This window comes from Prevotellamassilia timonensis, assembly GCF_900106785.1.
GTDB classification, from domain to species: domain Bacteria; phylum Bacteroidota; class Bacteroidia; order Bacteroidales; family Bacteroidaceae; genus Alloprevotella; species Alloprevotella timonensis.
This window is the reverse complement of record NZ_LT629845.1, coordinates 1,190,799-1,231,770: the sequence shown is the minus strand read 5'-3', so window position 1 is coordinate 1,231,770 and position 40,972 is coordinate 1,190,799. Positions and strand designations below refer to the sequence as shown.

33 protein-coding genes and 1 rRNA gene are annotated in these 40,972 nt (G+C 47.6%); 10 read left to right on the top strand and 24 right to left on the bottom strand.

Annotated features, from left to right (window positions below):
* The 6 genes from rrf to BQ5453_RS13620 form a co-directional block, all read left to right on the top strand.
* Positions 1-87, top strand: a 5S ribosomal RNA gene (gene rrf, locus BQ5453_RS13645); the annotation flags it as partial.
* Positions 88-861: 774 nt separating this feature from the next.
* Positions 862-2,352, top strand: coding sequence for a sensor histidine kinase (locus BQ5453_RS13640; RefSeq protein WP_022103017.1), 1,491 nt, complete (start codon positions 862-864; stop codon positions 2,350-2,352).
* 37 nt (positions 2,353-2,389) lie between these two features.
* The gene (gene rprY / locus BQ5453_RS13635) at positions 2,390-3,100 is read left to right on the top strand and encodes a response regulator transcription factor RprY (protein ID WP_022103018.1); all 711 of its coding nucleotides are present in this window, start codon (positions 2,390-2,392) and stop codon (positions 3,098-3,100) included.
* A gap of 271 nt (positions 3,101-3,371) precedes the next feature.
* Positions 3,372-4,049 carry a BamK family beta-barrel-assembly machinery protein gene (locus tag BQ5453_RS13630; protein WP_071123596.1) on the top strand — a complete coding sequence of 226 codons (678 nt, stop codon included), beginning with the start codon at positions 3,372-3,374 and terminating at the stop codon, positions 4,047-4,049.
* Between the two features lie 111 nt (positions 4,050-4,160).
* Positions 4,161-6,236, top strand: coding sequence for a ComEA family DNA-binding protein (locus tag BQ5453_RS13625; RefSeq protein ID WP_083361249.1), 2,076 nt, complete (start codon positions 4,161-4,163; stop codon positions 6,234-6,236).
* A gap of 179 nt (positions 6,237-6,415) precedes the next feature.
* On the top strand, positions 6,416-7,951 hold the full coding sequence (locus BQ5453_RS13620) for a hypothetical protein (RefSeq protein WP_143033423.1): 1,536 nt from the start codon (positions 6,416-6,418) through the stop codon (positions 7,949-7,951).
* A gap of 25 nt (positions 7,952-7,976) precedes the next feature.
* Here BQ5453_RS13620 and BQ5453_RS13615 read toward each other — a convergent pair whose 3' ends face one another.
* The 17 genes from BQ5453_RS13615 to BQ5453_RS13540 all read right to left on the bottom strand — a co-directional run bounded on the left by BQ5453_RS13615 (position 7,977) and on the right by BQ5453_RS13540 (position 28,056).
* Positions 7,977-8,720 (bottom strand): ComF family protein, encoded by a 744-nt coding sequence (locus BQ5453_RS13615; RefSeq protein WP_071123593.1) that lies wholly within the window; start codon positions 8,718-8,720, stop codon positions 7,977-7,979.
* Between the two features lie 52 nt (positions 8,721-8,772).
* Complete coding sequence (locus BQ5453_RS13610) at positions 8,773-9,186, bottom strand: hypothetical protein (RefSeq protein ID WP_235860103.1); 414 nt, start codon at positions 9,184-9,186, stop codon at positions 8,773-8,775.
* Between the two features lie 26 nt (positions 9,187-9,212).
* A complete protein-coding gene (locus tag BQ5453_RS13605; protein ID WP_071123592.1) occupies positions 9,213-9,737 on the bottom strand; it encodes an FHA domain-containing protein in 525 nt (174 codons plus the stop codon).
* Between the two features lie 117 nt (positions 9,738-9,854).
* Positions 9,855-10,964 carry an HU domain-containing protein gene (locus BQ5453_RS13600; protein WP_071123591.1) on the bottom strand — a complete coding sequence of 370 codons (1,110 nt, stop codon included), beginning with the start codon at positions 10,962-10,964 and terminating at the stop codon, positions 9,855-9,857.
* A gap of 193 nt (positions 10,965-11,157) precedes the next feature.
* Positions 11,158-12,516, bottom strand: coding sequence for an HU family DNA-binding protein (locus BQ5453_RS13595; RefSeq protein WP_071123590.1), 1,359 nt, complete (start codon positions 12,514-12,516; stop codon positions 11,158-11,160).
* A gap of 14 nt (positions 12,517-12,530) precedes the next feature.
* A complete protein-coding gene (locus tag BQ5453_RS13590; RefSeq protein WP_022103027.1) occupies positions 12,531-12,803 on the bottom strand; it encodes an HU family DNA-binding protein in 273 nt (90 codons plus the stop codon).
* A 441-nt stretch (positions 12,804-13,244) separates the two neighbouring features.
* Complete coding sequence (rimO, locus tag BQ5453_RS13585; protein ID WP_071123589.1) at positions 13,245-14,585, bottom strand: 30S ribosomal protein S12 methylthiotransferase RimO; 1,341 nt, start codon at positions 14,583-14,585, stop codon at positions 13,245-13,247.
* A 238-nt stretch (positions 14,586-14,823) separates the two neighbouring features.
* The gene (ftsY, locus tag BQ5453_RS13580) at positions 14,824-15,792 is read right to left on the bottom strand and encodes a signal recognition particle-docking protein FtsY (protein ID WP_071123588.1); all 969 of its coding nucleotides are present in this window, start codon (positions 15,790-15,792) and stop codon (positions 14,824-14,826) included.
* Between the two features lie 313 nt (positions 15,793-16,105).
* The gene (locus BQ5453_RS14230; RefSeq protein ID WP_143033422.1) at positions 16,106-16,360 is read right to left on the bottom strand and encodes a hypothetical protein; all 255 of its coding nucleotides are present in this window, start codon (positions 16,358-16,360) and stop codon (positions 16,106-16,108) included.
* 371 nt (positions 16,361-16,731) lie between these two features.
* Positions 16,732-17,904 (bottom strand): RtcB family protein, encoded by a 1,173-nt coding sequence (locus tag BQ5453_RS13575; RefSeq protein WP_071123587.1) that lies wholly within the window; start codon positions 17,902-17,904, stop codon positions 16,732-16,734.
* Positions 17,905-18,464: 560 nt separating this feature from the next.
* Entirely contained in the window at positions 18,465-20,150 is a 1,686-nt protein-coding gene (locus BQ5453_RS13570) for a fimbrillin family protein (RefSeq protein ID WP_071123586.1), read from the bottom strand.
* Positions 20,151-20,213: 63 nt separating this feature from the next.
* Complete coding sequence (locus BQ5453_RS13565; RefSeq protein ID WP_071123585.1) at positions 20,214-22,007, bottom strand: fimbrillin family protein; 1,794 nt, start codon at positions 22,005-22,007, stop codon at positions 20,214-20,216.
* A gap of 34 nt (positions 22,008-22,041) precedes the next feature.
* Positions 22,042-22,929, bottom strand: a complete 888-nt coding sequence (locus BQ5453_RS13560; RefSeq protein WP_071123584.1) for a fimbrillin family protein — start codon at positions 22,927-22,929, stop codon at positions 22,042-22,044.
* Positions 22,930-22,989: 60 nt separating this feature from the next.
* The gene (locus tag BQ5453_RS13555; protein ID WP_071123583.1) at positions 22,990-23,877 is read right to left on the bottom strand and encodes a hypothetical protein; all 888 of its coding nucleotides are present in this window, start codon (positions 23,875-23,877) and stop codon (positions 22,990-22,992) included.
* Positions 23,878-23,893: 16 nt separating this feature from the next.
* Complete coding sequence (locus tag BQ5453_RS13550; RefSeq protein ID WP_071123686.1) at positions 23,894-24,979, bottom strand: DUF3575 domain-containing protein; 1,086 nt, start codon at positions 24,977-24,979, stop codon at positions 23,894-23,896.
* 224 nt (positions 24,980-25,203) lie between these two features.
* Complete coding sequence (locus BQ5453_RS13545) at positions 25,204-26,286, bottom strand: helix-turn-helix domain-containing protein (protein WP_071123582.1); 1,083 nt, start codon at positions 26,284-26,286, stop codon at positions 25,204-25,206.
* 315 nt (positions 26,287-26,601) lie between these two features.
* Positions 26,602-28,056 carry a Na+/H+ antiporter NhaC family protein gene (locus BQ5453_RS13540; RefSeq protein ID WP_071123685.1) on the bottom strand — a complete coding sequence of 485 codons (1,455 nt, stop codon included), beginning with the start codon at positions 28,054-28,056 and terminating at the stop codon, positions 26,602-26,604.
* A 366-nt stretch (positions 28,057-28,422) separates the two neighbouring features.
* On the opposite strand from BQ5453_RS13540, the gene BQ5453_RS14225 reads away from it, so the two are divergent.
* From BQ5453_RS14225 to BQ5453_RS13525, 3 genes are all read left to right on the top strand, one after another.
* Positions 28,423-28,605: a hypothetical protein gene (locus BQ5453_RS14225; RefSeq protein ID WP_235860102.1), complete on the top strand. Its 183-nt coding sequence runs from the start codon at positions 28,423-28,425 to the stop codon at positions 28,603-28,605.
* A gap of 66 nt (positions 28,606-28,671) precedes the next feature.
* Positions 28,672-29,019 carry a type II toxin-antitoxin system RelE/ParE family toxin gene (locus BQ5453_RS13530; RefSeq protein WP_071123580.1) on the top strand — a complete coding sequence of 116 codons (348 nt, stop codon included), beginning with the start codon at positions 28,672-28,674 and terminating at the stop codon, positions 29,017-29,019.
* 1 nt (position 29,020) lies between these two features.
* A complete protein-coding gene (locus BQ5453_RS13525; RefSeq protein WP_071123579.1) occupies positions 29,021-29,353 on the top strand; it encodes a helix-turn-helix domain-containing protein in 333 nt (110 codons plus the stop codon).
* A gap of 524 nt (positions 29,354-29,877) precedes the next feature.
* Here BQ5453_RS13525 and BQ5453_RS13520 read toward each other — a convergent pair.
* The 5 genes from BQ5453_RS13520 to BQ5453_RS13500 all read right to left on the bottom strand — a co-directional run bounded on the left by BQ5453_RS13520 (position 29,878) and on the right by BQ5453_RS13500 (position 37,543).
* A complete protein-coding gene (locus tag BQ5453_RS13520; RefSeq protein ID WP_083361248.1) occupies positions 29,878-32,802 on the bottom strand; it encodes an outer membrane beta-barrel protein in 2,925 nt (974 codons plus the stop codon).
* Positions 32,803-32,910: 108 nt separating this feature from the next.
* Positions 32,911-33,855: a hypothetical protein gene (locus BQ5453_RS13515; RefSeq protein ID WP_071123577.1), complete on the bottom strand. Its 945-nt coding sequence runs from the start codon at positions 33,853-33,855 to the stop codon at positions 32,911-32,913.
* Complete coding sequence (locus BQ5453_RS14220) at positions 33,852-34,415, bottom strand: hypothetical protein (protein ID WP_143033420.1); 564 nt, start codon at positions 34,413-34,415, stop codon at positions 33,852-33,854. The genes BQ5453_RS13515 and BQ5453_RS14220 overlap by 4 nt, the downstream gene beginning before the upstream one ends.
* Positions 34,405-34,899 (bottom strand): RNA polymerase sigma factor, encoded by a 495-nt coding sequence (locus BQ5453_RS13505; protein ID WP_074027672.1) that lies wholly within the window; start codon positions 34,897-34,899, stop codon positions 34,405-34,407. Before BQ5453_RS13505 ends, BQ5453_RS14220 begins: the two co-directional genes overlap by 11 nt.
* A 376-nt stretch (positions 34,900-35,275) precedes the next feature.
* On the bottom strand, positions 35,276-37,543 hold the full coding sequence (locus BQ5453_RS13500; protein ID WP_071123574.1) for a TerD family protein: 2,268 nt from the start codon (positions 37,541-37,543) through the stop codon (positions 35,276-35,278).
* Between the two features lie 917 nt (positions 37,544-38,460).
* Between BQ5453_RS13500 and BQ5453_RS13495 the strand changes: the two genes are divergently transcribed.
* Positions 38,461-39,381 carry a helix-turn-helix transcriptional regulator gene (locus BQ5453_RS13495; RefSeq protein WP_074027671.1) on the top strand — a complete coding sequence of 307 codons (921 nt, stop codon included), beginning with the start codon at positions 38,461-38,463 and terminating at the stop codon, positions 39,379-39,381.
* Positions 39,382-39,393: 12 nt separating this feature from the next.
* Here BQ5453_RS13495 and BQ5453_RS13490 read toward each other — a convergent pair whose 3' ends face one another.
* Together BQ5453_RS13490 and BQ5453_RS13485 are read right to left on the bottom strand one after the other, a co-directional pair.
* Entirely contained in the window at positions 39,394-40,437 is a 1,044-nt protein-coding gene (locus BQ5453_RS13490) for a transposase (RefSeq protein WP_074027632.1), read from the bottom strand.
* 34 nt (positions 40,438-40,471) lie between these two features.
* Positions 40,472-40,849 (bottom strand): ISAon1 family transposase N-terminal region protein, encoded by a 378-nt coding sequence (locus BQ5453_RS13485; protein ID WP_143033257.1) that lies wholly within the window; start codon positions 40,847-40,849, stop codon positions 40,472-40,474.
* Positions 40,850-40,972: the final 123 nt, after the last annotated feature.

The window sequence follows — 40,972 nt, the reverse complement described above, 5'->3', positions numbered from 1 at the left end:
TCACCTCTTCCCATTCCGAACAGAGAAGTTAAGCCCAACCGCGCCGATGGTACTGCACACCCGCGGGAGAGTAGGTCGCCGCCAACTTTATTTTCACAGCCTCTTTCAGTGTCACAACTGAGAGAGGTTTTTTTGTGTCTGCGCACATCTGAGCGTTTGCGAATCTGCCGAGGTCAGTAGTTGTCAGAAATGCGCTGCACGAAACGCTGCCTCTAATAAAACGCTAGCTCTAAACGCTAGCTCTAATGGGGGCGACGCGTCCCGCGTCGGGATAGAGAAAGTAGGGTAAAACGAACCCTGCTAAATAATAGCTGCATCTTTTCCCGACGCGAGACGCGTCGCCCCCATTAGAGCTAGCGTTGGGAGTTGCCTAATTATGCCATTCTGTGATAAACTCAAGCACCCAACGCTAGCTCTAATGGGGGCGACGCGTCCCGCGTCGGGATAGAGGAAGGAGGGTAAAACGAACCCTACCAAATAATAGCTGCATCTTTTTCCGACGCGAGACGCGTCGCCCCCATTAGTGCTTGCGTTTTGTGCTAGCGTTTAGAGGTAGCGTTTAGAACTAGCGTTTAGAGGTAGCGTATAGAGCTAACGTTTAGAGGTAGTGTTTGGCGATAGCGTTTAGATATAGCGTTTGGTGATAGCGTTTAGTGCTTGCGCTTTCATTCAGATTGACAGGTTGAAAAGCGAATTTAAGAAGCAAACACAGCATATCAGTATTTCCGTGAGCATAACGAGCGTTGTTATACTTGATGTTTTGTTAACCAAAAAAGTCTTATCTTGTTAATAATAGGTTGATATTAGATAATTGTTTATGTTTCCTTGGCGTTGATTTAACAATAGCTATATCTTTGCATTATGAAGAAATCGACGATATGGGTCATCGCGGGAGTGATGGGTTTCCTGTTCCTCGCGTTGATCTTTTTACAAGCAAAATACTTTGAAGAGGTAATCAATATGCGCAAGGAGCAGTTTGATGAATCTGTTACACGCAGTTTATATCAGGCAGCTCGCAATTTGGAACTCAACGAGACTAAACGTGGGTTGGAGCGTCGTTTTGGAAAACCAAATGCTTCGCAATCTAATGACTCGTTACAGACTGCAAACAATGGAGAAACTCCTTTTGAAGCAAGGATGCGGTCGACTATTCCGGCCAATGTGCCAAAGGGATTGTTTCTCGACAACTTGAATTCCAATTCTGTTGATGAATCTATACGCGACTCTGTTCGACAGCGCTACATTTATCAAAAAGCTTTGTTGAATGAGGTTGTATACTCTGTGATGTATACGCCGAGCGATTTGCCTTTGTCTGAGCGCGTGGACTTTCGGGCTTTGGATAGCGATTTAAGAGCAGAGCTAAGGAGCAACGGCATAAATATACCTTACCATTTTTACGTAACCACGTCAGATGGCAGGTTGGTTTATCGCTGTTCTGATTATACAAAAGAGGGCGACAGATACATTTACCGCCAGGTGTTGTATCCCAATGACCCCTCAGCTCAAAAGGGATTGCTTTACATTCATTTTCCTGACATGAAGAGCTTCTTATTCTCAAGTGTCAAGTTTATGATCCCGGCTATAATCTTCACCTTGTTGTTGCTGATAGTCTTTATCTTTACAATTTGGACAATCTTCCGCCAGAAGCGCTTGTCGGAGATAAAGAATGACTTCATAAACAACATGACGCATGAGTTTAAGACGCCTATATCTACCATTTCATTGGCAGCCCAAATGCTGCGCGACCCTTCAGTGGCGAAGAGCGAGACAATGTTCAAGCATATTTCGGGTGTTATTGTCGATGAAACCAAGCGCTTGCGTTTCCAGGTGGAAAAGGTATTGCAGATGTCGATGTTCGACCGCAAGGCTACCACATTCAAGAGTAAAGAAGTCGATGCAAACGCGCTTGTGCATGACACGGTAAATACTTTTCGGTTGAAGGTGGAGGCTGCTGGTGGCAAGATTGATGCCCATATTGATGCTGAAGATGCAATAGTGTTTGTTGATGAGATGCACTTTACGAACGTAATATTCAACTTGATGGATAATGCGGTTAAGTATAAGGCTGAGAACAGGGACTTGCATCTTGTGGTGACAACTCGTAATGAATCGGATAGCAAACTTGTCATTTCGATAGCAGACAATGGTATCGGAATCAAGCGAGAGGACTTGAAAAAGATTTTTGAGAAATTCTATCGTGTCCACACAGGCAACCGTCACGATGTAAAGGGTTTCGGACTGGGCCTTGCCTATGTACATAACGTAATTAAAGCATTGGGCGGTTCGATACATGCCGAAAGTGAATATGGCAAGGGAACGACGTTTGTAATAACGCTTCCTTTGATGGAGTAAAATAACTGAAATAAACAATATAAAATAGAATACGATTATGAATACCCCCGAAGAAAAAATGAGCGTTCTGCTTTGCGAGGACGATGAGAACCTTGGTATGTTGCTTCGCGAATATCTCCAGGCAAAGGGCTATGACACGGAACTCTGTCCTGATGGCGAGGCTGGTTATAGAGCTTTTACACAAAACAAATATGACCTTTGTGTGCTGGACGTGATGATGCCTAAAAAGGACGGCTTCAGCTTGGCACGCGACATTCGTCAGATTAACGAGGAGATACCTATCATATTCCTTACGGCAAAGACGCTGAAGGAGGATATTTTAGAGGGCTTCCGCATTGGTGCTGACGATTATTTGACCAAGCCTTTCTCTATGGAGGAATTGACGTTCCGTATTGAGGCCATTTTGCGTCGTGTGCGTGGTAAGAAGAGCCGTAACCGCACGCATTACAATATTGGTTCGTTCTCGTTTGATACGCAGAAGCAAATCCTCTCGCGTGGTGACGAGCAGACAAAGTTGACAACTAAAGAGAGTGAACTCTTGAGTTTGCTGTGTGCTCATGCCAATGAGATTTTGCAGCGTGACTTTGCGTTGAAGACCATTTGGATAGATGACAACTACTTTAATGCACGTTCAATGGACGTTTACATTACAAAGTTGCGTAAGCATCTTAAAGCTGATGAGAATGTCGAGATTATCAACATTCATGGCAAGGGGTACAAATTGATTACTCCCGAGCCAGAGGTTTGATGCTAAGGTACACAAATTAAATGAGTAAAGAGGTGTGTGGTTTTGTGCTGCACACCTCTTTCATTTTGTGATAATGAGTGCATTGAATGCTAAAAGGTCTTTCTTTTGTTGTTTTGGCATATCTTTTACAAAGTCAAGTTGTTGCGCACTTCGAGTTTTTCAGTAACTTTGCACAGGATAGACTGTGCCACGGTAAAGATTACAAATGAACTTGTATCTCTGCTCTCGGTTCGCACAATCTTTGCACAAAACATTACTCCCTAAATAAAGTATGAAACATAAATTGAATATCGCCTTGTTGCTGATGTTTGCTTTGGCATCAGTGTTTCAATCATGTAATGATGACGAAACCTATGCTGATAAGCGTAAACGCGAAAACAAACAGATAGCAGGCTTTATACAAACTGGAGCGCAAGTTAAAAGTGCTGATGATGAAGATGAATATTTGCTGAATATCCCAGGCAATATCAAGGTGATATCGGAGTCTGATTTTTACAAAAATGATAGCACGACCGATGTATCGAAGAATGAATATGTGTACTTTAACCGCACGGGTGTATACATGCAGATAGTGTCGAAGGGTGATGGTGAAAAGATTGCTGACGACAGTGAACCCAAACGTGTGCTTGTGCGTTACACCGAGTTCAACATTGCCGGCGACAGCATTCAGACATCAAATGGTCTGCAAAATGATCCGGACATAGTCAGTGTAACAAATACTTCGGGCACGTTTGCGGGTACATTTTTGAGTGGTGTGATGTATGATTCTTACAAATCTTCAGCAGCACCTCCAGCATGGCTCGTGCCTTTCACTTATGTCAAACTGACGCGTGACACGCGCAACTTGGCGCATGTGCGCTTGATTGTACCAGGTTCTTATGGTCAGGCAAATGCTTCGGCTAATGTCTATCCTTGTTTTTATGACATAACTTATCAGATGGGACGATAAAACGTCTTTTTGTGTTGAGACTAAAGGCTTATGATAAAGAATGGTCATGGCCTTTAGTCTCAATTTGTTGTTTTGTAACCTTATTCATAGCCTTAATAAAACCATGCCATTATGATAAAACAACTATGCTTGTTGCTCGTTTTGTTGTTGTCCCCGTCTTGCATGATGGCACAGATTGAGGACAAACCGTATATGACGTGGGACGAGTTTGTGCAGACTTATTATGAGGGAGAAAATGGTGAAGAAGACGAGTCCTTGCTTGAAGAACAAAGAGAAAGGTTGCAAGTGCTGATGCAGCACCCCATGCAAATTAACCGGTTGAGCAGGAGTGATTTATTGCAATTACCCTTTATTGATGAAACACAAGCAGATTCAATTTTGAGCTATCGAGAAAAACGTCATGGTTTCTTATCGTTGGGCGAGCTGATGCTGGTGAATGGTATGGATTATTTTACGCGCAGTTATTTGTCTTTGTTCGTGCGTTGTGATTCTGCCATGTTACAGTCGGAAGCGTATGTACAGCGCATGAGGGAACAGGACCGACTCATTGCCAAACTTGTACGTGGTACCCATGAGGTTGAAACACGTTTGAATATACCTTTGTATAGTTGTGCCGGGTATAAAGATGTTGATAATCCGACTGCTACAAACTATTATACGGGTAATGCCCTGCATCATGTTGTAAGGTATCGTTATCATTACAAACGTGAGGTGCTTTACGGATTGACCTTTGAGAAAGATGCGGGTGAGCCTGTTGCGGTGAGAGGTTTTTACCCTTATGATTATATTTCGGGGTACGTGCTGCTAAGGCCACGCGGCAAGAAATGGCGTGTTGTAATGGGAGACTATGATTTGCTGGGCGGATATGGTTTGTTGTATGGACGTCAGGTATATGGTAATAAGGCGCAGGCTTTGAGCAAGGTGAGCGGTAATGTAACAACCTTTCGCGCTCACACATCGACACAGGAGAGTGACTTCTTTCGCGGACTGGCAGCCAGTTATTGTAGCAAAGGGTGGCAGATGATGGCTTTTGTGTCATATCGAAAACTTGACGGAAGAACGCAGACTAGCACAGACACTGTACGTACTATTTTGACAACAGGATTGCATCGCACATTGTCTGAGATAAATTCACGTCGCACTTTGGGCTGTTTGACAAGTGGTGTACAGATAGTGTACAGCAAAAAGCAGTGGGGAATAGGTTTGGACGGCTATGTGGCACATTTCAATAGTGTGGTGTGGCCCAAGGTGCAAATTTATAACAGGCATTATTTTCGTGGACGTACTGCCGGCAATGTAGCTGCAAATTATTATGTAAGCCAGCGGCGTTGGAATTGCCAAGGCGATATAGCCTTTGATGCCAACGGGCACATTGCCACACAACATAGTTTGTCATGGAACGTTGGCACCAAACTGAATATAGGTGCACAATATCGGCAGTTCTCACCACGCTTTGTAAGTTTGTATGGCAAGGCTATACAACAAAACACGCGTGTGGCAAACGAACAAGGCTTGCTTGCCACCGTACGTTATTTGCCGCAAAAGAAGTTAGAACTAAGTGGTTATCTGGACGTGTTCCGCTTTCCGTATCCTACATTCAATTCGCGTTTCGACAATGCCAAAGGTGTTGAAGGCATGTTGCAGTCACTTGCGCAAATTGGTGCAGGCTGGCAGTTAATGGCTCGTTATCAGATCAGGTCGAAACAGCAAACTTACAATTACAAAAGCCAGGTGTTGAAGGAGTATGTGATGCGCCATAAAATACGTTTAAGTTCATTGTTCAAGGCCACTCGCGGTGATGTTGCTGTTCAGTTAGATGCAGCCTATACAGCCAAGCAGCGTGGTACATCGAGCAAAGGCATCATGGCTTCGTGCCGTGGCAGTTACAAGGCCAGCAAGCGGGTTACGGCCAAAGCGTTTATGGGCATATTCTTTACGGACGATACTGATTCACAGCTTTATGTGTACGAGCCTCAGTTGTTGTACACCAGTAGCTTTAATGGCTATGCTTATCATGGTATGCGGGGCGTGTTGTTGTGCAGTTGGCAAGTGCTAAAGTCTGTTGCGTTGTCAGTCCGCGCATCATCGCTTCATTATTTCAACAAAAGTAGCATCTCATCGCGTTTGGACTTGATATCATCATCATGGAAGAACGACCTCGCACTGCAGTTGCGTTGGATACTGTAACACTATAATTTGAAATGAAAAAAGTCTTTATGTTTTTGTTGGTTGTGACCATATTGTTTGCAGCCCGTGCTCAATCATCAATTAGTTTTCCTATCACGTTGCAGCATGTTGCGCCTTCAGTGATAGGGCCTGGCATTTATGCAATAAGTTCGTTAAATGCAGAGGGCACCGAATACTTTATGACCAGTAGCCTTTATCCTAATTCAAAGAAGGGAACGAAGTTGAAAGGTGAACGTTGCGTAGTAGATGCTGATGAGCGCGTAACATTAGGTGATGGCAACGCCCTTTGGCAAGTGGAGACGCTTGGCCAGGACAAGGTTGCGTTATACTCATACGCAGAACAAAAATATTTAGCGCGCAAGGCCGATGGCAAATTAGGTTTGACTTTTGCGCAATCCTTGTCAGACCGAGTTATGTGGACTTGTACCGTATTGCTCAACGGTAATGTGTTATTGTCCGATGGCGGGCGAACTTTGGCACTTGATGAAAATGATAGCCACGTGAATTTGTTCGACAACTATTCGAATGAGTATCTGCCCCATATGAAAAACGGCTTGAAACTTTACAAATTGGGGGCAGCAGTGTCGCAGGGAAATATGAAAATGCCAAAGAATGGCCATCGTTATTGTATCGCTTCAAACTATACGCTTTGCTTGAAAAATGGCAAAGAGCATAGTAACACAGATGCATTACTGTGCGATGGCAGTATAGCGCCATTTGAACAGTTAGCCGTGTGGACAGCCCATTTGCAGGGCGACAGCACCTTTGTGCTGAAAAATGACGAGGGCTATTTAGATTATAATTTGAATACCAATACCACCCAGTTCGTTTGGCGTTTGCGTAACGGCTATTGGCAGACAAACGAGGCAGAACCGCGTTATGTGAGTTATGCCGATGGCGCATGGGGCGTGTCAACATGGGCTGAAATGCAGCAGCCTGCATTACTGTCAGAAGTAGCCGAAGAGCCGGGTAGGAGTGTAACAGCGGCAGGCACATGCTTGTTGACGGGAGGCTGGACAACTTCAGGCTTGAAAAATCTGGACTTTGATGGTATAAAGTGCTTAGATGTTACAAAGGCCATATTGCCTAAAGATGTCAAAGCCTTTACACAACAACAATATAATTGCCCTGTGTTTGTAGGTGAAGCGCAAGCCGCAGCGGTGCAAAATGTATGGCATTTTGTGGTGCTGTGCAGGGGTACTGATTGTGAACTGCTCGATCAAAAATTAGTGATAACAGACAAGCAGCCACTTAATACAGACCGGGAAATAAGGATAGCTGAAGGCCAGGTAAGTTACAGACGAACAGCCGAAAACTCCAAGGCTTGGCAAACATTGAGTCTGCCGTATGATGCCGAGGTTATAACGGGGACAGTCTATGCTTGCACGGGAATGTCAGGTGATAGTTTGAGCTTTGAACAAGTCAAAGCATTGTCGGCACATACGGGCTACATTATAAAGCCTTCAAAAGATGGCGTGATAGAAGTATTGTCGGTAAAAGGACATATAGGCTTGACCAGTGCAGGCACGCAACAAAACTTGTTGAAAGCTAACGAATATGATTGGTTGGTAATAGCAGATGGTCAAGCTACTTGCTATATGCTGCACCCCACTTTGCAGAATTTTGTACCAGCACCATCTAATAGTCGTTTAGCTCCATTCAGAGCTTACATGCGCATGGTCAAAAGCAAAGCTCTACACATAAAAGTACGTTGAACCATTTCAGCTTGTGGTGCAAAGGTTAAGGCCTTATCCAGAAGGGTTTAGGCTTTTCTTTGTTGAATCGTGAAGTGCCAAGGCTTATGATACTGATTTTTGTGCCCTCGGCCTTTAACACCGCACGTGCACAGGCTCTTGTAGTACTGCCGGTTGTAATGACATCGTCCACAATCAGTACATGCTTGTTTTGCAGTGCCTCTGCATCGGCCAATTCGAATATGCCTTGCACATTCCTTCGGCGTTCGCTAATAGACATGTGTGTTTGCGTAGGATTGTCAACATTGCGTATGACAGACGTTGTGTCAATAGGAATGCCCGTAATAAGGCTAATGCCGTATGCAAGTCGTTCGCTTTGATTATAGCCGCGTTGCTTCATTCTTTGCGGTGACAATGGCACCGGCACCATACAATCAATGCCCTCAAAAAAATCAGTCCCTTGAAGTTCCTGTGCCATCATTCTGCCAAAATTCACTGCTATTTCAGGGTGGTTATGATACTTGAACATGAAGTAGATGCGGCAGTAATTTGATTTCGAACGATAGTAGAGCATGCTGTTGGCATGTTGTGTATAAACGGCATCGTCCCAAAGAATGCGCTCAAAAGTGCTGCCCTTTTTACCATGCAAATTAGTCATGGGCAACTCAAACAAACAGTTGAGGCACAAATCCTGTTCGCTTTCGAGCAGCCGTCGCCCGCACACGCAGCAGTAGCGTGGAAAAAGCGTGTTAAGAATGCTTTGACCTATATGCCGAAGGTGTATGTTCATGGTAAATATCGAAAAGTGTATTTGCTCCCTAAGTCTTTAACTTAGCGGTAGTTCACTTTATGCGTACAAACGTCATGTCGCCAGACACTTTCACGAGTTTGCGCCCCACAGCTTTTCGCACGGCATTTCCGCCTATGGCGTGGTAGGCATAGGTGTTGTCGTCTTTAATTTTCAGTTCAACATCTTGCGTGTCAGAGCCAATGTCATTGCTAAAGCGAATGTGGGCACAACTACCATCAATATGGCATTTTGTAATCATCCATGTGCCATAAATGCCATCCTTCATATAGCCGTGCATCTTGCCAAGAAAAGAAAATCCTGGAGCGGTAAGCGTTTCCTCGTAGAGGTTGATGTACAGATTAACGCCGAGCTCCTTGCAAAAGAAGTGCCCCTCAAACGGTCGTTGCGCCATGGCGCACATGCAGCTTGTCAGAGCCAAGAACAGCGTAAGAAGTGCTTTTTTCATTGTTTGCTAAAGTGTTTGAAGGGTTATCAATCCTCGTCATCATTGGTGCGCAAAATCATTGTTGTGGCCCCGATGGTAATGATATCGCCATCATTGATAATGACACGGTCGCGGTCGCCCAAAATTTCGTTTTGCAGGAAAGTGCCGGTGTTTGATGGCGCATCACGCAGTGTGAAGCGTGGAGTGCCGTTGGGCAGCAACTTGGCAGTAATGATGCAGTGCGTCGTATCCATGCTTGGGTCAACCGTCTTGATGGCGGCATTGGCATTAGAGCCTTTAACAAGTCGCCCAACAACGTTTTCGCCAGGGTACAGGGGAATTTCCTGCTTAAAGTGAAAGGCATTCTCCAACACTACCAATTTGCCAAGGACCGGAGTTTGTTCCGTGTCGTCCTCATCTTCTGTGGTCGCGGCAGGCTTGGGTTGAGGTATGCGTATTTTGAATTGTTTGTGGCACTCGGGGCATTCGAATACTAATACACGTCCTGGCTCATATTGAGTTTCGTCAAAAAGAATGGATTCGTCACATTTAGGGCAGCGTATACGTTTCATAGTGTTCTGTCATATTAGTTCAGCCATCTTCGTCAGCTTGTGCGAAGTATGTCTGTATAGTGTTAATAAAAAAAGGAATTAGGAACTTAATGTGTATTGTCTGTTGTCCTAATTCCTCTATTTAATTTCCATCACCCAAGCATCAGTAAAGGCTTCATGCCTTCGCAGCGTGTTGAGTGCTTTTTGTGCCTCATTTTCGTTGGCATAGTGTCCGTACACCACTCGCACCATTCTGCCGCGTTTATAGGCTGAGGCATCTTTCATGCCTTCTTGTTTCAACTTTTGTGCAAAATGCTGTGCATTGCTTTCGCTTATGGCACTTGCCAAAACCAGGGTGTAACGGCCAGCTTGCGTCGGCATTGTTTTAGCTGTCGGCGTTGTGTTGTTGGCGGTAGCAGCGCTTTCGGCTTGCGGCTGAACTGCTGGCTGAACGCTTTTGGCCTCCTGAGCCACATTGGTTGATATACTATTGTCTGAGTATGTATTGCTCAACAAAGCGTTAGTACTATCAGCATTTGTGGCAGCGTCTTGCATGACGGCAGGTCCAACCTCCTTAGGTTGAACAACCTTTTGTGTGGCGTTGTCAAATAACTGCTCATAAATGGCAGATGCTGCCTGCTTGTCATTCTGTGGCGAATTGCTGACAGGTGTTGCCCACAAGAAGTAGAAGAAAATGGTTACCACGGCAGCTGCCACGTAGTTAACCAATTCGCGGTTAATGCTGATGGTATAATTTTTCTCAGTGCGTTTGATGTGCACTTTCTTCTTGTCATGTGCAGCTGTGGCAGGCTTTTGCTTTTCGGCTTGTGCCACATTAGGTATGCTAACGGTGTCAAGGCCGTAAAGTTCGGGAGACAACACACCAGCCTCACATGGTGTGAAATTATATTTTCCGCCGATGCCAAGCGTCAAACGTCCAATACCCGAAAGCTCGTACTCGCCATTTTCTTGCAGTTCTTGTTTGAGCTGTTTAACTGCATCGTTGATGAGTTTGATCGTTTCGGGATAATTTGTGTCGTAAGCTTGCATGTATGACTGAACTAGCAACCCATCATTAAGTGTGAGTTGCTGATTAAAGCCCACAGTGCGGCATGGTGGCAAAAATAGTTGCTCACCTTCAACACGGCGTGCTGGCACATATTGTGTGATAAAACCACCCAATCCGGGCACAATTACACAATCATGCTTTAGCATAAGGCTTTCAATATGTCTGGAGAGTTCAATCATACTGCAAATTTACGCCTTTTATTTCGATTTATGCAAAGGTGCAAAGAGGTTTTTTTGTACTTTTTGTGCCGTATAAAAATGACAAACATGTTAAGTTGCTGATAAACAACAACTTAACATGTTTGCGTATGAAATGGGCCAATCTTCCGTATTGCGGAGTAGCTCTTGTAAAGGTTAATTATTAGAGCCACCCTTAAGGCAGTTTCAAGTCCATGCCAACGGTGATGTTGTTGGCGTCCTTGAGATGGTTTGCCTTGATAATCTTCTCAGCATACTCGTCCGAACCATAATATTTTCGTGCAATGCGGTAGACGTTGTCGCCAACTTTAACCTTGTGCGTGGTGGGCCTGGCTGTAGCCTCCTTTGCATGGGCTGCCTTTGCGGTTTTGGTGGCTTCTGTGTCTTCAGTCTTTGGCGCAGCAACTTCTGCCTGTGTGGTGGCTGGTTGTGTGGCGGTCTTTACAACCGTATCGGTGGGGCTGGTGCTCTTGGTTGTGTCAACAGGTTGCGGTTGCGCTTGGGGTGGCACAGACAGAGTGTTTGTAGCGTTGCTGTCGGCAGCAATGGGTTCGTCTATATTGTCGTTACAGTTAGGGCAGAGCATACGGTAGTAGCCGGCAAAGTAGCTTGCTGCCATCAATATTAAAATGCCCAGTATGGCGGTTGTCACCTTCCACCAGTTTCGTTTGTGCGGACCGGGCACTTCGCTATAAGTGTATCCAACTGAGGCATTCGTATTCTGATTGTCAGTGCCAGCACTGCTTGCCGTTTGATTGTTGATGGGGGCGGGCGTAGTTACCACGATGTCCTTTTCTTCCTCATCGTGTGCTTGCTCTGCAGTGTCGGTTTGTGCGGCGGGTTGCAGCTCTTGTCCTTCGCGGTGTTTGTCATCGCCCTTGCAGTTGTCCGGTTCCGCAGGCGCTTCGTCTTCTGCATCTACTACTTCTTTATCGGCCTCCGGTCCATTGTCGTTATCAATTATATCAGGTTGTTCTGGCTCATTTTTAGCATTGCCAGCGGTGGTGACTGGAGTCGTTGCCGTCACAGCCGGTTCCTGTTCCTCATTCGTGTTCGGTGTTTCGGCTGTGTCGGTTGTGTCTTGGTCCTGGTCGTCGCTATTGTCAGCACTGTCGTCGGTGGCAGTAGTGTCAATGTCGGCACTGTCGCCCTCGTCAAGCTCTTCTTCCTCCATTTCCTCATCAATCACTTCAAACTCCTTCGTGTCCGTATCGTCGTTCAAGTCAACAGCCTCGAAATGGGCAAATGGGCGATTGACAAGCTCTTTCATCGTGCTGTCTGGCGTGAACGAAACTTTGGTGTGGCCGCTTATCTGAAAGCGTTCTCCCGTGTTGATGTTAACACTCTCCCGTTCGCTTACGGCCACTAATTTGAAGGTGCCAAATCCCTTGATTTTAACAAACTTATCGTCGATAAGACCCTCTTCAATAATGTCAAAGAAAGCACGCACAAAGGCCTCGGCTGTTGTTTTGTCAACACCCTCGCTTTGTGCAATGTAGTCTGCGAAATCTTGTAACGTCAGTTTCTTCTTCATATTGTTGGCCACTTTTATTTCATCTTTTCCTTAAGCACGGCACTTGGTTTGAAGGCCAGCACCAGTTTGGGCGGAATGAGTTTGCGTTGTTTGTTGGCGGGGTTAACCACGACGCGTTCCATCTTCTTTTTTACTTCAAAAGTGCCAAAGCCTTGAACGGCAAGTTGTGTGTCATCGTCAAGTTTCTCGGCAATGCTGCCAACAAAAGCTGAGGCCATTTTTTGTGTGGCCTTTGCTGTCATGCCTGTACGTGCGGCAATAGCACTGATAAAATCTTTGTTATTCACAGAACTGCGGTTTTTGTAGTGTTATGTAACTCAAGTTTCGGATTTAGCAAGGGCGGGCTGAAAGCCCAATGTAGCACATAGCCCAGGGCAAGCGAAGCGGCACCCTGGGTATCGCGTGTTGGAGCAGTCGCGCCCTGTAAGGGCAAAAGTTTTAAGACATTGCGCAGGTATTGAACAAAATATACATACGATGTTCCTCTTTAAGATCGCTAAATCAGCTATCAAGCAAGGATAACAACATAAAGGGTTAAAGCTTTTGCCCTTACAGGGCGCGGAGACTTTACTATGCGGGAACCCCAGGGTGTCGCTTCGCTTGCCCTGGGCTATGTGTTCCATTGGGCTTTCAGCCCGCCCTTGCTAAATCCGAAACTTGAATTATGTAATGGTTCGCGTCTTTTTAATAAAGCAGATGCCCTGCATGGAGCATAGGTGTGTGCGAAATCAGTCAACAACTTCGCCATAAAGGTCAAACTCCTCGCTACCGGTGATTTTGACATTGTAGAAGTTTCCAATTACGAGCGGCTCATCTTCATTGCGTGCAATGAGCACTTCGCAGTCCACTTCGGGCGAATCGGCCTCCGTGCGTCCGATAAAGTATTCACCCTCCTGTCTGTCAACAATCACCTTAAGCGTTTGTCCAACCTTGTTTTCCGACAATTCGGTAGCAATGTCCTCTTGCAGCATCATCAGCCTGTCAAGGCGTTGCTCCTTCACCTCCTCGGGCACATCGTCGCGGTAATGTTTGGCAGCGTATGTGCCTTCCTCCTCGCTGTAAGCAAATGCTCCCATGCGGTCGAAGCGCGCTGCGCGTACAAAGTCCATCAGCTCGTCAAAGTCTTTTTCCGTTTCGCCGGGGAAACCAACCATGAGCGTTGTGCGGATACTGATGCCCGGCACTTCGCGGCGCATGGTGTCGATGAGTTCGAGCGTCTCAGCTTTGGTAATATGGCGCTGCATGCGGCTGAGCATATTGTCAGAGATGTGTTGCAGGGCAATGTCCAGATAATTGCACACATTGTCGTGCTCGCGCATAACGCGCAACAAGTCTGTGGGGAAGTGGGTGGGGTAGGCATAGTGCAGCCTTATCCACTCCACGCCGGGGATTTCTGCCATGCGCTCAATCAGTTCGGGCAGCCGTTGCGCTTTATAGAGGTCAATGCCGTAGTAAGTGAGTTCTTGCGCTATAATTTGAAACTCCTTTACGCCTTGGCCCACAAGTTCGCGCACCTCGTTCAGTATGTCCTCCATCGGGCGGCTCTTGTGTTCGCCGGTAATGATAGGAATGGCGCAATAGGCGCAGTGCCGGTTGCACCCTTCCGATATTTTGATGTAGGCATAGTGCTTGGGCGTGGTGGTGACGCGTGCAGCCTCGCCACAAATGGGGGTGCTCGGTTCATTGTCCTCCGCCTCCAAGTCGTTGATGAGTTCCTTCCAGTTAAATTTGCCGTAGAACTTGTCCACTTCGGGAATTTCCTCGCGCAGCTCGTCCATATAGCGTTCCGACAAGCAGCCCATTACAAACACCTTGTTAAGTTCGCCGTCGTTCTTCAACTCGCAGAGTTCAAGAATTTCGTTGATACTTTCCTCCTTGGCCGAGGCTATAAAGCCACATGTGTTGATGACAGCAATGTCGCCATGTGTGTGTTCGGGGTTATGGTGCACCATATAGCCATGCTCTTGAAACATGCTGAGCAGTTTTTCAGAGTCCACAAGGTTTTTGGAGCACCCCATGGTTATGACGTCAATGTTGTGCTTATATTGTTGCGTATTGTCGTTGTTCATTGTCTGTTATAGCGTCGAGTGTGTAGTGGTAGGGGGAGAATTGTATGTGCCTGTGGCGTGCGTAGGTATTTGAGCTTTAGTTGATATGCGCGTTGGCGTAATCAGCAAACAAACTGACAAGTTAGCGGGAGGGTGCAGGCAAGTTTGCCAACCTTTTTAAGTTTCTTGCCGTTCAAACTTTAACGTGGTTGAGTAGAGTATGACATACTTACCCGTCAACCCGTCAGCCCAAATCCTGTTATTTCAGCTCAGAGTTTTCAAAGAGCGAGTTGACAAACTCCTGCCGGTTAAATGGCTGCAAGTCGGTCATTTTTTCGCCAAGCCCGATATATTTCACAGGCACTTTGAGCTGGTGTGAAATGCCTATTACAACACCGCCCTTAGCCGTGCCGTCAAGTTTGGTTATAGCCAGGGCCGTCACATCAGTGGCTTTAATAAATTGTTTAGCCTGTTCGTAGGCATTTTGCCCGGTACTGCCATCGAGCACGAGCAATATCTCGTCGGGAGCAGAAGGCACAACCTTTTGCATCACCTTCTTTATCTTGGTCAGCTCGTTCATCAAGCCAATTTTGTTGTGCAAACGGCCTGCGGTGTCGATAAGCACCACGTCCGCCCCTTGCGCCTTAGCCGAATTTACGGTGTCGTATGCCACACTGGCGGGGTCGCTGCCCATTTGCTGCTTGATAACGGGCACGCCTACGCGTTCGCCCCAAATGACCAACTGCTCAACCGCGGCTGCGCGGAATGTGTCGGCAGCACCGAGCACCACTTTCAATCCGGCTTTCTTAAACTGGTAAGCCAGTTTGCCAATGGTAGTAGTTTTGCCCACACCATTTACCCCCACCACCATAATGACGTAGGGTTTGCGGTCGGTTGTAATGTTAAAGCCTTCAGTGTCGTCATTACCGCTTTGAGTGAGCAGCGCACCGATTTCGTCTTTCAATATGCTGTGCAGCTCGGCCGTGTTGACATATTTGTCACGTGCCACGCGCTCCTCTATACGGTGAATGATGTCGATGGTAGTGTCAGTACCAACGTCTGAGGTGATGAGTATCTCCTCAAGTTGGTCGAGCACTTCGTCGTCCACCTTGCTTTTGCCGGCAATGGCGCGAGTGAGTTTGCCAAAGAAGCTGGACTTGGTCTTTTCAAGTCCGGCATCAAGAACTTCCTTCTTTTCTTTTTTTGAGAAAATGCTAAATATACCCATGAATTTGTGTTGTTTTTATCACCTTCAGAGCCCGTATAGCAAACACGTTGCTATCATTGTTGCGGTGGAAGAAACTATTTGATGGGATTGCCCCAAAATATTTTTGCAAACTTACGAAAAAAGACTGAAAGAAACGAGAATTAGGCTCGAAAAGCAATGCCAGTGCGCCAGTGGGCTGCTTAAAGCAGCTCGGTGCGCAAGTGGGCAGACTGCAATGCTGAAGCCCCCGTGACATGCACATGCCGTATCTCCCACGGCACTTTTTGTGTAAATTGTCTGCACTCTGCACTTTTTGTCTGCACTGCTCTGACTTTCAAGCATTTACGCAGTGTATATAACCCCGAATTCTACCTACACTTTTACCTACACTGCCTGCACTTTTACCTACACTGTCTGCACTTTTACCTGCACTACCTACACTTTTACCTGCACTACCTGCACTTTTACCTGCACTACCTGCACTTTTGCTTGCACTGCCTGCACTTCTATCTACACATTTGTCTGCACTATCTACACTTCTGTCTGCACTGCGTTGATTTTCAAGTAGTTGCGAGTGTATATAACCCATTTTTTTGTCTGCACTGCCATCTGCACAGCCTACACTGTTGCACAACCATACACGTGTGAGCGTGGTGCGCGCAGTGCCGGTAAGTTTTAACGGCATAGGGCGAGCGAGAAACTTTTCGGAGCAACTGATAATTCGCCCTCCCTATGCTCGACAAGCACGTCTGCTATGCCATAAAAAGAGCACTGCCGTCTGCAACGCGTGCAGACGGCAGTGTATACAAAATTCAGACTTGTCTACACTGTGCAAAGCTCTGAAAATCAGTGCAGTGCATACAAAAAGTGTAGAGTGCAGACAAAACTCAAAAAAAAGATTTTCCAGACAATGAGGAAGGGGACTGTCGTGCTAAAATCCCTTCATTCGCGGGGTGGGGGCTATCCCTTAATTACCGCCACGGGCAGCAAACGCGTCTTGACTTTTACGAGGTCGGCTTCATTGTGAATGACTGTCTCAATGTCCTTGTACGCACCCGAAGCCTCTTGCATGTCGTCCTGGCAACGAATGGCATGTACAATGCCAAGCGATTCCAAGTGCGCCACCTCCTCGTTCAGGTTGAGGTTGTTGATTGCTGCCGTTCTCGACATCAGACGACCGGCGCCGTGTGAGCACGAACAGAAAGAGTCGGGGTTGCCCAACCCCTCTACAATGTACGAAGCAGTGCCTTGCGACCCGGGAATAATGCCCGTTGTACCCTTGCGGGCCAAGGTGGCGCCCTTGCGGTGCACAATCACGTCGTGGCCGAAGTGGTTCTCCCAGGCTGCATAGTTGTGTGCAATGTTAATCATTGGTTCGAAGGTTATGTTGGGCAAGGCGTCGGCCAGCACCTCTTCGATGCGCGTCATCATCACGCGGCGGTTACACAGGGCAAAATCGATGCAGTATTGCATCTCGGCCCAATAGTTGGTAAATTCAGGCGTGCGCACAGGCAAGAAGGGCAGTCCAATGTTGGGCGACACTTGAGAGTACCATAGCTTGTTGAGCTTGGCGGCCTTTTGGTTGTAGTAGTCGCCCACCTGCTTGCCCAGGTTGCGCGAGCCCGAGTGAATCATTATCCATAGCAGGCCCTCCTCGTCCTTTTGCAGTTCGATGAAGTGGTTGCCTCCGCCAAGCGTGCCAATCTCCTTCAGTATGGCTACTTGGCGGCGTTTTACTATCTCGAGCTTGTCGATGTCGTGCCCTTGTGGAAGCAGACTTTCGTCCTGCGCCAATTTGTGATGGTTCTTGCCCAATGGTATGCGCTTGCGTATGCCACGCATAATGCGCTTGCGCAATACTTCGGTTGAGATGTCGGCCACGTGCCAATTAGTTTTTACGGCACACATGCCGCAGCCAATGTCCACCCCCACGGCGTTGGGTATAACAGCGTTCACACAAGCCAGCACCCCGCCAATGGGCATGCCTTTGCCAGTATGCACATCAGGCATGATGGCCAGATGGTGATACAGAAAGGGGAGCGTGGTAAGGTTTGCAATCTGTTCCATTGCCGAATCTTCCACCTCATCGGCCCATATCTTTACGGGCCGGTCGTTAATCATTTTTACTTGCATAAAGTTTTGATTATTTATGAGCGGCCGCAGTTCATGCGTCTGGGTGTTTCTCTCTATAAGGACTATAGTTCTGTGAGGTATCACTCCCCAGAAAGACTTTGGCCGCTCAGTAGGTTAATTAAGGTGGTGCGTATAGCTCAGCGGTGCAACCGGGCGTTTCCCGATTGCGAGTGCAAAGTAATGAAGGTGCTCCGCAATGTTTCTGCGTAGCAAACAAAAAGTGATAAAAAACAACGGAAAAAGACGCATTTTGACCCATCTGCGCAGATATATTGCGCAGCTTTACCGGATTGCAGTATTTATTTAACGACAATAGAAATAATTAGGGTGTCCAGTTAAATCGATATCTAAAACGAGAACGTAGAACTGGACACCCTAACAAGTAATTATGCTGCGAATTTAAGGGAATGTACGAATTTAGTTTGTGCCTGACAAAAAATTGCAGATACAACCACTCTCATTGGTGGATTCTCCGTGTGTTCCATCACGTCCTCCTTTTTTATTGGGGTTATACTTCGGTTAATGTTCGTTGCGGGCGGAACTTTTCCGCCCGCAACGGCTTACTGCTTCCTCAAGGTAGGCAATGCTCCTTTAAGTTCGTAACGCCACTCTGAGCCTGCGTTCTGCAAGGCGCGGTTCATGGCATCAACGGCTTTCTGCCAGGTAACGTAAGTGCCGTCTACCTTCGTAGATTCGGGGGCGGTCTTATAGCCTCGTTCCTGATTGTTCTTCCAGTAGCAGGCGGTCACGGTGGTGTAGTTATCTCCCAACAAGCCGAAGATATGTACATTGCCAGTGCTACTACCCGTACTGGTTACGTTGCCCGTGGCATAGCAGGCACGAACGCCTTTTCCTCCGTTCATTCCCACCAGACCGCCGCCAGAGATATTCTTTTTGGGGGCTATTTCTATGATCACGTTGCCCGTGGCATAGCAAGCGGTCAGGGTGGCACCCCCATTCGTCTGACCTGCCACGCCGCCGACATAGACCGTTCCCTTCACTGTGGCAGAGGAGCTGCATCCGGTGATGGAACCGTTCCATTGAGCACCCACTACACCGCCGACGTACACCGTGCCGCTGACGCTGCCCGACACCGAGCAGTTTTCAATGGTGCCATCGCTATATCCTGCCACACCGCCGGCAAAGCCCGAACTGCGATTGCTTGTTATCTGTACGTCCTCCATCATCACGTTCTTCACCGTACCGGCATAACCGATAGAGCCGAACAGACCCACAAATTGGTCATTTGTCGTAACGGTCAGCCCCTTGATGGTATGACCGCCACCGTCGAAGGTGCCGGTGTATTTGTTGCTGAAACTTGTGCCTATAGGCATCCAGTCTTTGCCTGTGAGGTCAATGTCTGTGTCGAGGGTAATGTTAATGTCGCTCTTACCTCCGTTCACTAATTCGGCTACATTCATCAGGCCATCGGCGGAGGTCACGGTGTAGGTGCCGTTGCTCTCTATGGTATAGCCCAGGTCTTTTGCCGCAGCGAGGGAGACGGTGTAGGTATATTCACCGCCCGCCTGCCAGTCGGTAGCATTCTTCATCTTATAAACGAAGGTCTTGCCGTTAGTGAAGGTGCAGGTAATGAATGCCGTGCCAGCTGCCACACTTTGCGGGGCTACGATGGCGGTGTAGGTGTTGCTGCCCTTGTCATACGGGGTGATTTCGGCAGGGTTGTCGCCTTCGGTGGAGAGGCTCGTCAGTCGCACGGATGCCAGCCCCTCGGTGTAGTCCGTCAGAACGATGGTCACTCGCGCCGTGCGGTGGGTGAAGCGAAGCGTGGGGCTACCGTAGGTCACCGTCTGCCCGTCGGCTACGATGAGGTCGCTGCCCTCAAAGTCTTTCTGGGTACTTTGGTTGGATTTTACCTTTACCGCAGGTGGAATTGTCTCGCCAGCGGTGTAGGGCCACCACGCAGTGACGGTGATGTTGTTGTGGTTGGTCCAGTAGTACGGGTCGGTGGAGGTCAGCGTGGCGCTGGTGGGGTCGGCGGTGGAGGGCGTCACGTTGTACGTCTTCACCGTGCCGTCCATCATGACTGCCACGCTCTGCACACCCGTCCAATTGCCATCCGCGGGGGCACGGGTGCCGGCGATGGCTGTCGCGGCGGGATTCAGCCCCGTGGCGGTGAAGACGATGGGGGTGCCTTCCGCCCCTTCCGGTAGGAAGCCCGCTTCGTCCTGCGTGCAGGCGGCGAGTGAGAGGGCGAGCGCTGCAAGTGCAAAAAATCTTATCCTCATAATATCTGTTATTTTATTACTCTGGTTGTTTCCGTTGCGGGCAGAACTTTTCCGCCCAACGGTTTACTGCTTCATCAAGGTAGGCAATGCTCCTTTAAGTTCGTAACGCCACCTTGAGCCTGCGTTCTGCAAGGCGGTGTTCATGGCATCGACGGCTTTCTGCCAAGTAACGACAGAGCCGTCCACCTTCGTGGCTCCGGTGCTTTCCCTATTGTAGCCGATGCCTTGTTCATGATTGTTCTTCCAATAGCCGGCGGTCACGGTGGTGTAGTTATTTCCCAAAAAGCCGCCGATATGTACTTTGCCAGTGCTACTACCCGTACTGGTTACGTTGCCCGTGGCATAGCAGGCAAGGAGGCTGCTTCCTGCGTTCATTCCCACCAGACTGCCGCCAGCGATATTCTTTGCGGGGTTTATTTCTATGGTCACGTTGCCCGTGGCATAGCAAGCGGTCAGGGTGGCACTCGAATTCGTCTGACCTGCCACGCCGCCGACATCGACCGTTCCCTTCACTGTGGCAGAGGAACTGCATCCGGTGATGGAACCGCCTATTTGAGCACCCACCACACCGCCGACATACACCGTGCCGCTGACGCTGCCCGACACCGAGCAGTTTTCAATGGTGCCCCAGCTATATCCTACCACGCCGCCAATACTGCCGCCATATATTTGATTGCTTGTTATCTGTACGCCCTCCATCACCACGTTCTTCACCGTACCAGCTCTATTGAGCCAGCCGAACAGACCCGCATATTCGTCATTTGTCGTAAAGGTCAGCCCCGTAATGGTATGGCCGCCACCGTCGAAGGTGCCTTTGTATGAGTTGTCGTAGTCTGTGCCTATCGGTGTCCAGTCTTTGCCTGTGAGGTCAATGTCAGTGTCGAGGGTAATGTTAATGTCGCTCTTACCTCCGTTCACTAATTCGGCTATATTCATCAGGCCGTTGGCGTTATAGACCGTGTAGGTCTTGGTATTGCTGTCGTAGATGTAGCCCAAATCCTCGGCTGCGCCGCTCTCGCCGCCGCCGTCAGCCCAGCTGCCGATGGTGCAACCCTCTAACGTCAGGCCGGTGGCGTTCACCTTAACGGTATATTTATAGCGGCTGCCCGCTTCTAATACGACGTTGTTCTGCGGACGGAAGTAGAAGGTGCCGCCGCCGAGTTCCACCTTGACGAACGGCTTGCCTGCCGCAACGGTCTGCGGGGCGGTCAGTGCCTCGTAGGTGTTGCCGCTTGCATTGTAGGTCTTGATGGCGGTCGGGTTGCCGTTATCGGCGGACAGGCTCACGAGGCTCACCGTGGCACCAGCGACGCTCGTGAATCCCGTGCCGGGCTTCAGTTCGATTGTCACGCGTGCCGTGCAGTGGGTAAATTCAAGAGTCGGGTTGTTAAATTCCACCTTCCGGTTCTCAGCAGAGATGAAGTCGCTGTTCTGGAAGTCAGCCAGTTTGCTTTGGTCTTCTGCCACCTTCACGGCAGGCATCTGTGTGATGTCGGCCTTGTCGAAGGGGCACCATGCCGATACGGTAATCGGGTCGCGGCTGGTCCAGTAGTACGGGTCGTTCTCGCATGAAAGCGTGGCACTCTTGAAATCGGTAGAAGCCGTTACGGTGTATTCCTTTACCGCATCGCCCATCTTGAGTGCCACGGAAGTGACGCCCTGCCAGTCGCCGTCCACAGAGGCACGGGTGGAAGGGGCTGCCAGCGGCGTTGCTTCTACGGACAATCCGGTGGCACGGATGACGACGGGGTATTCACCTTCGGGCAGACGGTTATCGCCAGCAAGTTCGTCCTGCGTGCAGGCGGCGAGGGCGAACAGCAGTGCGGTGGCTGCGGGGATAAATAATCTATGTCTCATAATTCTTCATTCTAATCGATTAATTATTAACATCTTACAGGTCAGCACCCACATCTCCACCGTCTATATCGTTCCACTTTGCAATGGTGGCTTCGCTGACTTCAAGGACTTTGTTGCGTACCTTGACGGTATAGGTATAGTTGTTGCCCGCCTGCAGTGCGCCTTCGGGCATGGTGAGTGTGGCATGATATTCCTGACCTTTGTAATTCACAACCAACGGCAGGGATGCAACTGTCTGCGGGAAGAGGATGATCGATGAAGTGAGATTGCCGTCTGCCAGATTCATGGTCAGTTCTCCGGTCTGTAGTCCGTTGTCTGCGGTGGCAATACCGTCGGCCGTGTTGAACGTACCGGTGAGTAACAATCCGTCCAGCGTGTAACGTTCAGGCTTGACCACGCTGAAATTCACGCCGTCGCCCGCCTCGAAGGTAAGGGTTATCTGGCTCATGCGGTGGTGGAAGGAGTTGTCTTCACCGCCTTTGGCGGTTTTGTCGGTGAAGCTTACTACCGGGTTGCTTTTGTCTCCCGTGGCTCCTGAAGCAAAGAGGAAGTCGATGGCAGGCTGGTTCTGCTGCGCCGTGGCATCGGTCGTGGCTGTGAGGATGCCTCCCGCCGCGTTGTACGGATAGTAGGCGCGGAAAGTATGGGTCTTTGCATCTTCGATATAGATGACCTTTCCTTCTGCCTCAAATTTTCCGTTCTTCAGGATGAAAGGCACGTTGCCGTACTGGGAATCGTTGCCGATGTCGGTGATGCCGATACGGTCGCCGCCAGTCCAGGTGGTTCCGCTGGCGCGGGTGGCGGGGGCGATGTTGGCGGTAAACTGGGCGGCCACGGGGTCACCGTTCAGGTTCTCGTTGTCGTTGTTGCAGGCTACCAGTGCGAGAGCGAGCGCTGCAAGTGCAAAAAATCTTGTCTTCATTATATCTGTCATTTTATTGGTTAAATTCCATTTCAATAATTGCTGCACCTCAGCAATTATTTACAAATCGGCATTTACATCATCACCTTTCACTTCTTCCCAGCCGTTGATTTCGGCTTCGTCCACTTCCATGCCTTCGGGTGTCTCAACCAGCGTTCCGCCGAGGGTCAGCGATTTGCCCTTTCTGGTGTTGAACTCCTTGAGAGCTTCTGTGAGGTCGCTTTTCAGCGTGGTGGGGGTCGGGTTGCCGTCAGCATAGCGGATTCCACCCATCAGCAGTTGTTCCGTGCCGGTCACACCCAGCAGCCGCACCGTGGCTTTCCACTTGCCGGCATCGTCACCTTCGGTTATCTTGGTGAAGGGCAGCACGACGTTTGAAGCGGCTCCGTAGGTATCGGTAGCGAAATCGAGTGTTCTGGCTGCACCCGTCAGATGGGCAACAATCTCCGTGATGCGTCCGGCGGCATCACCCGTCGGTTTGACGACAAGCGTCAGTTCGCGTACCTGCTGCTTCATTGCGGCTGTCAGCGGATAGTCCTTGTCTTTCTCGATGCTCACCTGTTTCGTATAGGTGAAGAACCATCCAGGGGCATTGTTCACAAAGGCATCCGTGCCTGCCCGGTTTCCCGTGGCTGCGGCAATGGTGGCGGTGGTACCATTTACCGTGATTCCTTCAGCTGGGTTCCACACCGCAAGGGCGTAGCTGCCTGGAGCAAACATATGGTCGGGGGCATGGGTGGCGGAAGTCTCCGTACCCGTATAGTCGCCCATGGTGACCGTCCACGTGGCAGGTATGTTGATACCCTCACCTCGGGCCGACCAGTCGGCTGGCACTGTAATTTTCCCGTAGTCGGGATGCGGTGTGTCATAAAGCGTGTCCTTCACGCAGGAAGAGAGCAGCACGGCGGCTGCCATTCCCATCATATATATATATTGTCTTGCTTTCATACTCTATTCCTCCGTATTAGAATAACTTCCATACCAATGTCACACCGGCGTTGATGGGGCCACACCAATTTTTTGTCTCGTTGCCACAGCGCACGCGCACACCATCGATGACTTCATATTTTTCGAAATCGGCATTCAGGTAGCCCAAGCCGAGGTTGAAATCAAGAGCCAGTGCCTTGTTCAGCCGTAGCTGATAGCCGGTGGTGATGCCGCCACCCATCAGGTCGCCCTGCTTGCCTGTTTCGGAGAGCTTGTAGTTGAACTGTCCGGCCTTGAACATCGCGCCCAGATACCAGGCTTTCTTCTCACCCATATAGTAACGCACTTCCGGAGCCACTTCCCAGAGTGCATAGCGGCGGTCTTTGTCATTCCAACTCCAAGAAGTCCACGAGCCGTTTACGGCAATGCCCCACGATGGACAGATGCGCCATTCAAGTCCTAAATCGGGTGTCAGGGTAGCCCAGCGCAATAGGTTGGCACGCAGGGAGAGATGATAATCATTTGTGATTTTAGTTTCCGACGGCGTGCCGGCAAGTGTATTTTGTAGAGCGGCTTTCTCGGCTTCTGCCTTTTCAGCGGCAAGTCGGGCTTCTTCCGCTTTACGTTGCTCTTCGGCAAGCCGTTCCTGTTCGGCACGTTTCTCGGCTTCCGCCTTGCATCGTGCTTCCGCTTCCGCATCCTTCACGGCTGTTTCCTTTACCGGTACCGTCAGACGCACGGTAACAAAATCACCCTCATTCGCATGATTGCGGGTAATAAAATTCTCCTCTATTATTTCCGCGCGTGTAATCAGTTCGGATTTCACACGGTTGGCACGGATCTTCGCCGTGGCAAGGTTCTCTGTTTTGCTGCCCAGTGAATTACAGTAGCCGTCAACATAAAGTGGCAGCTTGCCGTCAAGAATTGTGGTTCTGTTGTTTTCGATACATTCCAACAGACGGGCAAATTCCGTGTCATTGCCATTCCAAGGCACGTAGAACATGTCCTTCTGCGGGACGAAACGAAAAGTGTAGGTCGTGTCTGTATTCTGCTGCGCAATGACTGGAAAAGTTACCGCCGTCAGCCACAGAAACAGGGTAAGAAAAGTGATTTTTCTGCTCATATTTACTTGCATTTATTATCTTGTCTTCTCCAAAGGTAATAAATGCCATCCTGTGCCCGAAATATCACAAGAACTTTTTCTGTAGTATTTCATGAAAATTGTCGTATGAGCATCTTTTTGCGAATTAGCACTTTTCGAATTGTCGAATAAGCACTTTTTTGTCGTTTGAGCACTTTTAGAAAATGGGGTTCTGTGACCTTTTTCAAGTTTTTTTACTACACAAATTATTCCCGATTTGCTTTTTTCCATTTGGCAGGCGTACATCCTTCCTTCTCGGAAAATAATTTGATAAAGTTACTGCGGGAAAGAAAACCAGAAGACTCAGCCAGCTTCTGTATATTGATTTCCGGATGCTCCTTCAGCATGTTTTTCGCATACTCCAACCGGAGACTGGTTATCCATTCGCGGAATGTCATTTTATACGTAGTCTTGATATAAGCGGAAAGATAGGTACGGTTCGTATAAAGTATTTTGGACAGTTCTTTTATGGTAAGTCCCTGCTGGACATATCCGTCTGTCTTTATCCAGTTGTCCACCTTCTCTATAAATTCTGTATAGGACACTGGAACTTCCTCATCTGAAACCATTTCGGGGGCAGTTCCCGAATTTGTCAGAAGTTCTTCTTCAGATTGTATATTCTGCTCAAACGCATTTTCTACCTGTTCATAGAACAGGAGGTAGTTCTGATAGCTGTAGAAAAGATAACAGTAGAACGGAATTGACGACAAAATCCAGATAAAAACATATTCGTCTGGCAGGAATGTCAGCAATCCGCATCCGACACCGAAGATAACAGCCCAATAAGTGAATATGGAAAGCCATTCGATATATGTGCCTATATCATCCGCCTGAGTTTCATTGAAAACTCGAATAGCTCTACGATATGCAATTATGACTCTGCGAGCTAAAACGACTCCAAAAACGATTAACCAGACAGCTAAAGCAAATAAAGAGATTTTTTGCATGATTCCGCTTGACAACAGGAACAACACAACTCCGGAAAGAGTTGAAAATATAATCCATAAAATGATATGTGTCCACACACGCCGTTTGGTAATGTAAAAACGATCAAGCAACATTATCAATGCCGAACTGAACAGAGAATAGCACAGGAAGTATGTGGACATGTTCATCAATATGGCAGAATCCGCATTTTTGAATCGGATACCAAAGAAGAAATGTACCATATAGTTTGCCGAAAGCAGCAGCATAGCTATACCCATAATCTGTCGGGAGCGGAGATAATTCTTGAAAATTGCCTTTTCAGGAGTCTTTGCAAACAAAAAATAAAAGCCGAAGAATAACATTAACGGCAGTGCGGTACAAAGTGAAAAACTGTATATAGATGGTTCCATTGTTATGCTTATTTGATTTTGATACAATTTCCGAATTATAAGCCAGTTGGGATAAAAAACAGAATAGCGCAGTGGAAAATGTTCGTGGCACAGCCTAACCGAAGATACGACTGACACGAAACATGAAGAACCATTTTTTCAATGTTCAAGGCTAATTCTGATATGTATAGTATAGCATTCTCGATAGAAAAAATGAAAGTCTTTTAGGGGTGTGAAACTTGGGCTGAGTATAAAATAATTTTGAACACCTACTTAGCATTGTCCGGTTTATGCCGCTTCAGCAGTTTTCTTAGGTTGAGGCTTGGGCACGAACCCCAAAATAGCTACCAGGCAGCTCATGATAGGGCTGATAATATTGAAGAAACAGAAAGGCAGATACACCAGTGTGGGAATGCCCAACACCGTGCTCTGCGTCATGCCGCAGGCTGTCCAAGGCACCAATACGGAAGTGACCGTGGCCGAGTCCTCTGTGGAACGGCTGAGCAACTCCGGGCGGTAACCACGTTCGGCATACTCGTCGTGATAGATAGACACGTTCATGATGATAGACAGGAACTGGTCGCCCATCACAAGGTTGAGCAACACGCCCGATGCCACAGTGGAGCACACCAGCGAGGCCGTGCCCTTGATGCCTTTCAGTATGATGTGTGTAATGCTCCTCAACATGCCGCTCGCCACCATGCACGAACCAAAGCACATGGCACAAAGAATGAGCCACACCGTGCTGAGCATGCCCACCATGCCCCGTGTGGCCACCAGAGAGTTGATGGCCTCAAATCCCGTGTCGATGTTGGTCTTGGTATAGCATGTGAGCATCAGCCCCTCAAACAGGCTCAGTGCATTGACCTGCTTTTCGCCCGCAATGTGCATCAAGGCTTCGGGCTGGAGCACTATGGCGCACAAGCATGCCGCCAATGACGAGAGCAACAGCGTGATGAGCGAGGGCATCTTTTTATAAATAAGCAAGGCCGTAAAGAGCGGTACGACCATGGTCCATAGCGATATGTTGAAACCATTGTTCAGTCCTGTAAGGTACTGATTAACCTCCACCTTCTGTCCGTTGTAGAACAATCCGATTACCAAGTATAGCACTAAGGATATGACAATGCTTGGCACAGTGGTGTAGAGCATATAGCGAATGTGGCTAAACAAGTCGGCGCCCGCCATTGATGAGGCCAACACGGTGGTGTCGCTCATGGGCGACATTTTGTCGCCAAAGTAAGCACCCGATATGATGGCCCCCGCCGTGTAGGGTTGTGGAATGCCTAAGGCGTCGCCAATGCCCATAAGGGCAATGCCGATGGTGGCAATAGTAGTCCACGAAGTGCCTGTGATGACCGATATAAACGAGGAAATAATGCAAGCGCAGGGCAGAAAGAGCCATGGCGACATCAGTTGCACGCCATAGTAAATCATGGTGGGCACCACGCCGCTCACCATCCATGTGGCCGACATCATGCCGATAAGCAGCAGAATGAGTATCGACACGCCTGCGTCGCCCACAGTTTTTTTAATCATCTCCTCAAACACGGTCCACTTTGTTTTGTACACCAGCATCGACAGGGCCACGCACACCGACGAGGCCACCATCAGTGCCACCTGTGAGGCTCCGCTCAGCGCATCGTCGGGAAAAATCCGGAGTACCAGAGCAATCAGTGCAATCAACACAGCCAGCGGAAGCAGGCTAATCAAGGGGTGGGGGTGTAGAGCTTTTGTGTTCATAGTTTTATTGTCGGGGCAGTCATACAACATTGCCCGTTGAAATGTTTAAGTAAATACAGTTAAGTTTTGTCTTAGCATTTGCGAAGGTAATAAATAATTGTGAATTTCCTTTATAGAGTGGTGCTTTTAATTCTGATGCTAGGCTTGCGTGGTAAGTAAGAGTGTGCTCTTCAGATTATGCTCCGGTTATTTCAGCTACGACTACCACGACTTCTATTATGATTGCCCATATCTTTTCGACAACAGTCAACTCATGCACTCCCAAATACATTTCTTCAAAGATTCCACCAATAGTGTCGTAATCAAGTACTCTCTTGATAGAAGCAAGCAGATTGTATCCTTATTCTTGCGGTACAAACGGCTGGCGTGGAACGCGGAAGAAATGGCTTTCGCAAAAACAAGTCCACGGAGAAGAATCCCGAATCTGAGGAGGACTTGTTGGAGCATCGTACCGATGGCACAGATGCGTTTGATACGCTATATATCGGATGTGAAAAGTTCCCTCAGCATGATTTTTATGGGGATTTTTCGGTGGGTGGGGTGAGATAAAAAGACTCTTTTGTTTCTTACGAAAGAAACAATTATCTATCTTTGCATCTACAAATACATTACAAAATGAGCAACAACAAACTGCAAGTGGTCTTGTTGGATGAAGCTATAGAGTTCATCCAATCATTGCCATTGAAAGTGCAGAAGAAAATAGCATATAACTACTTGAAAATAGAACAAGGCATTATAGATAATGAATTGTTCAAGAAGTTGGAAAACTCCAATATTTGGGAATTCCGTACTATTTTCAGTGGCAACTGCTATAGGCTTTTCTCCTTTTGGGACACAGAAGCCGAAACGCTTGTAATTGCGACACATGGCATAGTTAAGAAAACGCAAAAAACGCCTCCAAAAGAAATTGCAAAAGCAGAAGAGATTAGAAAAGAGTATTTTAAGAAGAAAAAAGAAGAATGATATGGCACAGATGCATTTAACTCCTCTTTCAAAACTCGTTGATGATGTTTGGGGAGAAAAAGGAACAGAAGAACGTGATGCGATGGAGAAGCAGCTTAAGGAAGAAGTAAACGCTTACTACTTAGGTGAAGCTATCCGTAAAGCAAGACAAGCCCAGAAACTCACACAAGAAGAACTGGGTGAACGTATAGGAGTGCAACGTGCACAAATTTCAAGATTAGAGAAGGGGCATACTATTATGACTTTGCCAACCCTAAGCCGTGTGTTCCGTGCTTTAGGTGTTTCCTCTGCAACTCTCGATTTGGGTGCAGCTGGTAAGGTTGCACTTTGGTAACGCTCCCTCCTCAAGTTCTCCCTTTCGGGCAATCTTTTTTCAGCCGCCGTGCGCATTGGTTCTCTTGCTGTGCGCATGGCGGCTTTTTCGTGTGCTTGGTGTGGTGGTAGGAGCGGCAGAGGTGGGCTACATGGGGAGGGGGTAGATATGGCGGCGGTGGCAAGCGTTTTGCTTCTGCTGTGTCACGAGATTGCACGAAGCAAGGCGCCCGCCACCGCCCCCGAGGGTTCTGCCCCTGCTCCCATGCAGCCCGCCTCTGCCGCTCCTACCACCACACCAAGCACACGAAAAAGCCCACCGCCAAGCGCACTACACGCAAGAGAGCCAATGCTACGGTTTGAAGCAGAATAACAACAGGGTGGGGCGAAGACTGTAAATGGAGAGATAATAAAACTCAAGTTTCGGATTTAACTTGAACGGGCTGAATCATCGGCAGCGGCTCAGCAATTCAAGCAAGCTTGATTGCATTCGCCTTGCACGATGATTCAGCCCGCACTTGCTAATTCCGAAACTTGAATTATTTATCATTTCGTATTTCGTTTACTCTTTTGCGTCCAATCCAAAGAATAGACAACGCTCAGCATGAAGTAACGCGGAAGAATGTCTGTGTAAGATTCTACACGACTTGTGGCATTGATACTTGAATAAATGTTGTCTTTGGGTGTAAGTATGCCATGAGCTATTAAGCGAACTGATAATTTGTCTGACAAGAAACGGCGTGCCAAAGAAGCGTTCCACTGACAATGAGCCTTGTTGACAGAGGCATCAGCAAAGCCATTGTAGATGTTGGCGCAGAAGTCTGAAGCCAATTGGAGTTTCCAAGGCAAATCCCAACTAAAGTCGGCTGCCAACCTCGTTTCGCGATAGTGTGTGTCCATACTACTTTGCTTAATAGTGCTAAACGCTGTATTCCATCTGCTTGAGAAGCGGAATTTATTGCCTACTGTTCCACGAAGTGTTGCATTGGGGGTTACTCCGTATTGCTGCAATAAGCCACCCTTTTCGGTTGCTGCACTAAGTTGTGACATATCTGCGTTCTGACGATAGTTGCCGCGCACCGAAAGGGTGATATAGAATCTCTGATTCTTATCGAGAGGCAAACTATACCCTACATCGCCATTGGCTTCATGCGTGCGGTTGGTGTTAACCATTTCGTAGATGCGTCCACCATTCTCTGTATTGTAGATAGAAGATGCAACGATGTTGTTATGCGTGCGCGTGTACTGTAACGAAATATACATATCGTGTCGAGTCTTACGTTGACTCATGCCATAGCGTAAAGCTAACCGATGAGCGTACTCGCCCTGAAGTGAAGCATTACCACGGAAGAGGTTGAGCGGGTCGGCATAGTCTTCAATCTGAAGCATGTTGAGCAGGTTGGGCAGTTGCTGCTTGCCTGTGTAGTTGAGTCGAAGCTCGGGCGACCACTTGTGTTTTCCATTCGACCGATATTCCATGGTGAGCGTGGGACGGAATGAATAGGCATGGCGATCTATATCGTAAGATTGCTCGTTACGCTGATAGTCCAAATGCTTGTATTGAAGCACGGCACCCAAGTCGGCATCAAATTGAATATTGCCACGTCTTAGTCCTGTCAGTTTGTGCGAAAGACGCATACCGACACTACCCGTTTGCTTCTTTTCTTTGCTATAATAGCTGTTCTCGTTGTCAAAACAAATGGCTTGCCATTCGCCATCGGGCAATATACCTAACGAACCTTTTGTCCAATCTAAAGCATCAGACCACTCTTGCATACGTTCCAAACGATAGTAAGGGTGTGATAAGTTGCCGTAGGTATGGTTAAAGGCTACGTAAGGGGTTAACACACCATCATATTTATCGTTTCTAAAGTACTTGTAGCCATAATCTATCGTGGCATCAACCGTCGTATTGTGCTCCGTATGATTATTATAGATGCGACGGTGGTCGTTGTCTTGTGTGTTCAGATAGTCTAACTTATAATTATTGTACAAGTCGTTTTGTACATTGTTGTGATTTACGAGTAAGTCTATATTAAAGGGATTGCCACCTAAAACCAATGATGTTTTCCACTCGGGCTTGTACGTAAACGTTCTTTGCTTTTGTAGTGTGGGATTGAGCAGCGTGTAAAGCATGTCGTCTGACGACAAGCGCGTTACATTATTCCAAATGCTATCCACCTCCCAAGTATGCCAATCCTGATCTCCCCTTTTCCAAAAGGCAAGTGTAAGGGCATCTTGTGCATTGCGCATATTGTCAAAAGTAAAGTCAAACTTCAGTTCGCTTTGCCACTTCTTCGTCTGTCTGGCGCGAAGGGCGGCATAAGCGTTAATGCGCGTTTCTTTATCTGAAACGAAGGTTTTGTTCTTCGCCATCAGGTTATCGGGGGCAAGGAATGTTTCGGTGTTCGTCCATGAATGAGTTTTTTGCTCTTTTTGTTGTACGGAGGCGTTACTGCTAAAGCGCCACGTGCTATTAGGTTCTAAATAATACTCAATATTAGCTACTTTATTTTTATGTCTTCCCGTTGGATAGCTATTAGCCATGTTGCATATATCTATCATTTTACGTTCTTCATTGAAGTTATTGACGTCTGCATCAATGCTAAGCATTTGTCTGTCATCCATACGCATCAAGAAGCCTTGTCCGCCCCACAACTTTTCGGTAGCAACGTCAGCTTCGAGTTTAGCCATCCAGGTGCCAAGGTATTCACGCTTCAAATGCACGTCCATCACATATTGCTTATCGTGCATATCACGTCCCGTCAGTTCGCTCAGTTCCCCTTGTTTGTCGTATACCTTTACCTTGCTCACAATGTAGGCTGGCAGGCGGTCAAGCGCAGCATCAATGTTGCCATTGAAAAAGTCTTTTCCACTGAATAGCAAACTCTCAATGGCTTTGCCGTTGACATAAATCACACCTTCTTCAATCTTGGTATTAGGTAGTTGCTGCACCAATTTGCGAAGTGATTCATTCTTGAGTATATTAAAGGCATCAGCATTATACACCAACGTATCCCCCTTATAATACATTTTAATCTTCGTCGCCGTAACCGTAGCTTCGTTAAGATTACGCTCCTTCATAACGGGAAGGAGATCAATCGTTCCCACATCGATGCGTTTCTTTTCCGAATCTATATGTATGTTTTTCTTTACGCTATCGTAGCCCAATGCGCTAACTATTAGCACTACGTCTTGAAAATTTGAAGAGATTTTGAGATTAAAAACGGCACCACTATTCTTGTCGAGATATCCCGTTGAGTTTCCATTTCTTTCCTCCACAATCATGTTGAGCTTAGCCTTGGTTGATGCCAAAACGCTATCGTTGGCTGCATTCATTACCTTTACGGTGGCATCATGTAGTCCTTCGTTGGTAATTGGATTGATTACTTCACCCGTCAACACTATATTCTGAGCGGAGGATACTGAGAAAAATGTAGACATTAGCAAAATAAAGAGTATTTTATACATGGCAGAAAACGTTTTAAGAAAGCGAGTGTGTAACCTTATTGCAGCTGCACACTCGCATACGTAATCCCTTAATGGGATGAGATCATTAGATAAACGTGAAGTTCCTCTCTAGTCGTCCAGATAGACCTCAAGCATGAAGTAACAGGGTGAGGAAGTCTCTTCAGCTTTCTTTCGGCATTCGGCGTCGCCGTGTTCTGTCCAAGTGACGCAGAACACGTTGAGTTTAGGATAAATGTTGGCTAGCTTGGAAAGGGGCATATACTCCTTGTCGCGCTGGTTGCGAATAATGCAGGCATAATAGCCTGGCACATCATTGAAAGTGTGGAAAAGAGTGACATATTGCGAGGCATCGAGCTTGAGTTGCAGCGTGTTAATGAGGTACTTGTTGATGTTGACAGAGAGCAACTCTTGAGCCTCTTTCCACAGGTCGGACCAGTGGGTGAGTTTTTGGAGTATTTTGATGTTGGTGTCGAACACGGTATACGAACTTGCAAAGTTAATAGAGAGTGTGTTGCTGAGGCTCTTTCCCATGAGACCATGAAGGATGAATACTTTGAATCTCACTTCTTCTTTTCCTCCCTCTTTGTAGAGCCACCATTCCATGCCCTCGGCGGTACGATACGAGGGATTACCTGTATCTTGACATCGCATGGACATGTAGCAACGTCCCGGGCCGCCAATAATAAACTCTTGTTCGTCTTTTTTGAAGAAGTGGGCTACGCGGCGCGATTTTATTTGACACCCATTGTTTAGTGGAGCTATGGAGCTGTAGGAATTCAAATTCTTGCTAGCGCTTTCGAACTGCGATTGGATGCGCTCTATCAGCTTGTCGATTTTGTTTTTATCGCTCTTGCTAGAATAAGGCATACGGAATGTATATGCGCGTAAATAGCATAGGGAGTCGAGGTCGTCGTGTCCTTGAATCTCTTCCGTGTTGATGAGTTGGGCTTGTGGGGCAGAACTTAGCTCCTTGTACGCCTTGTGGAAAAACTGTGCCCGAAGTTGCATGGCTGATGCGCATGCAAGGGCGAGGAGGATGAGAATGCGTTTCATAATGTATTGATGTCTTGATAAGTTAATGCATAGTTGATTACGGTATCAATGAGTTGCAACTCAAATAGGGCGTTTTCTATTTGTTCTTGAATTTGTTGTCTTTCGTTGGAGGGTATGGAGTCAGTGCAGGCAGTCATTTCGAGCGGTTGCTCCTTGACGATGGACACCTCATTTGCCTCTTCCGGGGGAGTTGCTTTAATTACTGTTTGTTTGTGCTGGGGCGAGGGCGCCTTTTGCGGTAGTAGTTGCGGGGCTTCGGAAGTAGTCAAAGAAACCTTTTGAACTATTGCAGGGGAAAGTTTCCTCGTCACACTTAGATGCATGACGGTAGTGGACTCTTGAGACATATTGTTTGTAAAATGCCACGCAGCCCATGTACCACAGATCACGCATACCACGCAAGCCGCTGCATAACGAGCGATGGCAGGCCAGCATCGACGACGTTGGGCGTGACGATGTTGCGCGAGCAAACGATCATATTCGCGTGCGCCAGGTGTAAGCTCTTTCAGCATCTGCTGGTATAACGCTTCGTCGCTGAGTAGAATTCTTTTATTTTTCATTGTCAATCAGTCTTTTAAGTTTGGCTTTTGCCATGGATATCATGCTCTTTACCGAGGGCTTGGGCAGATGTGCTTCGGCTGCAATCTCGTCCACGCTCTTATCGTCAATGTGGCGTGCTTTGAAAAGCGACTGTTCGCGAGGCGAGAGCTGGCGCATGGCATGGTCGATACGTTGCATCGCCTCTTGGGCTAAAAGTGGCGCATCGGCTTCAGTGGTGCATGGTGCGAGCGATTCTTCTAGAGGCGAGGTGGGTATTTGCCCAAGTTTGTGATAGCGTTCCACGCAGACGTTCTTGGCCACCATGACTGCAAGTGCCTCCAGGTTGCGCTGAGCGTTGAGCTTCTCGCAGTAAGTCCACAATCGAATCAGACTATCTTGTGCCACATCCTCGGCATCCTCTGCATTGCCAAAGAAGTCGCGTCCCACTCTGACCATGAGTGGACGAAGATGGGGAATTGTATGTTCAAACTCTGCGTGTGTCATATCTACCTAATATACTGCTCAGCGAGGAAAAAGTTAAGTGCGAGGGTGCCACTTTTATAGTGATTATTTCTTTTTTAATTCTTTCCTCCCTCCAGTGCTGCGTGAGAATAGCTTTCTTGCTTCGCCTTTTCGGCGCGAAGATACAGTCTTTCTTTTGGGCACGCAAATTATTCTCTCTGTGCAGATAGAATTCCCCCCCCCTTGCGAACAGATAAATACATACGTTGCAAGAGCTAACGAGAATACTGTGTACTCTCTATCAGAGACAATGCAGATGTAAGACGCGTCGCCCGCAAAGCTATTTGCGGACGACGCGTTTCGCATCTCTATATATGTGTGTTGTTTTTCAAAGTCTTACATTTCACCTGTTAGCTCCTTACATATTAAGCAGAGCACTCACTCCGGCTGGGTTGAGCGCCCATTCGTAGGTGTAGGCTTCATCAGCCTCATCAGGAGAAGGCGCAAGTGAAAGATGCTGAGCTTCAGCCTTTATTTCGAGTAGCTGACCTATTGACAGTTTATTGCGCAAACGCTGCAACAAGGCATTAACAGCAGTGAAGTCGCAGCCTTGAATGTTTTGGGAGATGAATGGCATCTCAAGCCACGTAATTTCACGCTCGTCAACATCAAGAACTCCGAACACAAGACCACGTGAAAGGTTGCTCTCGCTGATACGTACCATGTGCTGCACACACGATGGGTCGTAGGCCACTCCCGTTTTTTCAGACACCTTCATGGGGTATGCCGAATCCATCCAGCCCACCACAAGGTTGGGCGAAAGTGCACCACAGCTATAAGCATTGGCTGTGAAGGTGACGTATTTGGCACCAGCCTCAGCAAGTTCGGGTAGCGATAGTTCTATATACTCCGCAGTGCCCACCATCTCGGGAATAGCGCGTATGTCACCTCCGTGTTTAGCTCCAGTAGCTTTCAGACGGTAGTAGGCACAGTCTTCGGTTTTCCCATTTTCGAAAGCAATGTGGCAGCTGATGTCCATGTCAAGGGGTTGAGCGTGTAAGCCCTTTCCCCATTGCAAGAACAAGCGTACGGCATCACCCTCTACGGGGAAACGGGTGCCCATGAGTGCACACGATGTGTCCTGTATCGTGGCAGACCTGTCGCCTACACTAATGGGGATGTCGAACAGCGAGGGGGCAATATAGATGGTTCTTGCCTTTGTGGCTTGGGCTGCAAAGCTATGTTTGAGGGATAGAATGTAGCATTGCTTTACCCTTGCCACCATAGCCCTTAGGTCGGCAGGGCTATAAAGTGATAGCAATTTGTTTTTAGAAATAGAGATTGTGTAGCCCGTGATGGGGTGTACTGTGCGCGTAGCATCAGGGTCAAAGTATTTTTCGGCGGCATTACCCAGTGACAGGAGCAAACGAGGAGGCATTTGGTCGGTCACTTGCTCAAAGGCCTCCATCGTCTCTTCACACCCAAAGCGCAGCATGGTAGCAAAGAGGCTGCGGGCAAACAGTCCTGGGCGTTGCTTGAGCATTTGTAACACGGTTTGCGTATCACGATTGTTGCGCGCTTGCTGCAAAATACCCAGCCAAGTGGGCTGCTCCTGACGATAGAATGCGTCAAGGATATCAGCCAAATGTTCATAACCTTTCCTGCGTGAATATTCTCCAAGTCGCAAGGCGCGAATCATGCGCACCCACATTCCGCGTTTGGCATTCATATTCTCTGTGGCTTGTTGGGGCGATAATGCAAGGTTGTTGATCCACGAAGCCACGCATTGGCAGTGCTTGCGGTCGTATTTTAATTTGAGTTTCTTCTTCATCTCCTTTCCAGCATATTCGCTCTGGTTAAGAGGGCCAAACATGTGGTAGTAGAATCGGCGGGCTTGCGCTATCAATGTCCTTGGTTCAATAATTTGCACATACCCAGTCTTTTCATACCACAAATAGCGTAATATGTCGGTAGGAGTTTTAAGTAAAGCTTGAGCTTGGGCTTGTTGACCATTTGCCACAAGGTGTTTCACGGCAAGCATTGCTGTTTCCTTCATACTAATCTCTACGTTGTCAGGCAGTCCGTAAATGTCAATCAACTTTTCGAACGAATCCTTTTGCGTAGCGTCAAGTGGAGTGGGGGAGGCAAGAAGAGATTGGTATACTTGTTTCAGATCTTCCTCGGTAAACAATCGGAGTTCTTTCAGTTTCGATGCTTGACCTTTGTATACGAAGTTAGCCGTAGTGAAAGGCGTTCCGCAGAAAGGGCAGCCCGTATATCGTTCGAGGGGAAATGTGCCTTCGGGAATGAAGCAACCACAGGGCAGCGTGCAGCCTTCCAATCCAACTTTTGCCCCGCCGATAAGGTTGGCAAAGAATGTTATTAAATGGTCGGCCCGCGTTTCGCCAGTGGGCACATTCCAACCCTTGACAAGTGTAGCCCAATTAAGTTTCACCCCCATCACATCATCAATCACGGCGGTAATGTCGGCCAATTCTGTGGCGCTCACCATGCATAGCGCATGAAGCAAATCTTCGTTTACGCTGAAGCCATTCTCCCTCAGTCGGGCCACGAAGGCCAACACGGCAGGGGTTGGCTTTGTTTCAAGATCTATTTCTTTAGGGTCAATGTCCAAGTATATGGCCCGGTAGCGCAAGGCAATTCTTAGCAGTTTTTTGTCTCTCATTTGTATGAAATATAAAAGGTAATGGAACGACACGTACATTCCAGCTCCAAGCTTCAAGCTGAATTCAAAATCAGGAGTATGTCGTTCTTAGACCTGTTCAACTTATTTGTTCTGAAAAGATGTATTCTCAAGGCATTTAGGAGTTTTCCGCTGGTTGGCGAAGGCACGGGATAAAGTGCTTCATCAGATGTTAAGCCACCTTTGTGCTTTTGAAAATAGTGTGCCGCGAGCAGGAATCGAACCTGCGACACATTGTAGGAGTATGTGATGGTTGGTCCTGTTTTAAGTGAGAAAATTCTATCACACTTTTAGGGCGGTTCTAATAATTCTGAAATAGGGATTTGTGCGCTATCAGAAGCGTATTTTTGAAAGTTTGTGAGGGAGCATAGCGGGCTATGTGACCGAACTAACTTTCAAAAAGACACTTCTGAGAGTGTGCAAATCACATTTCAGAATAGCAGAACTCTAAAAACAGAATTTTTAGAACCGCCCTTAATAACAATCGCTCTACCAACTGAGCTATCGCGGCAGTACAAAATGGTAATTGGCAGACTATAAAGGGTCAAGTTTAGCAAACTGATGTTGAAGTAAGTCAGCCTTGGACCATCTTGCTTTTAATTGTAACAGAGGAGGAAATGGCTAATCATGATTTTCCCCATCAGCGGGGAGTCACTATGTATTATTAGTAAATGAAGTATGATATGGCTTGATCCTCCTTTATATATATGTGCAGAGGGAATAGTGTTTCCTCATGTCCCGATTGCGAGTGCAAAGTAATAAGTGTGCTCCGCAATGTTTTTGCGTAATAAAAGAAAAGTGATAAGAATTAAAGAAAAAAGCGCATTTTCTTTCGTCTGCGCAGAAACATTGCGCAGATTGTGCTACATTTGTCCTTGTATAACCAAAACCTTGAAGCTATGCCAGCCAACAAAAATGCTTTAATACGCTATAAAACTATTGATAATTGTCTTCGCAATCGCTATCGCCGATGGACCATTGACGATTTAGTAGAGGCTTGTAGTGATGCGCTCTACGACTGCGAGGGTATAAGCAAAGGTGTTAGTTTGCGTACGGTACAGAACGATTTACAGATAATGCGTTCCGATAAATTGGGCTATAATGCTCCTATTGAGGTGTACGACCATAAGTATTATCGGTATGCCGACACCGAATATTCCATTACCAACATGCCCCTTTCGCAAGGTGACTTCGAGGTGATGCAAGAAGCTGTAGACCTGCTGCGACAGTTGGAGGACTTTGATCAGTTTGTCGAAATATCCGATGTGGTGAGCCGTTTGCAAGACAAACTCTCTATCACGCAGAAGCGTCGCAAGCCCATTATACATTTCGATAGTGTACCCAATCTTCGGGGACTTCGTTTGCTCAGTCCGTTATACAACTATATAGCTCATAAGCAAACGCTACGTATTAGTTATCAGTCGTTCTCGGCACGCAAACCTGTTGAATATGTGCTCTTTCCCTACTTGCTCAAGGAGTTTCGCAATCGTTGGTTCCTTTTCGGATCCAAAGCCAAGGATCTCGTACTCTACAATCTTGCCCTTGATCGCATTCAATCCATAGAACCCTGCGATGTGCCTTTTCGTGAGAATCCGCAGTTTGATGCCTCGCATTTCTTCGACGACGTGATAGGAGTGAGCAAGAACATTGGCAATCGTCCTATTTCCATCTCCTTTTGGGCTAACGCAGAGCAGAGCCAATACATCAAGACCAAACCTATTCATCCCTCGCAGCAGCTTGTCAGCACCAATCCCGCCGACCATAGTTGCATTTTCAGCATTCGTGTGATAACGGCGCACCCGACAAACCCTGTGGAGTAGGCCGTGCAGATGCTAACCCAAAACTGTTGCTAAACGATACATGAAGAATGGTATGTCTATGACTCCTTTTACTTGTGCACGAAAGCATTTGATCTTTGAGTTCAACGATTCAGCTGAAGCGTTAGTCTTACGTCCGTCAAAGTAGTTCAGGATTTCATCCTCATAGAATCTGATGGTATCGCGTACGGACTTGATTTCACGCAGAGTGCAGGAAGCCACTTTCTCATACCACCCCTTGAAATTCTGTTTGGCAGTCTCCTTTGTGAGTTTCTTGTTTCTGAATATGGCTCTAAGGGAGTTGATCAGATTGTATGCTTCTTCAAGTTTTGGGTAGAGTGCGAAAAGTATCTTCGCACGCTTTTTCTGCGTTGCGCTCCACTTCTCTCGGCTCATGGACAATTGCTTGCGACATCGTGTCTGTGCCTCTACAAGAGTCTCGCCATTTTCAAGCCTTTTGGGTTCAAAGCGAGTGTTCAGCCTCATAGGCTTTCTTCCGCGCTTGCTCTTCTTCCAGTTCTTCCCATGCCTTTTCCTCATTCGCTCGCGGTAAGCCTTTCTCTGCGCTGCCAGATTTTCGAGGTATTTGCGAAACTCTGCCTTCTGTCTGTTCGCCTCCTTTACGGCTTTTCGTTTCAGGCGCAGGCGTATCTCTTCGCAGCCCTCTCCACCGCGTTTTACGACATGGAAGCAGTCACGTATGACTGTGGCTTTAGGGAATGCCTCTCGGGCTATGACACGCATGCAATCTGAGAGATCCATCGTGATATTCTCAACCATTTCACGCTTATCTGCAGGTAGTTGCATGAGAACCTTCAGTACGTCAGCAGGATTCGTTCCCTTGACTACTGCTATGATTGCACCCTTGCGACCATGGGCATCCTTGTTGTGAACGATAGTGTACAGTTCGCCCTGGAGGGAGGTCTCGTCTATGCCTTGCTCCTTACCTACGTTTTGCGGAATAAGAATCCACTTGGATGCGTGATCCTTCTGCTCCCACGTCTCGAAGTTACTCAGGGCGTCCTTGTATCTTTTGGCAAACGTGGAGCTGTTAATCATGTACGTATAACCAATCTGACGAGCGGTTATCGTCTCAGAGTCCATTCGCCCTCTTTAAAAAAAGCGCGAAGTCCTTCGCGTATCGAGTGCCCTTATGCTTCAGTTCAAACTCCTTGTCAAGGTCAACACTTCTTGTTGTGCCATCCGGCATTGTCCAACGCCTTCTTCGTATGTGAAGTACCGCCTTCTTGTCTCGGGCTGGATAGTCAAGTAAACATGATTCTTCCCCAAAACCATTGCTCACGGAATCCTTCATGTCTGGTGTGCGATTGTCGCGCTCATCCAGATAGATGTGAAGCTCTGTTGTGTAAAGAACATCCTTGTCCAGAGTACGCTGTGTTGCAAAGTCTGTCACCTCGAAATATTTAAGAACTCCTTCGGGGAGGAAATATGAGGCGAGGCCCTCATACATATTTTTATTGCCATTCTGATTCATAGTGCAAAGGTACTACTTTTGGGCAATCATGTATCGTTTGGCAACTCAGTTTTTGGGTTAGCATCTGCACAGCCCTCCACAGGGTTTGTCGGGTGCGCC

What these genes read in the sequence shown, in the direction of transcription:
- BQ5453_RS13640 (WP_022103017.1), top strand. Translation starts at nt 862, where the DNA reads ATGAAGAAATCGACGATATGGGTCATCGCGGGAGTGATGGGTTTCCTG.
- rprY (WP_022103018.1), top strand. Translation starts at nt 2,390, where the DNA reads ATGAATACCCCCGAAGAAAAAATGAGCGTTCTGCTTTGCGAGGACGAT.
- BQ5453_RS13630 (WP_071123596.1), top strand. Translation starts at nt 3,372, where the DNA reads ATGAAACATAAATTGAATATCGCCTTGTTGCTGATGTTTGCTTTGGCA.
- BQ5453_RS13625 (WP_083361249.1), top strand. Translation starts at nt 4,161, where the DNA reads ATGATAAAACAACTATGCTTGTTGCTCGTTTTGTTGTTGTCCCCGTCT.
- BQ5453_RS13620 (WP_143033423.1), top strand. Translation starts at nt 6,416, where the DNA reads ATGACCAGTAGCCTTTATCCTAATTCAAAGAAGGGAACGAAGTTGAAA.
- BQ5453_RS13615 (WP_071123593.1), bottom strand. Translation starts at nt 8,720, where the DNA reads ATGAACATACACCTTCGGCATATAGGTCAAAGCATTCTTAACACGCTT.
- BQ5453_RS13610 (WP_235860103.1), bottom strand. Translation starts at nt 9,186, where the DNA reads ATGAAAAAAGCACTTCTTACGCTGTTCTTGGCTCTGACAAGCTGCATG.
- BQ5453_RS13605 (WP_071123592.1), bottom strand. Translation starts at nt 9,737, where the DNA reads ATGAAACGTATACGCTGCCCTAAATGTGACGAATCCATTCTTTTTGAC.
- BQ5453_RS13600 (WP_071123591.1), bottom strand. Translation starts at nt 10,964, where the DNA reads ATGATTGAACTCTCCAGACATATTGAAAGCCTTATGCTAAAGCATGAT.
- BQ5453_RS13595 (WP_071123590.1), bottom strand. Translation starts at nt 12,516, where the DNA reads ATGAAGAAGAAACTGACGTTACAAGATTTCGCAGACTACATTGCACAA.
- rimO (WP_071123589.1), bottom strand. Translation starts at nt 14,585, where the DNA reads ATGAACAACGACAATACGCAACAATATAAGCACAACATTGACGTCATA.
- ftsY (WP_071123588.1), bottom strand. Translation starts at nt 15,792, where the DNA reads ATGGGTATATTTAGCATTTTCTCAAAAAAAGAAAAGAAGGAAGTTCTT.
- BQ5453_RS14230 (WP_143033422.1), bottom strand. Translation starts at nt 16,360, where the DNA reads ATGGGTTATATACACTCGCAACTACTTGAAAATCAACGCAGTGCAGAC.
- BQ5453_RS13575 (WP_071123587.1), bottom strand. Translation starts at nt 17,904, where the DNA reads ATGCAAGTAAAAATGATTAACGACCGGCCCGTAAAGATATGGGCCGAT.
- BQ5453_RS13570 (WP_071123586.1), bottom strand. Translation starts at nt 20,150, where the DNA reads ATGAGGATAAGATTTTTTGCACTTGCAGCGCTCGCCCTCTCACTCGCC.
- BQ5453_RS13565 (WP_071123585.1), bottom strand. Translation starts at nt 22,007, where the DNA reads ATGAGACATAGATTATTTATCCCCGCAGCCACCGCACTGCTGTTCGCC.
- BQ5453_RS13560 (WP_071123584.1), bottom strand. Translation starts at nt 22,929, where the DNA reads ATGAAGACAAGATTTTTTGCACTTGCAGCGCTCGCTCTCGCACTGGTA.
- BQ5453_RS13555 (WP_071123583.1), bottom strand. Translation starts at nt 23,877, where the DNA reads ATGAAAGCAAGACAATATATATATATGATGGGAATGGCAGCCGCCGTG.
- BQ5453_RS13550 (WP_071123686.1), bottom strand. Translation starts at nt 24,979, where the DNA reads ATGAGCAGAAAAATCACTTTTCTTACCCTGTTTCTGTGGCTGACGGCG.
- BQ5453_RS13545 (WP_071123582.1), bottom strand. Translation starts at nt 26,286, where the DNA reads ATGTTATTCTTCGGCTTTTATTTTTTGTTTGCAAAGACTCCTGAAAAG.
- BQ5453_RS13540 (WP_071123685.1), bottom strand. Translation starts at nt 28,056, where the DNA reads ATGAACACAAAAGCTCTACACCCCCACCCCTTGATTAGCCTGCTTCCG.
- BQ5453_RS13530 (WP_071123580.1), top strand. Translation starts at nt 28,672, where the DNA reads ATGAGCAACAACAAACTGCAAGTGGTCTTGTTGGATGAAGCTATAGAG.
- BQ5453_RS13525 (WP_071123579.1), top strand. Translation starts at nt 29,021, where the DNA reads ATGGCACAGATGCATTTAACTCCTCTTTCAAAACTCGTTGATGATGTT.
- BQ5453_RS13520 (WP_083361248.1), bottom strand. Translation starts at nt 32,802, where the DNA reads ATGTATAAAATACTCTTTATTTTGCTAATGTCTACATTTTTCTCAGTA.
- BQ5453_RS13515 (WP_071123577.1), bottom strand. Translation starts at nt 33,855, where the DNA reads ATGAAACGCATTCTCATCCTCCTCGCCCTTGCATGCGCATCAGCCATG.
- BQ5453_RS14220 (WP_143033420.1), bottom strand. Translation starts at nt 34,415, where the DNA reads ATGAAAAATAAAAGAATTCTACTCAGCGACGAAGCGTTATACCAGCAG.
- BQ5453_RS13505 (WP_074027672.1), bottom strand. Translation starts at nt 34,899, where the DNA reads ATGACACACGCAGAGTTTGAACATACAATTCCCCATCTTCGTCCACTC.
- BQ5453_RS13500 (WP_071123574.1), bottom strand. Translation starts at nt 37,543, where the DNA reads ATGAGAGACAAAAAACTGCTAAGAATTGCCTTGCGCTACCGGGCCATA.
- BQ5453_RS13495 (WP_074027671.1), top strand. Translation starts at nt 38,461, where the DNA reads ATGCCAGCCAACAAAAATGCTTTAATACGCTATAAAACTATTGATAAT.
- BQ5453_RS13490 (WP_074027632.1), bottom strand. Translation starts at nt 40,437, where the DNA reads ATGATTAACAGCTCCACGTTTGCCAAAAGATACAAGGACGCCCTGAGT.
- BQ5453_RS13485 (WP_143033257.1), bottom strand. Translation starts at nt 40,849, where the DNA reads ATGTATGAGGGCCTCGCCTCATATTTCCTCCCCGAAGGAGTTCTTAAA.